This window comes from Amycolatopsis thermoflava N1165 (assembly GCF_000473265.1).
In the GTDB taxonomy this organism is placed as follows: Bacteria; Actinomycetota; Actinomycetes; order Mycobacteriales; family Pseudonocardiaceae; genus Amycolatopsis_E; species Amycolatopsis_E thermoflava.
The window spans coordinates 1-54,166 of sequence record NZ_KI421511.1 but is presented as its reverse complement, the minus strand read 5'-3'; the positions used below and the strand labels follow the sequence as shown (position 1 = coordinate 54,166).

At 72.6% G+C, this 54,166-nt stretch carries 58 protein-coding genes and 1 pseudogene (1 of these 59 cut by a window edge); 30 read left to right on the top strand and 29 right to left on the bottom strand.

The features are described from left to right. From AMYTH_RS0100290 to AMYTH_RS0100265, 6 genes are all read right to left on the bottom strand, one after another. Positions 1–252, bottom strand: the 5' end (the start) of a protein-coding gene (locus AMYTH_RS0100290; RefSeq protein WP_027928610.1) for an ATP-binding protein. 5,235 nt of this gene lie to the left of the window's left edge; only the first 252 of its 5,487 coding nucleotides appear in the window; it begins with the start codon at positions 250–252; its stop codon lies beyond the left edge, outside the window. Positions 253–498: 246 nt separating this feature from the next. Beyond that, positions 499–1,107 (bottom strand): dihydrofolate reductase family protein, encoded by a 609-nt coding sequence (locus tag AMYTH_RS0100285; RefSeq protein ID WP_027928609.1) that lies wholly within the window; start codon positions 1,105–1,107, stop codon positions 499–501. A gap of 96 nt (positions 1,108–1,203) precedes the next feature. Next, positions 1,204–2,376: an FAD-dependent monooxygenase gene (locus AMYTH_RS0100280; RefSeq protein WP_027928608.1), complete on the bottom strand. Its 1,173-nt coding sequence runs from the start codon at positions 2,374–2,376 to the stop codon at positions 1,204–1,206. Between the two features lie 9 nt (positions 2,377–2,385). Beyond that, positions 2,386–2,967, bottom strand: coding sequence for a maleylpyruvate isomerase family mycothiol-dependent enzyme (locus tag AMYTH_RS0100275; RefSeq protein WP_228684499.1), 582 nt, complete (start codon positions 2,965–2,967; stop codon positions 2,386–2,388). Beyond that, complete coding sequence (locus AMYTH_RS0100270; protein ID WP_027928606.1) at positions 2,960–3,787, bottom strand: fumarylacetoacetate hydrolase family protein; 828 nt, start codon at positions 3,785–3,787, stop codon at positions 2,960–2,962. Before AMYTH_RS0100270 ends, AMYTH_RS0100275 begins: the two co-directional genes overlap by 8 nt. Next, complete coding sequence (locus tag AMYTH_RS0100265) at positions 3,784–4,857, bottom strand: cupin domain-containing protein (RefSeq protein ID WP_027928605.1); 1,074 nt, start codon at positions 4,855–4,857, stop codon at positions 3,784–3,786. Before AMYTH_RS0100265 ends, AMYTH_RS0100270 begins: the two co-directional genes overlap by 4 nt. 82 nt (positions 4,858–4,939) lie before the next feature. Here AMYTH_RS0100265 and AMYTH_RS0100260 point away from each other — a divergent pair, with 82 nt between their 5' ends. Beyond that, positions 4,940–5,674 (top strand): IclR family transcriptional regulator, encoded by a 735-nt coding sequence (locus AMYTH_RS0100260; protein WP_027928604.1) that lies wholly within the window; start codon positions 4,940–4,942, stop codon positions 5,672–5,674. A 3-nt stretch (positions 5,675–5,677) separates the two neighbouring features. On the opposite strand, the gene AMYTH_RS0100255 is transcribed toward AMYTH_RS0100260, so the two are convergent. Both AMYTH_RS0100255 and AMYTH_RS0100250 read right to left on the bottom strand, forming a co-directional pair. After that, entirely contained in the window at positions 5,678–6,088 is a 411-nt protein-coding gene (locus AMYTH_RS0100255) for a RidA family protein (RefSeq protein ID WP_027928603.1), read from the bottom strand. Positions 6,089–6,150: 62 nt separating this feature from the next. Continuing rightward, a complete protein-coding gene (locus AMYTH_RS0100250; RefSeq protein WP_027928602.1) occupies positions 6,151–6,666 on the bottom strand; it encodes a lytic polysaccharide monooxygenase auxiliary activity family 9 protein in 516 nt (171 codons plus the stop codon). Between the two features lie 563 nt (positions 6,667–7,229). Between AMYTH_RS0100250 and AMYTH_RS0100240 the strand changes: the two genes are divergently transcribed. The 3 genes from AMYTH_RS0100240 to AMYTH_RS0100230 are packed head-to-tail and all read left to right on the top strand — an operon-like array spanning position 7,230 to position 10,976. Then, positions 7,230–8,255 (top strand): S1C family serine protease, encoded by a 1,026-nt coding sequence (locus tag AMYTH_RS0100240; protein ID WP_027928601.1) that lies wholly within the window; start codon positions 7,230–7,232, stop codon positions 8,253–8,255. Positions 8,256–8,274: 19 nt separating this feature from the next. Beyond that, positions 8,275–9,714: a basic amino acid/polyamine antiporter gene (locus tag AMYTH_RS0100235; protein ID WP_027928600.1), complete on the top strand. Its 1,440-nt coding sequence runs from the start codon at positions 8,275–8,277 to the stop codon at positions 9,712–9,714. 14 nt (positions 9,715–9,728) lie between these two features. Then, positions 9,729–10,976 carry an arginine deiminase gene (locus AMYTH_RS0100230; RefSeq protein ID WP_027928599.1) on the top strand — a complete coding sequence of 416 codons (1,248 nt, stop codon included), beginning with the start codon at positions 9,729–9,731 and terminating at the stop codon, positions 10,974–10,976. A 4-nt stretch (positions 10,977–10,980) separates the two neighbouring features. Here the strand turns inward: AMYTH_RS0100230 and AMYTH_RS0100225 are convergent, their stop codons facing one another. The 6 genes from AMYTH_RS0100225 to AMYTH_RS0100200 form a co-directional block, all read right to left on the bottom strand. Further along, a complete protein-coding gene (locus tag AMYTH_RS0100225) occupies positions 10,981–12,066 on the bottom strand; it encodes a sensor histidine kinase (RefSeq protein WP_027928598.1) in 1,086 nt (361 codons plus the stop codon). Then, positions 12,059–12,733, bottom strand: a complete 675-nt coding sequence (locus AMYTH_RS0100220; protein ID WP_027928597.1) for a response regulator transcription factor — start codon at positions 12,731–12,733, stop codon at positions 12,059–12,061. The genes AMYTH_RS0100225 and AMYTH_RS0100220 overlap by 8 nt, the downstream gene beginning before the upstream one ends. 48 nt (positions 12,734–12,781) lie before the next feature. Beyond that, positions 12,782–13,381: a M15 family metallopeptidase gene (locus AMYTH_RS0100215; RefSeq protein WP_027928596.1), complete on the bottom strand. Its 600-nt coding sequence runs from the start codon at positions 13,379–13,381 to the stop codon at positions 12,782–12,784. A 66-nt stretch (positions 13,382–13,447) separates the two neighbouring features. Continuing rightward, positions 13,448–13,906 carry a MaoC family dehydratase gene (locus AMYTH_RS0100210; RefSeq protein WP_027928595.1) on the bottom strand — a complete coding sequence of 153 codons (459 nt, stop codon included), beginning with the start codon at positions 13,904–13,906 and terminating at the stop codon, positions 13,448–13,450. 14 nt (positions 13,907–13,920) lie between these two features. After that, positions 13,921–15,231, bottom strand: a complete 1,311-nt coding sequence (locus AMYTH_RS0100205; protein WP_027928594.1) for an MFS transporter — start codon at positions 15,229–15,231, stop codon at positions 13,921–13,923. A 105-nt stretch (positions 15,232–15,336) separates the two neighbouring features. Next, positions 15,337–16,302, bottom strand: a complete 966-nt coding sequence (locus AMYTH_RS0100200) for a quinone oxidoreductase family protein (RefSeq protein WP_027928593.1) — start codon at positions 16,300–16,302, stop codon at positions 15,337–15,339. Between the two features lie 112 nt (positions 16,303–16,414). Here AMYTH_RS0100200 and AMYTH_RS0100195 point away from each other — a divergent pair, with 112 nt between their 5' ends. Further along, the gene (locus AMYTH_RS0100195; RefSeq protein WP_027928592.1) at positions 16,415–17,041 is read left to right on the top strand and encodes a TetR/AcrR family transcriptional regulator; all 627 of its coding nucleotides are present in this window, start codon (positions 16,415–16,417) and stop codon (positions 17,039–17,041) included. A gap of 289 nt (positions 17,042–17,330) precedes the next feature. Here AMYTH_RS0100195 and AMYTH_RS0100190 read toward each other — a convergent pair whose 3' ends face one another. Next, complete coding sequence (locus AMYTH_RS0100190; RefSeq protein WP_027928591.1) at positions 17,331–18,224, bottom strand: LysR family transcriptional regulator; 894 nt, start codon at positions 18,222–18,224, stop codon at positions 17,331–17,333. 107 nt (positions 18,225–18,331) lie between these two features. Between AMYTH_RS0100190 and AMYTH_RS0100185 the strand changes: the two genes are divergently transcribed. Genes AMYTH_RS0100185 through AMYTH_RS0100170 form a run of 4 tightly spaced genes read left to right on the top strand, consistent with a single transcriptional unit; the run spans position 18,332 to position 22,692 of the window. Further along, complete coding sequence (locus tag AMYTH_RS0100185; RefSeq protein WP_027928590.1) at positions 18,332–19,261, top strand: CoA transferase subunit A; 930 nt, start codon at positions 18,332–18,334, stop codon at positions 19,259–19,261. Between the two features lies 1 nt (position 19,262). After that, entirely contained in the window at positions 19,263–20,018 is a 756-nt protein-coding gene (locus AMYTH_RS0100180; protein ID WP_027928589.1) for a 3-oxoadipate--succinyl-CoA transferase, read from the top strand. Further along, complete coding sequence (locus AMYTH_RS0100175; protein WP_037322068.1) at positions 20,015–21,517, top strand: 3-hydroxyacyl-CoA dehydrogenase; 1,503 nt, start codon at positions 20,015–20,017, stop codon at positions 21,515–21,517. The genes AMYTH_RS0100180 and AMYTH_RS0100175 overlap by 4 nt, the downstream gene beginning before the upstream one ends. Positions 21,518–21,531: 14 nt before the next feature. Next, the gene (locus tag AMYTH_RS0100170; RefSeq protein WP_027928587.1) at positions 21,532–22,692 is read left to right on the top strand and encodes an acyl-CoA dehydrogenase family protein; all 1,161 of its coding nucleotides are present in this window, start codon (positions 21,532–21,534) and stop codon (positions 22,690–22,692) included. Here the strand turns inward: AMYTH_RS0100170 and AMYTH_RS0100165 are convergent. From AMYTH_RS0100165 to AMYTH_RS0100155, 3 genes are all read right to left on the bottom strand, one after another. Further along, positions 22,676–23,293 carry an FMN reductase gene (locus tag AMYTH_RS0100165; RefSeq protein WP_027928586.1) on the bottom strand — a complete coding sequence of 206 codons (618 nt, stop codon included), beginning with the start codon at positions 23,291–23,293 and terminating at the stop codon, positions 22,676–22,678. The two genes, AMYTH_RS0100170 and AMYTH_RS0100165, sit on opposite strands and share 17 nt — an antisense overlap. Positions 23,294–23,365: 72 nt before the next feature. Next, entirely contained in the window at positions 23,366–23,608 is a 243-nt protein-coding gene (locus AMYTH_RS0100160) for a DUF2630 family protein (RefSeq protein WP_027928585.1), read from the bottom strand. Between the two features lie 45 nt (positions 23,609–23,653). Continuing rightward, complete coding sequence (locus AMYTH_RS0100155; protein ID WP_027928584.1) at positions 23,654–24,748, bottom strand: glycosyltransferase; 1,095 nt, start codon at positions 24,746–24,748, stop codon at positions 23,654–23,656. 223 nt (positions 24,749–24,971) lie between these two features. Here AMYTH_RS0100155 and AMYTH_RS0100150 point away from each other — a divergent pair, with 223 nt between their 5' ends. From AMYTH_RS0100150 to AMYTH_RS0100140, 3 genes are read left to right on the top strand one after another with little or no spacing between them, the layout of a single operon-like run. Then, positions 24,972–25,871 (top strand): acyl-CoA desaturase, encoded by a 900-nt coding sequence (locus AMYTH_RS0100150; RefSeq protein ID WP_037322066.1) that lies wholly within the window; start codon positions 24,972–24,974, stop codon positions 25,869–25,871. Beyond that, positions 25,868–26,071 (top strand): hypothetical protein, encoded by a 204-nt coding sequence (locus AMYTH_RS0100145; RefSeq protein ID WP_017983195.1) that lies wholly within the window; start codon positions 25,868–25,870, stop codon positions 26,069–26,071. Before AMYTH_RS0100150 ends, AMYTH_RS0100145 begins: the two co-directional genes overlap by 4 nt. A gap of 29 nt (positions 26,072–26,100) precedes the next feature. Then, complete coding sequence (locus tag AMYTH_RS0100140; RefSeq protein ID WP_017983196.1) at positions 26,101–26,301, top strand: cold-shock protein; 201 nt, start codon at positions 26,101–26,103, stop codon at positions 26,299–26,301. A gap of 317 nt (positions 26,302–26,618) precedes the next feature. Here AMYTH_RS0100140 and AMYTH_RS0100135 read toward each other — a convergent pair whose 3' ends face one another. Continuing rightward, the gene (locus AMYTH_RS0100135) at positions 26,619–27,875 is read right to left on the bottom strand and encodes an ROK family protein (RefSeq protein ID WP_027928582.1); all 1,257 of its coding nucleotides are present in this window, start codon (positions 27,873–27,875) and stop codon (positions 26,619–26,621) included. Between the two features lie 49 nt (positions 27,876–27,924). After that, positions 27,925–28,995 carry a Gfo/Idh/MocA family protein gene (locus AMYTH_RS0100130; protein WP_051362439.1) on the bottom strand — a complete coding sequence of 357 codons (1,071 nt, stop codon included), beginning with the start codon at positions 28,993–28,995 and terminating at the stop codon, positions 27,925–27,927. 363 nt (positions 28,996–29,358) lie between these two features. Here AMYTH_RS0100130 and AMYTH_RS0100125 point away from each other — a divergent pair, with 363 nt between their 5' ends. The 3 genes from AMYTH_RS0100125 (at position 29,359) to AMYTH_RS0100115 (ending at position 31,629) form a co-directional block, all read left to right on the top strand. Then, positions 29,359–29,805 (top strand): hypothetical protein, encoded by a 447-nt coding sequence (locus AMYTH_RS0100125; RefSeq protein ID WP_027928580.1) that lies wholly within the window; start codon positions 29,359–29,361, stop codon positions 29,803–29,805. Between the two features lie 59 nt (positions 29,806–29,864). Next, positions 29,865–30,365: a hypothetical protein gene (locus tag AMYTH_RS0100120; RefSeq protein ID WP_027928579.1), complete on the top strand. Its 501-nt coding sequence runs from the start codon at positions 29,865–29,867 to the stop codon at positions 30,363–30,365. A gap of 151 nt (positions 30,366–30,516) precedes the next feature. Further along, a complete protein-coding gene (locus AMYTH_RS0100115; protein ID WP_027928578.1) occupies positions 30,517–31,629 on the top strand; it encodes an MAB_1171c family putative transporter in 1,113 nt (370 codons plus the stop codon). Here the strand turns inward: AMYTH_RS0100115 and AMYTH_RS0100110 are convergent. Next, positions 31,620–32,051 (bottom strand): nucleoside deaminase, encoded by a 432-nt coding sequence (locus AMYTH_RS0100110; protein ID WP_027928577.1) that lies wholly within the window; start codon positions 32,049–32,051, stop codon positions 31,620–31,622. The two genes, AMYTH_RS0100115 and AMYTH_RS0100110, sit on opposite strands and share 10 nt — an antisense overlap. Then, complete coding sequence (locus AMYTH_RS0100105; RefSeq protein ID WP_027928576.1) at positions 32,051–32,884, bottom strand: LLM class flavin-dependent oxidoreductase; 834 nt, start codon at positions 32,882–32,884, stop codon at positions 32,051–32,053. The genes AMYTH_RS0100110 and AMYTH_RS0100105 overlap by 1 nt, the downstream gene beginning before the upstream one ends. Positions 32,885–32,977: 93 nt before the next feature. On the opposite strand from AMYTH_RS0100105, the gene AMYTH_RS0100100 reads away from it, so the two are divergent. Continuing rightward, positions 32,978–33,487: an Lrp/AsnC family transcriptional regulator gene (locus AMYTH_RS0100100; protein ID WP_027928575.1), complete on the top strand. Its 510-nt coding sequence runs from the start codon at positions 32,978–32,980 to the stop codon at positions 33,485–33,487. On the opposite strand, the pseudogene AMYTH_RS43325 reads toward AMYTH_RS0100100, so the two are convergent. Next, positions 33,429–34,248, bottom strand: a pseudogene (locus tag AMYTH_RS43325) (oxygenase MpaB family protein). The gene AMYTH_RS0100100 and the pseudogene AMYTH_RS43325 sit on opposite strands and share 59 nt — an antisense overlap. Positions 34,249–34,324: 76 nt before the next feature. On the opposite strand from AMYTH_RS43325, the gene AMYTH_RS0100090 reads away from it, so the two are divergent. The 4 genes from AMYTH_RS0100090 to AMYTH_RS0100075 all read left to right on the top strand — a co-directional run bounded on the left by AMYTH_RS0100090 (position 34,325) and on the right by AMYTH_RS0100075 (position 39,168). Beyond that, a complete protein-coding gene (locus AMYTH_RS0100090; protein ID WP_027928574.1) occupies positions 34,325–34,945 on the top strand; it encodes a TetR/AcrR family transcriptional regulator in 621 nt (206 codons plus the stop codon). 63 nt (positions 34,946–35,008) lie between these two features. Then, on the top strand, positions 35,009–36,778 hold the full coding sequence (locus AMYTH_RS0100085; RefSeq protein ID WP_027928573.1) for an acyclic terpene utilization AtuA family protein: 1,770 nt from the start codon (positions 35,009–35,011) through the stop codon (positions 36,776–36,778). Continuing rightward, positions 36,765–38,243, top strand: a complete 1,479-nt coding sequence (locus tag AMYTH_RS0100080) for a CoA transferase (protein WP_027928572.1) — start codon at positions 36,765–36,767, stop codon at positions 38,241–38,243. The genes AMYTH_RS0100085 and AMYTH_RS0100080 overlap by 14 nt, the downstream gene beginning before the upstream one ends. A gap of 37 nt (positions 38,244–38,280) precedes the next feature. After that, entirely contained in the window at positions 38,281–39,168 is an 888-nt protein-coding gene (locus AMYTH_RS0100075) for an oxygenase MpaB family protein (RefSeq protein ID WP_027928571.1), read from the top strand. Positions 39,169–39,470: 302 nt separating this feature from the next. Here AMYTH_RS0100075 and dhaL read toward each other — a convergent pair whose 3' ends face one another. Both dhaL and AMYTH_RS0100065 read right to left on the bottom strand, forming a co-directional pair. Next, positions 39,471–40,067 (bottom strand): dihydroxyacetone kinase subunit DhaL, encoded by a 597-nt coding sequence (dhaL, locus tag AMYTH_RS0100070; RefSeq protein ID WP_084022801.1) that lies wholly within the window; start codon positions 40,065–40,067, stop codon positions 39,471–39,473. 11 nt (positions 40,068–40,078) lie between these two features. After that, positions 40,079–41,077: a dihydroxyacetone kinase subunit DhaK gene (locus AMYTH_RS0100065; RefSeq protein WP_027928569.1), complete on the bottom strand. Its 999-nt coding sequence runs from the start codon at positions 41,075–41,077 to the stop codon at positions 40,079–40,081. 106 nt (positions 41,078–41,183) lie between these two features. Between AMYTH_RS0100065 and AMYTH_RS0100060 the strand changes: the two genes are divergently transcribed. The 3 genes from AMYTH_RS0100060 to AMYTH_RS49405 are packed head-to-tail and all read left to right on the top strand — an operon-like array spanning position 41,184 to position 42,598. Continuing rightward, entirely contained in the window at positions 41,184–41,924 is a 741-nt protein-coding gene (locus AMYTH_RS0100060; RefSeq protein WP_027928568.1) for an IclR family transcriptional regulator, read from the top strand. Between the two features lie 7 nt (positions 41,925–41,931). Then, positions 41,932–42,399, top strand: a complete 468-nt coding sequence (locus tag AMYTH_RS0100055) for an MOSC domain-containing protein (RefSeq protein WP_027928567.1) — start codon at positions 41,932–41,934, stop codon at positions 42,397–42,399. Positions 42,400–42,427: 28 nt separating this feature from the next. Then, positions 42,428–42,598: a hypothetical protein gene (locus AMYTH_RS49405; RefSeq protein ID WP_167344559.1), complete on the top strand. Its 171-nt coding sequence runs from the start codon at positions 42,428–42,430 to the stop codon at positions 42,596–42,598. A 20-nt stretch (positions 42,599–42,618) separates the two neighbouring features. Here the strand turns inward: AMYTH_RS49405 and bdeA are convergent, their stop codons facing one another. From bdeA to AMYTH_RS0100030, 4 genes are all read right to left on the bottom strand, one after another. Further along, entirely contained in the window at positions 42,619–43,488 is an 870-nt protein-coding gene (gene bdeA, locus AMYTH_RS0100045; protein ID WP_027928566.1) for a bis(hydroxyethyl) terephthalate hydrolase, read from the bottom strand. An 83-nt stretch (positions 43,489–43,571) separates the two neighbouring features. Next, positions 43,572–46,058: a LuxR family transcriptional regulator gene (locus AMYTH_RS0100040; RefSeq protein WP_027928565.1), complete on the bottom strand. Its 2,487-nt coding sequence runs from the start codon at positions 46,056–46,058 to the stop codon at positions 43,572–43,574. Positions 46,059–46,387: 329 nt separating this feature from the next. Beyond that, entirely contained in the window at positions 46,388–47,227 is an 840-nt protein-coding gene (locus tag AMYTH_RS0100035) for an SAM-dependent methyltransferase (protein WP_027928564.1), read from the bottom strand. Positions 47,228–47,297: 70 nt separating this feature from the next. Further along, positions 47,298–47,678 carry an STAS domain-containing protein gene (locus tag AMYTH_RS0100030; protein ID WP_027928563.1) on the bottom strand — a complete coding sequence of 127 codons (381 nt, stop codon included), beginning with the start codon at positions 47,676–47,678 and terminating at the stop codon, positions 47,298–47,300. Positions 47,679–47,878: 200 nt separating this feature from the next. Between AMYTH_RS0100030 and AMYTH_RS0100025 the strand changes: the two genes are divergently transcribed. The 7 genes from AMYTH_RS0100025 to AMYTH_RS49785 all read left to right on the top strand — a co-directional run. Continuing rightward, positions 47,879–48,886, top strand: a complete 1,008-nt coding sequence (locus tag AMYTH_RS0100025) for an Lrp/AsnC family transcriptional regulator (protein ID WP_027928562.1) — start codon at positions 47,879–47,881, stop codon at positions 48,884–48,886. Continuing rightward, positions 48,883–49,779 (top strand): polysaccharide deacetylase family protein, encoded by an 897-nt coding sequence (locus tag AMYTH_RS0100020; protein WP_027928561.1) that lies wholly within the window; start codon positions 48,883–48,885, stop codon positions 49,777–49,779. The genes AMYTH_RS0100025 and AMYTH_RS0100020 overlap by 4 nt, the downstream gene beginning before the upstream one ends. Further along, a complete protein-coding gene (locus AMYTH_RS0100015; RefSeq protein ID WP_027928560.1) occupies positions 49,776–51,062 on the top strand; it encodes an MFS transporter in 1,287 nt (428 codons plus the stop codon). Before AMYTH_RS0100020 ends, AMYTH_RS0100015 begins: the two co-directional genes overlap by 4 nt. Further along, positions 51,062–51,820: an SDR family NAD(P)-dependent oxidoreductase gene (locus tag AMYTH_RS0100010; protein ID WP_027928559.1), complete on the top strand. Its 759-nt coding sequence runs from the start codon at positions 51,062–51,064 to the stop codon at positions 51,818–51,820. Before AMYTH_RS0100015 ends, AMYTH_RS0100010 begins: the two co-directional genes overlap by 1 nt. Continuing rightward, positions 51,813–52,799, top strand: coding sequence for a ketopantoate reductase family protein (locus AMYTH_RS49795; protein ID WP_037322064.1), 987 nt, complete (start codon positions 51,813–51,815; stop codon positions 52,797–52,799). The genes AMYTH_RS0100010 and AMYTH_RS49795 overlap by 8 nt, the downstream gene beginning before the upstream one ends. After that, entirely contained in the window at positions 52,796–53,941 is a 1,146-nt protein-coding gene (locus tag AMYTH_RS49790) for a M20/M25/M40 family metallo-hydrolase (RefSeq protein ID WP_037322062.1), read from the top strand. Before AMYTH_RS49795 ends, AMYTH_RS49790 begins: the two co-directional genes overlap by 4 nt. A gap of 13 nt (positions 53,942–53,954) precedes the next feature. Continuing rightward, on the top strand, positions 53,955–54,166 hold a 212-nt coding region (locus AMYTH_RS49785; protein ID WP_209440720.1), incomplete at its 3' end, for a hypothetical protein.

Sequence of the window (54,166 nt, the reverse complement as noted above, 5' to 3'; positions counted from 1 at the left end):
CCAGGCGGCGTCGGCCTTCGTCTCGGTCAGCGCGCGTTCCAGCACGGCGAGGTCGAGGTAGGGGCGGTTCGCCGCGGGGCCCAGGTTGTAGGCGATGTCGGCTTCCCGCACGAAGGTGGCGTTGCGGTCCACGTCGGTGTAGAGGGCCACCGTCTCGATGCGCGGCCCGCCCTCCGCGTTGAGCTCACCGACGGCGTGGATGAGCCGCATCGCGGCTTCTCCCCGGTTGACGATCGCGACACGACTGAACACCGAATCGAGCCTCACAAGTTGTGGTGGTTGGACTGCGCGGCCTCCCCTGGCCGCTGGTCCAGCATCGCGCGTACCCACCGGTAGTGTGATCGTCGCACCCGCACCGTGCCGACGGCGGTTTTTTGTCGGAACCCTCCAAAGGACCGCTCTGACCCGGGACTATGCCCACCGCTCGCGCGCACGCGGGACCACGCGGATCGTGAGAGCCTGGTCACTCGCCCTTGTAGAAGACGACCAACGGGCGGGCTAGCCGCGGCGGCGCACCGGGAGGCGCAGGTGCAGCACGCCGTCGCCCTGGATGACCACGTCGGGGTCGCCCAGCATCAGGTTGCCGTCGGCCAGCGCGCCGAAGTACGGCTTCCCCCGGCCGAAGACGACCGGCACGACGTCGATCGCCACATGGTCGATGAGCCCGAGCGCCAGCGCCTGCCCGCCGACGTCACCCGCGCCCACCCCGATTTCGCCGTCGCCGGCCAGTTCCTGCGCTCGCGCGATCCCCTCCTCCACCGAGCCGGCGAAGTGGTAGGGCGCCTCCGGGTGCCAGCCCGCGGGCCGCGGCCGGTGCGACACGACCACGACGTGCTCGCTCGCGGGCGGATGGCCTTCCCAGCCGTTGGTCAGGTCGAACTGGTGCCGCCCGACGACCAGGACCTTCTGGCGCGACCACATGCCGCGCACGTACCCGGCGGAGGCCGCCGAGACCCGGAACGGCGAGCCGTGGATGTCGGGGTGGTCCTCGCCGACGAGCGGGTGGTCGCCGTTGAAGTACCAGTCGTGGAGCGGTCCGACGTCGTCGTTCTCGTCGGCGATGTAGCCGTCCAGCGAAGCCACCGCGTGCAGGTAGGTCGTCCCCATCGTCGCTCCTCCCAGGGGACCAGCGTCCCCCAGGGGCCGTGCGGGCGCAACCGCCCCGGCGGGGCACCCCGCCCGGCGAGGTGCCCCGTCACCGCCTCACGGCTGGTAGAGCCAGTCGGTCCAGCGGTAGTCGTCCAGGCGGCGTTCGGTCAGGTACTGGTTGCGCAGCAGCCGGGCCAGGCCGTCGCAGTGCCAGAGCTCGCCCCAGACCCGGGCGCTGGACTGCACGCGCGCGGTCCGCGCCGTGCGGGCCTGCTCGTACGACGCGAGCGCGGCCGGCCAGTCCAGCGCGGCGGCGGCCTGCTGCTTGGCGACCTCGCCGGCAAGGCTGTGCGCGTCCTCCAGCGCCTGGCACGCCCCCTGCGCGAGGTACTGCAGCATCGGGTGCGCCGCGTCACCGGTCAGCGCCAGCCGTCCGTCGACCCAGCGCGGCACCGGCAGCCGGTCGTACATCGGCCACCGCCGGTCCCGCCACAGCCACGCCAGACCGCGCCGCACCGCGTCGCAGGTGTCGTCGAACGCCGCGTCCAGCTCGTCCGGGCCGCCCCAGTCGCTCTCGCCGCGCTCGTACGCGGGCGAGGCGAACACCGCGACCGTGTTGAGCAACTCCCCACCGCGCAACGGGTATTGCACCAGGTGGCACTTCGGTCCGAAGTGGACGACCACGTCGGTGAGCACGTCGTCGTCGAGCCCGGTCACCTCGGACACCGGGCGGGTGCCGCGGTAGGCGACGTAACCGGAGCACACCGGCTGGTCGTCGGACAGCCGCGACCGCAGCGACGACCACAGCCCGTCGGCGGCCAGCGCCGCACCGGCCGCGAACTCCCGTTCCCCCGCCCGCACCCGCACGCCGTCGGGCCGCACCTCGACGTCGTCGGCCTGGTGGTCGGCCAGCAACTCGACCCCGGCATCCCGGCAGGCGTCGTGCAGGATCGTCAGCAGGTCGCTGCGGTGGATCACCACGTACGGCGCGCCGTAGCGCTCGACGAACCCCCGCCCGAGGTCGAGCGAGGTCAGCTCGGCGCCGTCGAGCGCGTCCTTGAGCACCAGCCGCCGGGGCAGCACCCCGCGCGCGACCACCTCGTCCAGCAGGCCCCACTCGCGCAGGATCCGGGTCGCGTTGGGGGCCAGCTGCAGTCCCGCGCCCACCTCGGCGAACGCGGGGGCCCGCTCCAGCACGCGGACCCGCTGCCCGGTCGCGGCGAGGGCGAGGGCGTTGGCGAGCCCGCCGATCCCGCCGCCGACCACGACCACATCGGTGTCGGTCATGTCTTCCTCCTACAGCCAGGGGCCGAGTTCGGGGGCCTGGTCGGCGCGTCCGGTGAGCCAGCGCGCGAGAGCGGGGCCGTGGCCCTGCGCGGTCCGCCGCCGCAGCGCGTCGGCGATCAGCGCCTCGACCAGGTCCGCGGGCAGGTCCTCGAACCCGACGCCGCAGTCGAGGTCGACGGCGTGCACGGCGCCTTCGCGGGTGCGCATCCAGACGATCTCGGTGGCGGGCACGGTCCGGCCCTGCGCGGTGACCACCTCGTTGGCCCAGGCGTCCGCGGGCAGCGCCGCCACGTCGGCGGCCAGCGCGTCGGCCGAGTCGTGCACCAGCCGCCGCAGTTCGGGCACGGGCAGCTTCGCGCCCGCCTCGATCTCCGCGGCGCGGTGCTCGGCGCTTTCGTACATCCGCGACTCGACCCCGGTGCGGGCCCAGCTCAGCAGTCGCCGCAGCGCTTCGGCGTTGTAGTGCAGGTGGGCCACGAGGTGGCGGCGGGTCCAGCCGGGCAGCAGCGTCGGCGCGTCGAACGCGTCGTCGGGCAACTCGTCGATCGCCCGGAGGACGAGCCGGGTGCCGTCGTCCATCCAGTCACTCATCGCGGGCCACGTTCTCCAGCCTGCCCAGACCGCTGATCTCGGTGACCAGCCGGGCGCCGTGGGACAGGTACCGCGGTGGTTTCCGCGCGTGGCCGACGCCGCCGGGGGTGCCGGTGGCGATGACGTCGCCGGGCCGCAGCGTCAGGATCGTCGAGGCGTAGCGGACCAGCTGGACCGGGTCGAACACCAGGTCGCCGGTGTTCGCCTTCTGGACCTGCTCGCCGTCGACCTCGCAGCTCAGCTCCAGCGCGGGTGTGGCGCCGCCGGGCAGCTCGTCCGGGGTCACCAGGTACGGGCCGAACGGTGTGGTGCCCTCGAACGTCTTGCCCTGCAACCACATCGGCGACCGGTACTGCCAGTCGCGGGTGGTGACGTCGTTGAGGACGCTGAACCCGGCGATCGCCGCGGCCGCCTCCGTCTCGCTCGCGCGGCGCACGGTGGCGCCGACGACGAGCGCCAGCTCGGCCTCCCAGTCGACCGCGTCCGACTCGGGCGGCAGCGCGATCGGGTCGGCCGGGCCGACGAGCGCCTCCGGGTACTTGGCGAACAGCGTCGGGTACCGCGGCAGTTCGCGGCCCATCTCCAGGATGTGGTTGCGGTAGTTCAGGCCGACGCACAGGATCTTGCCCGGCCGCGGGACGACCGCGGCGAGGTCGGCGCCGGCGAGCGGGCGCTCCGGCGTGACCGCCCCGGCCTGAGCGCGCCAGTCCTCCTGGGCCAGGAAAGCGCCGACGTCGGGCGCGCCGAGCTCGGCGTAGCGCTCACCTTCGACGCGGATGGCGCGGGTGCCTTCGGCGGTGCGCAGGGTCGCGAGCTTCACCGCTGCCCTCCCACCCGCACGCGGTCGGCGTGCAGCCGCTCGAAGATCGGGGTGTCGCTGAAGCGGAACAGGTCCAGCTGCGTGTCGCCGGCGAGGGTCACCTCGGCCCAGGACGGCACGACGAACAGATCGCCGTGGTCGACGGTCCACTCCTGATCGCCGACGCGGACCGTGCCGGAGCCCTCGAAGACCTGCCACACGGCCGAGCCGACCTCCTGCCGCGGCGCGGTCTCGGCGCCGGCGCGCAGCCGGTGGAACTCGGCGCGGATGGTCGGCATGACGTCGCCGCCGGTGGTCGGGTTGGTGAAGCGGACCGCGGCGTGACCGGGCTCGACCACGCCCGGGTGGCCCTCGTCCTCCAGTGCCAGCTGGTCGGTCAGCGCGGCGTCGGTGTGCTCCCAGCGGTAGGCGGCGATCGGCGAGTTCACCGCAGGCGCGGTCTGCGACACCGGGCGCAGGCCGGGGTGGGCCCACAGCCGCTCGGCGCGGGAGCGCTGCGGGGTGTCGGTGCTGGACACCTGCTCGGGGCCGAACTCGAAGAACGCCGAGCCGGTGTAGTGCACGAACGGGATGTCCAGGCCGTCGATCCAGGCCATCGGCTCGCTGGAGGTGTTGTGGTGGCCGTGGAAGTGCCAGCCCGGGGTGAGCAGGAAGTCGCCGCGGCGCATGGCCACCGGGTCGCCGTTCACGACGGTCCAGACGCCTTCGCCCTCGACGACGAACCGGAACGCGTTCTGCGTGTGCCGGTGCTCGGGCGCGTTCTCACCGGGGCCGAGGTACTGGATCGCGGCCCACAGCGTCGGCGTCGCGTACGGCGCGCCGCCGAGGCCCGGGTTGGCCAGCGCGATGGCGCGCCGCTCCCCACCGCGGCCGACCGGCACCAGCTCGCCGGCCTTCTCCGCCAGCGGCAGCAGGGTCTTCCAGCGCCAGGCGTGCGGGCGCATCGCCGGGGACGGGCTCATCGGCATCAGGTCGCCGATCTCGGTCCACAGTGGAACGAGCAGTTCCTCCGCGAACCCCCGGTACAGCTCGTCGAGCTCGGGGGACGGATCGGGCTGGTTGGCGGTCATCGCCTGGCCACTCCTTCCTCGGGACGGCGGGTCGAGGAGGACGCTAGGCGATGTTCTGCCAGCAGGGATCTAGAATTCTGCTGTGAAGAACAAGCCGCCGTACGCGATCGACTCGGTCGACCACGCGCTCCACCTGGCCACGGTGCTGCAGCAGGAGGGGCCGATGGGGGTGTCCGAAGCGGCCGCGCGGCTGGGGGTGTCCCGCTCGACGGCGCACCGGCTGCTGCAGATGCTGGTGTACCGGGACTTCGCCGAGCAGGGTCCGGACCGCCGCTACCAGGCCGGGCCGGTGCTGCGGCCCGCGGATCCGGCCGGCGCGCCGGTGGCGTTGCTGCGCCAGGCGGCGATGCCCCACCTGCGTGCGCTGGTGGCGCGGGTGGGGGAAACGGTGAACCTGCAGGTCCTGGCGGGCACGGAGACGCGGTTCGTCGCGTCGGTGGAGTGCGACCAGATCCTGCGGGTGGGTGACCGCGCCGGGCGGGCCCTGCCGGCGCACCAGGTGTCCGGTGGCAAGGCGTTGCTGGCCGCACTGCCGCCGGCCGAGCTGACGCGCCGGTACGCCGGAACGGACGTGGACCTGGTCCGCCTGCGGCGTGAGCTGGGCCTGGTGCGGCGGCGCGGCTTCGCGGTCAACGACCAGCTGACGGAGACCGGTCTGACCGCGGTCGGGGTGGCGATCCCGTGGCCCGGCGGGGCCGAGCCCGCCGCCGCGTTGTCGGTGGCCCTGCCGTCGGCCCGGTTCGACCACGACCTGCTGCCCACGTGGGTCGGCGCGCTGTCGGCGGCGGCGACGGCGATCGCGCACGACCTGGGCTGAGGGTCAGCTCGTCCGCGGGATCGCGGCGATCGCCTCGACCTCGACGACGTACTGCGGCGCGGCCAGTGCCGCGACCACGGCCAGCGACTGCGCCGGGAAGTCGTCGCCGGGGAACCAGAGCTTGAACGCTTCGGCCTGCGCCGCGCGGTAGCCGTCGAGGTGCTCCACCCCGGCGACGAGCGTCAGCAGCTTCACAAGGTGTTCCGGACCGCCACCGGCGGCGGACAGCAGCGCTTCGAGGTTGGCGAAGATCTGTTCGCCCTGCGCCCGCGCGTCCGGCCCCGCGAGGGTGCCGTCCGGCCGGACGCCGAGCTGCCCGGCGAGGTAGACGATCTCGTGCCCCTCGGGCACGGACGCGAGGTGGCTGTAGCGCCCGGCGGGCGGCGCGACGGTGTCGGGGTTCCAGCGGTTCACCCGCGCCATGATCCACCCCGGGCGGCTGCACGGCAACCGTCCAGGGTGGACAGACCTGGCGATCAGCCGATCTGCAGGTCCACGCAGGCGTAGAAGGCGTTGGCGGTGTCGGCGATGTTCCACACCGCCAGGAGTTTCTGCCGCCCGGTGAAGCCGCTGAGGTCGACCGGGTGCGAGACGGTCGCCGCGGGCTGTGCGCCGCCGTCGTCGACGAACCCGACGCGGGTGTCGCCGATGTAGTACTCCCAGGTGCTGGTGCGGTGCTGGGCGGTCAGCTTCCAGGTGAAGGTCACCGTGCTGCCGACCGGGGTGGCGCGCCAGCCCTTGCTGTCGTCGTCGAGCTCGGCGAAGCGGGTGTTGCCGCCGCTGCAGCTGCGCAGCCCCTTCGGGCCTTCCACGCTCTGCGGTTCGTACTTGATGTCGCCGCAGGGCACGATCCCCTGCGCGCACTGGGCCTGCCTGCTGGGCGGCGAGTCGACGTAGCCGTGCGCGCTGGCGGTGCCCGGGAGGGCCACGAGGGCGACGGGAGCGAGAGCCGCCCCGGCGGCGATGGTCGCGATGCGTCGTCTGATGGTCATGTCGGCTCCTTGCGGTGAACCCGGATGACTTTGGTCTAGACCACGTGATATGGACCATAACGTGAAGTTTGTTCGCGGTCAACGGCGCGGTCGGAAAAGCACCACCCGCGCGGCCGGCACCGCGTCGGCGACCCTCACGTCGCCATCGATGTCGAGCATCGGCGCGACCCGAGAGATGCCACAGGTGATCAGGGGCCTCGGTCCGCACGACCGCGACCGGTTCGCCCGCACCAACCTCCCAGCTCCCACCGGCAGCTCCGGTCAGCACAAACGTGATCGACGGTCCGGACCACCTCTAGGCGAGGTCGCGCACCACGGACGACGGCGCCGTGCGAGTGCGGGGGCGGTGACGAACGTCCGGCCCGTCGCCAGGTGTTGTGCGCTCGCCGTACTCGAGGATCTGCCAGGCCTTGTGCGCGTCCACGACACTGTGCCCAATCACCTCGACCGCGACGTCCAGGATCCTCCGCCGCGTGTCCGAGTTCGGCCGTCCCGGGATCCGCGCAGCCTCATCCGTTTCAGGTGAGGTTCGAAACTGCCGGAGATCCCTAACATCCGCCCCCGTGACCATCACCGCCGTCAGGGGCAAGGCGTGGATCATCGTCGCGGCGGTGGTCACCCTGACCTCGTGCACCGGGGCCGCCCAGCCGGCGGCGCCGCCCACCACGGGGGCGCCGCCCGCGACGGGAGCCGTCACTTCCGTCGCGGCGCTCGCCCAGGCCAGCGTCGTGAAGATCCTGACCGCGGGCGGCAACGGCAGCGGCGTCGTCTACGGCGCCGACGGTCTCATCCTCACCAACGAGCACGTGGTGCGCGGCGCGCAGGCGGTGCAGGTCGCCTTCGCCGACGGGCAGCGGGTGCCCGGGACGATCCGCGCCGTCGACGTCGTCACCGACCTGGCCCTGGTGCAGGTCGCCCGCACCGGCCTGCCGCCCGCGCGGTTCCAGCCCCAGCTCCCGGCCGTCGGTGAGCTGGTCGTCGTCATCGGCAGCCCGCTCGGCTTCGAGAACAGCGTCACCGCGGGCGTGGTGTCCGGGCTGCACCGCGAGATCCCGGGCAGCGCCGCCGAAACGCAGGCGCTCGTCGACCTGATCCAGACCGACGCCCCGATCAGCCCGGGCAGCAGCGGCGGCGCCGTGTTCAACGCCGCCGGCGAGGTCGTCGGGATCAGCGAGGCCTACATCCCGCCCCAGGCCGGCGCCGTGTCCCTCGGCTTCGCCATCCCCGCCGCGACCGCCGTCGACGTCGCCGAGCAGCTGATGAGCACCGGCCGGGCGCGGCACGCCTTCGCCGGGCTCGAACCCGCCCAGCTCACCCCGCAGATCGCCGCCCAGCTGCGACTGCCGAGGGCGGACGGGGTGATCGTCGCGGCGATCGCCGACGGCGGCCCCGCCGCGGCCGCCGGTCTCCAGCCCGGCGACGTGGTCACGGCGCTGGACGGCACGGCCGTCCGCACGCCGGAGGAGTTCCTCGGGCAGCTGCGCCGCCGCGACCCCGGCGACACGGTCACCGTCACGTTCCACCGCGCCGGGGGCCAGGACGTCCGAACACCCCTGACCCTGACCGACCGCCCTGCGTTCAGCAGCTAGACCGGGAGGCGAGCACGAGATGAGCACGGCCGAAACGACACGGACCGAGACCGCGAAGTTCGGCATCGCCACGATGATGGCGATGGTCGTCGGCTCGATGGTCGGCGCGGGCGTGTTCTCCCTGCCGCGCCGGTTCGCCGCCGAGACCGGCGTGAGCGGCGCGCTCGTGGCGTGGCTGATCGCCGGCGCCGGGATGCTGACGCTGGCCTTCGTCTTCCAGAACCTGGCGGTCCGCAAACCCGGGCTGGACGCCGGGGTCTACGCCTACGCCAAGGCCGGGTTCGGCGAGTACCTCGGGTTCTTCTCCGCGTTCGGCTACTGGGCCAGCGCGTGCGTCGGCAACGTGACCTACTGGGTGCTGATCATGTCGACGGTCGGCAAGATCTGGCCCGCGCTCGGCGAGGGCGACACGTTGATCGCGTTCGCGCTCTCCTCCGTCTGCCTGTGGGCGTTCTACCTGCTGATCCGGCGCGGCGTGCGCGAGGCGACCGCCATCAACCGGATCGTCACCGTGGCCAAGCTGGTGCCGATCCTGGTGTTCGTGGTGATCGCGCTGGTGCTGCTCAAACCCGGCGTGTTCGCGGACAACTTCCGCGGCGGGCCGGGCGTCGGTTCGCTGTTCGAGCAGGTGCGCGGCACCATGCTCGTCACCGTGTTCGTGTTCCTCGGCGTCGAGGGCGCGAGCGTCTACTCGCGGCACGCGCGGCGGCGGCAGGACGTCGGCCGCGCCACGATCCTGGGTTTCCTGAGCGTGCTGGCGATCTTCGCCTCGGTGACCATCGTGTCGTACGGCATCCTGCCGTTGAGCGAGATCGCCGACCTGCGGCAGCCGTCGATGGCCGGGGTGCTGGAGGCCGCGGTGGGGCCGTGGGGAGCCACGTTCGTCTCCATCGGGCTGATCGTGTCCGTGCTCGGCGCCTACCTGGCGTGGACGCTGATGGCGGCCGAGGTGCTGTTCGTCGCCGCACGCGACCGCGACATGCCCCGGTTCCTCGGCCGCAGCAGCGCCGCGGACGTGCCCGGTCCGGCCCTGCTCATGACCACGCTGCTCATCCAGGTCGTCCTGCTGATCACGGTGTTCTCCGAGGACGCCTTCGCGTTCGCCCTCGACCTGACCAGCGCGCTGTCACTCGTGCCGTTCCTGCTCGCCGCGGGCTACGCGGTCAAGCTGGGCGTCACGCGGGAGGGCTATGCCGACCGGCCCACCGGCCGCGGCCGCGAACTCGCCGTCGCGGTCGTCGCCACCGTCTACACCGCGTTCCTCATCTACGCGGCCGGCCTGAAGTTCCTGCTCATCGCGTTCATCGTCTACGCGCCCGCGACGGTGTTGTTCGCGATGGCCCGCCGCGAGCAGGGGCGGCGCGTGTTCACGCCCGTGGAGCTCGGCATCTTCGCGGTTTCGCTGCTCGGCGCCGCCGCCGGTGTCGTCGCGCTGGCGACCGGAGCCATCACGATCTGACCGGAGGGAGCGACATGACAACCGACGACGACCGTCCTGGCCGCGGTGTGTTCTCGGAGGTGGGCAGGCTACGCGAGGTCCTCGTGTGCCGGCCCGGCCTGGCGCACCGCAGACTCACCCCGACCAACAGCGACGACCTCCTCTTCGACGACGTCCTGTGGGTCGAGAAGGCGCAGCAGGACCACGCCGCGTTCGTGGACGAGCTGCGCCGCCGCGACGTCCGGGTGCTCGAGCTGCACGACCTGCTCGCCGAAACCATGGCGGCGCCCGGCGCCCGCGACTGGATCCTGGACCGCACGATCGTGCCCGAGATCGTCGGCCCCGGCCTCGTCGGCCCGGCCCGCGAGTTCCTGGAGACGCTGTCTCCCGGCGATCTGGCCGAGCACCTCGTCGGCGGCCTGGCCACGGCGGAGCTGCCGCCGGAGCTCGCGCCCGGGTACCGCCTGCTGGCGGAGTACTCGCCGGACGCGCGGGAATACCTGCTGCCGCCGCTGCCCAACACCCTCTACACGCGCGACACCACGTGCTGGATCTACGGCGGCGTCACGCTGAACCCGCTGTACTGGCCTGCCCGGCACGACGAAACGCTGATCATGAAGGCGATCTACACCCACCACCCGGACTTCGCGTCCTCCACCGTGTGGTGGGGCGATCCGGAGCGGGACTGGGGCCGGTCCACCTTCGAGGGCGGCGACGTCATGCCCGTCGGCGGCGGCACCGTCCTCATCGGAATGAGCGAGCGCACCTCGCGGCAGGCGATCACCCAGGTCGCCGCCGCGCTCTTCGCCGCAGGGGCCGCCGAGCACGTCATCGTAGCGGGCATGCCGAAACTCCGCGCCGCTATGCACCTGGACACCGTGTTCACCTTCGCCGACCGCGACGTCGTCACCGTCTACCCGCGGATCGTGGACCGGATCCACCCGTTCTCGCTGCGCCCGTCCGACCGGGCGCCCGGCGTCGAGGTGGCCGACGAGGGCAAGCGGTCGTTCCTCGACGTGGTCGCCGAGGCGGTGGGGTCCGACCTGAGGGTGATCGAAACGGGCGGCGACGTGTACGAGTCGGAACGGCAGCAGTGGGACAGTGGCAACAACGCCGTCGCGGTGGAGCCGGGCGTGGTGTTCACCTACGACCGCAACACGACGACGAACCGGCTGCTGCGCGAGGCCGGTATCGAGGTCCTCACCATCCGGGGCGCCGAGCTGGGCCGCGGACGCGGCGGCGGGCACTGCATGACCTGCCCGCTGGCCCGCGATCCCGCCTGAGCGGTCAGGGGGCGGGCGGGGCGGGCAACCGGACCACCGCCACGAGACCGCCTTCCGGCCGGGCAGCGAGTTCGAGCGTCCCGTCGTGGGCGCGGACGATGCTCGCCACGATGGCGAGCCCGAGGCCGACCCCCGCGTGCTCGCCGGTGCGGGTGCGTTTCGTGCCGCGGTGGAAGGGTTCGGTCAGGGTCGGCACTAGTTCCGGCGGCAGCGGCGGCCCGGTGTTCTCCACCCGCACCACGCTCGCGTCGCCGTCCGGTCCGGTGTGGACGGTCACGGTGCCGCCGGTGGGGAGGTTGTGCACGATCGCGTTCTGGACGAGGTTCGTCACCATCCGCAGGACGAGCTCGGCGGACCCGGTGACCCGCGCGGCCTCGCCCGCGACGTCGAGCTTGATCCCGCGTCGTTCGGCGAGGGGCAGCAGCGTTTCCGCGGCTTGTTCGGCGACGAGGGACAGGTCGACGGGCTCGCGGGTGAAGCTGCGCCGGTCGCTGCGGCTGAGCAGCAGGAGGGTCTCGGTCAGGTCGATCGCCCGCGTGTTGACCACGTGCAGGCGTTCGATGAGCTCGTCCCGGTCCCACGTCGGGTCCTTGCGGGCGACGTCGAGCAGCGTCTGCGAGATCGCCAGCGGGGTGCGCAGCTCGTGCGAGGCGTTCGCGGCGAACCGCTGCTGCTCGGCGACCTGGGATTCGAGCCGTTCGAGCATCGTGTCGAGCACGTCGGCGAGCTCGCGGAACTCGTCCTCCGGGCCGTCCATGCGGATGCGGTGGGACAGCGAGCCGTCGGACGCCCGCCGCGCCGACTCGGTGATCCGGGTCAGCGGCGCCAGCATCCGCCCGGCGAGAACCCATCCGCCGAGCAGGCCGAAGAACAGCAGGAACGCCACCGCGGTGGCCGCGGCGGGCCCGCCGACGGCGAGCAGGCCGGGACGGCGCGCGGGCAGCCCGGGCGGGCCGGGCGCCCGGGCGGGGAACGAGCGCGCGAGCAGCAACCAGAGCAAGGTCATCAGCAGCGCGCCGGCGAGCAGGAGGAACCCGGCGTAGCTGAGGGTGAGCTTCAGCCGCAGGCTCGGCCCGCGACGCCTATCCACGGTCTCCGCCGGTGTCGATCCGGTAGCCGACGCCGGGCACGGTGGCGATGAGCCACGGCTCACCGAGCCGTTTGCGCAGGGCGGACACGGTGATGCGGACGGCGTTGGTGAACGGGTTGGCGTTCTCGTCCCAGGCCCGCTCCAGCAGCTCCTCGGCGCTCACCACCCCGCCTTCGGCGGCGACGAGGACTTCCAGCACGGCGAACTGCTTGCGGGTGAGCGCGACGTAGCGGCCGTCGCGGTAGACCTCCCGGCGGAACGGGTCCACCCGCAGGCCCGCGATCTCGCGGACCGGCGGCCGGGCGTGCGCGCGCCTGCGGTCGAGCGCGCGCAGCCGCAGGACCAGTTCCCGCAGCTCGAACGGTTTGGTGAGGTAGTCGTCGGCGCCGAGCTCGAACCCGGAGACCTTGTCGTCGATCCGGTCGGCGGCGGTGAGCATGAGGATCGGGGTGCCGCTGCCGGAGGCGATGATGTACCGCGCGATCTCGTCGCCGGAAGGGCCGGGGATGTCGCGGTCGAGGACCGCGAGGTCGTAGGAGTTGACGCTGAGCAGCTCCAGCGCGGTGTCCCCGTCGCCGGCGATGTCGGCGGCGATCGCTTCCAGCCGCAGGCCGTCCCGCACTGCTTCGGCCAGGTAGGGCTCGTCCTCCACGATCAGCACGCGCATGTCCGCAGCCTAGGCAGCGCGGCATATCGCCCGCATATCCGGAGCGGGTCACCGCCGCATCCGCGGGTCTTTCGACGGGTCCGGGTACATCGACGGGCAGCCGCGGCGGACCGCGTCCGGGCGGAGTTCGTAGTGCCAGGGCTCGTTGCGGTAGATCTGGCACAGCCCGTACGCGGCGCCGTGCACGGACAGCCACGCCGCGGCGCGGGCCGGGCCGATGTCGACGGCTTCGCCCGCCACGTGCGGTGACGTTTCAGGGGTCGCGACCCAGCGGGCGGCCTTCTCGAGCGAGCCGTGCCGGTCGACCGCGCGCCGTAGCAACTCCTCCTGGTACTCGGGCGAGCGCCAGCCGCTGTTGACGCGGAGCCGGACGCCGTCCGCTTCGGCGGCCTTCGCCGCGCGCCGCAGGGCGTCGAGGAGGTCCGCGTCGAGCTTGCACACCGCCGGGGTTTCGTCCCACACCGAGACCGGCGCGCCGTCCGGGACGACGCCGTCGGCCACCCCCAGCGCGGTGACCGGCGGCGCGGCGGCCACGAACAGCCGCCGCACCCCGGGCGCGGCGATCACCACCCCGGCGATCGCGAGGCCGACGAGCACGATCCGGCGGACGCGGCGGGCGGGCGCGGGCAGTAGCAGGGTGTGGTTCATACCTCCACTGAAGGCGGGAGGCTGTTGCCACGGCGTCTGCGCTTTCCGATACGCCCGCGATATGTCTTACGGGTAGTAGCGGGTCAGGGATTCCGCCACACAGGCCGGTTTCGCCGAGCCCTCGATCTCGAAGGTGAAGTTCCGCGTCACCTGCACCCCGCCGCGGCCGACCTCCTCGACCGCGGCGATCTCGGCGTGCAGCCGCACCCGGCTGCCGACCGGGACGGGCGCCGGGAAGCGGACCTTGTTGACCCCGTAGTTCAGGGCCATGCCGACGCCGGTGACCTGGAGCAGCTCGGCGACCATCGGGATGCCCCAGCTCAGGGTCATGTAGCCGTGGGCGATCGTGCGGCCGAACGGGCCCTCCGCCGCGCGGACGGGGTCGGTGTGGATCCACTGGTGGTCCCCGGACACCTCGGCGTAGGCGTCGATCAGCTCCTGCGTCACCTCCCGCCACGACGAGCGGCCCAGGTCGCGCCCCGCGAGCGCCAGGATCTCCGGAATCCCGTTCGCCACCACCGGCATCGAAGTCACTCCCTTCAGGCCGCGACGGTCTGCGCGCCGGATTCCTCGCCGGCGCGCTCGTCGTAGTTCGGCTTGCGCAGCAACGCGAGCATGCAGCCCAGCGTCAGCACCACCTGGAACACCGCGTACACGATCACCGCGACGATCGACCCGGTCTGGTTCAGCAGGAACTGGCCCACGATCGGCGTGGTGCCGCCGAGCAGGGTGCCGCACAGCTGGTAGCACAGGGAGATGCCGGTGTAGCGCACGTTCGCGGGGAAGCGGCTGGCGAGCATCCCGGCCAGCGCCGCGTAGTACAGGCAGTGCGGCACGGTGGCGACCGCGGTGCCGACCATCGCGAGCGCGTAGTTCTCGGTGCCGATGAACAGGAACATCAGCGGCATCAGCAGGATCTCCGGCACCAGCATCACGATCACCGCGCGGGACCAGCTGCGCATCTTGGTCGCGATCACCGCGCCCCACGGCTGCACCAGGATCTGCGTGATGTTGGCGACCAGGATGATCGTGAGGAACGAGCTCTTGTCGAAGCTGAGGTCCGAAGTCGCCCAGGACAAGGCGAACGTCGACTTGAAGTAGGTGGCCGACAGGCCGATGGTGCAGGCGCCGATGCCGAGGACGATCAGCAGCGGCTGCGTGCGGAGCACCTCGGTGAACGGCAGTTTGGCGACCGCCTTCTTCTCGATGAGGTTCGCCATGGCCGGCGATTCGGCGACCCGCAGCCGGATGAACAGGCCGACGATCACCAGCAGCGCGGAGAACAGGAACGGCAGGCGCCAGCCCCACGAGGTGAACGCGTCGTCGGGCAGCTGGCTGATCGCCAGGAAGCAGACGGTGCTCAGCGTGTTGCCGACGGGCGAGCCCTGCTGGGCGAACGCGCCGTAGAGGATCGACTTGCCCTTGGGCGCGTGCTCGGAGGCGATGAGGACGGAGCCGCCCCACTCCCCGCCGAGGCCGATGCCCTGCACCATGCGGATCGCGATGAGGAGCAACGGCGCGGCGACGCCGATCTGCGCATAAGAGGGCAGGACGCCGATCAGCGTGGTCGAGATGCCCATCATCAGCAGCGTGATGACGAGCGTCTTCTTGCGGCCGAGGCGGTCGCCGTAGTGGCCGAAGATGATCCCGCCCAGCGGGCGCGCGAGGAAGCCGACCCAGAACGTCGCGAAGGCCACCAGCGTGCCGAGCGCCCCGTCCAGCTCCGGGAAGAAGACCTCGTCGAAGACCAGCGCCGACGCGGTGCCGTAGATGTAGAAGTCGAACCATTCGATGGTCGAGCCGATGAACGACCCGATGCCCGCTCGTCTGGCCGCCGTGGCCGTGCTCATGGTGATTTTCTCTCCCTTGAGATCCCGTGTTGCTCGGACACCGTGCCAAACGGGACCTAGAAGAGTCCAATACCGAATCGCGGGGCCGGTAAGACGGCGGTCGTCTCAATCGCGCAGCAGGATGACGGTGCGCTCGCCGGGTGCGTCCTGGTGGGCCCAAGCCGCCGCGACCTGGTCGAGCGGGAACGGATGCGGGCGCACGGCCATGCCGCCTGCCGCGATCGCGGCCACGAGCTCGGTGAACTCCCGCTGCATGACCTGCATGTCCACGGCGCCGAAGCCGCTGCCCAGGATCCGGACCGCGTTGGAGCGCATGAGGTGCCCGGACAGGGTGATCGCGTCTCCGCCCATGCCGCCGATCTGCACCCAGTCGAGCAGGCGGGTGTGCTGGGTCCGCGCTCCGAGGACGGCACGCATGGCGAGTTCGGTGGGCTGCCCCCACACGTAGTCCAGGACCACGTCGACCTCGGCGGCCGCCTCGGCGAACGCGGCCGCGGTGGCGTCCTCGTCGGGGACGAGCTGGACAACGGCGTCCGCGCCCTGGTCCAGGAGTTCGTCGAGGCGGGCGCGGTTGCGTCCGGCGGCGATCACCCGCCCCGCGCCGAGGTGCTTGGCGACCTTGACGGCCATCGAGCCGGCGTTGCCGGTCGCGCCGTGCACCAGGACCGACTGCCCGGCCTGGAACGGCACGCGGGTGCGCAGCGCGGTCCATGAGGACAGCGCCGGGTTCATGGTGGCGGCCACGAGTGCGGGGTCGGCGCCGTCCGGGACCGGGATGACGGTGGCGGGATCGACGACGATGCGCTCGGCCAGGGTGCCGGCGCCCATGAGCATGACGTAGCCGAGGCTGCCGTCCGTCCTGCGGATGACGGCGTCGGCACCCGCCAGGGCGGGCAGCGCCTGGGGACTCGTGTAGTGCTTGCCGGCGGCGATGCCGCGGGTGGCGGGGTGCACGCCGACGGCGAGGACGTCCACCACCTCCTGCCCGGGGCCAGCCTCGGGGGCCGGGACGGAGCGGAAGTGCGGCGGCTCGGCGAAGGACTCCACCAGGGCGGCGTTGATCGTGGACATGCGGGTCTCCCCCCGTTTAGAAACGGCTTGGTATCTTATGGCTCCGAGGCTACGTCCGCGGGTTAAGATACGCAAGCGGATCTAACCGAATGGCTGAAGACATGGGGCAGTGATGGGTGAGCGGCAGCGCACGGACGGCATTTCCACGCGACGCAGGGGTGCCACCCTGGAGAACGCGATCACCGATGCCGCCTGGGAGGTCCTGGTCGAGCAGGGCTACCACGGCTTCACCTACGAGGTCGTCGCGACGCGCGCGGGCACCAGCAAGCCGGTGCTCTACCGCCGCTGGCCGCAGCGCGAGGACCTCCTCGTCGCCACACTCGCCCGGCACTGGCGCCCACTCGACATCCCTCCCGACACCGGCAGCCTGCGCCAGGACGCCCTCGCACTCCTGCGCACGATCAACGCCGAGCGGTCCCGCGCGGTGGTGCTCCTGCGCATCCAACTGGCGGACTACTTCCGCGAGACCGGAACAACGTTCGACGACCTGCGCGGCCGCCTCCGCCCCGCGGACCAGACGCCCCCCTTCGCGGCGCTCGTCGAGCGCGCCGTCGAACGCGGCGAGCTCGCGGACGAGCCGCGGTCCGCGCGCCTGGTGAACCTGCCCTTCGACCTGCTGCGCCACGACATGCTGATGCGCATGGGCGCGGTGCCGGACGAGGCGATCGTCGAGATCGTGGACACCGTATGGCTTCCCCTGCTCGGCGTGTCACCCCACGGCACGCAGGCAAAGCGCTGAGCCCCCGCACACGGGCGCTGCCGTGGGAGACCAGGCCGGGGAGCGGCGGCAGTCGCACGAGCTGCTGCCGGCCAAGCTGAACGCGGCAGGGCCGATCGACTGGCCCGGGCCGCGATCGATGGCTCGCCGCGCTTCGCCCGCCGCGGCACCGAGCACGGCTCCGGCCTGGCGTCCACCACGGGGTGGTCGAGCAAAACACCGCCCTGCCGCACAAGTTCTGACGCCCGCGGACCCGCTGGGAAATCCGCTGCCGGCGCCGATTCGAGGAACACCCGATCCGCCAGAACCGCTAAGCAGGCGTAGGCAACGCCTGCTCCGCGATCGCCAGCACCGTCCGCAACGCCGCCGACGGGTTGTCCGGCCGCCAGGCCAGCGCGGCCTGCAACCGCACCGGCTCCCCCGCCAGCGGCCGGTACGCCAGCCCCGTCTGCTGGATGTGCTGACACGACGACACCGTCAACGTCACCCCGACCCCGGCGGCCACCAGCGCGAGGATCGTGTACGAGTCCGGCGCCTCCTGCACCACGCGCGGGTTGAACCCGGCCGACACGCACACCCGCACCGTCGCGTCCCGCACGCTGGACCCCGCGTTGGCCGGGAAGCTGACGAACGCCTCCTCCGCCAGCGCCTCGACCGGCACCTTGTCCAGCCGCGCCAGGGGATGGTCCGACGGCAGCGCGCAGATCATCTCCTCCTCGTCGATCACCCGCGCCTCGACGCCGGGCTGGGTGATCGGCAGCCGCACGAACCCCAGGTCCAGCGAGCCGTCCGCGACGCGCGCCAGCGCCACGTTCGCGTACGTCTGGCCGCGCATCACCAGTTCCAGCCCCGGATGCGCGGCCCGTACGGCGCGGGTCAGCAGCGGCAGGCTCTCGTGGCTGGACGCGCCCGCGAACCCCACCGTCACGCGCCCGTACTCGCCCCGGCCCGCCGCTCGCGCCGCCTTCGTCGCGATGTCCAGGTCCTCCATCACCCGCCGGACCGGCCCGAGGAACGACTCCCCCGCGCTGGTCAGCCGCACCGAGCGGGTGTTGCGCTCGAACAGCTGGACCCCCAGCTCCTTCTCCAGCTGCCGGATCTGCTGCGACAGCGGCGGCTGCGCCATCTGCAGCCGCTTGGCGGCGCGCCCGAAGTGCAGCTCCTCAGCCACGGCCAGGAAGGACGTGAGGTAACGCAGCTCCATTATTACCAGCTCCGTCTTGATCTGACTCTGATTCGGTATTGGACACTAATCAATCTCGGTGGCACGGTGAAGACCGCCCCATCCACGAGCAGCACAGGAGCGCGACGATGCCCCGCCCGGGTCCGGACAAGACGATGAGCCTGCGCGACGCCGTCGCGGCTTACGTGCACGACGGGGACACCGTCGCGCTGGAGGGGTTCACGCACCTCATCCCCACCGCGGCCGGGCACGAGATCATCCGCCAGGGCCGCCGCGACCTCACCGTCGTCCGGATGACCGCGGACATCGTCGTCGACCAGATGCTCGCCGGCGGGTGCGTGCGCAAGCTGGTGTCGTCGTTCGTCGGCAACTCCTCCGCCGGGTCGCTGGGTGAGCTGCGGCGCCGGATCGAACACGCCGACCCCGAGCCGCTGGAGTTCGAGGAGTACAGCCACTACGGCCTGATCTGCCGCTACCTCGCCGGCGCGCAGCGCCTGCCGTTCTACCCGCTGCGCTCCTACGCGGGCTCCGACCTGCCAGGCGTCAACCCGGCCATCCGCAAGGTCGCCTCCCCCTACGGCGACGAGCAGATCTACGTCGTCCCGCCGGTCAACCCGGACGTCACGATCATCCACGCCCAGCGCGCCGACCGGGCGGGCAACACCCAGATCTGGGGCCTGACCGGCGTCCAGGCCGAGGCGGTGTTCGCCGCGGACAAGGCGATCGTCGTGGTAGAGGAGATCGTGGCCGACGAGGTGGTCCGCTCCGACCCGAACCGCACGGTCGTGCCCGCGCACGCCGTCGACGCGGTGGTCGAGGTCCCGCGCGGGGCGCACCCGTCGTTCGCGCAGGGCTACTACGACCGCGACAACGCCTTCTACCGCGCGTGGTCGGGCATCAGCAGGGACAAGGAGAAACTGGCCGCGTGGATGGCGGAGTGGGTGCACGGCACGGCCGACCACGGCGAGTACGTCGCCAAGCTGGGCGAGGAGTTCTGGGCCGGCCTCGCGGTCGGCGAGGCGATGAGCGAACCGGTGAACTACGGGCGGAGGCTCTGACATGACAACAGCAAGCGAAGTCCTGTCCGTGGTCGCTTCCCGCGAACTGGCCGGCAAGCGCACGGTGTTCGCCGGCATCGGCCTGCCCACGCTGGCCGCGTCGCTGGCCCACCTGACCGTCGCGCCGGACCTGGAGATCGTCTACGAGTCGGGCGTGTGCGGGGCGCACCCGTCGCACCTGCCGGAGACGATCGCCGACGCGGTGCTGATCACCGGCGCCGAGGCGGTGCTGTCGATGCCCGCGTTGTTCGGCTACGTGCTGCAGGGCGGGCACATCGACGTCGGGTTCCTCGGCGCCGCGCAGATCGACCGCTGGGGCAACCTGAACTCCTCGGTGATCGGCGACTGGCACTCCCCGAAGGTGCGGCTGCCCGGTTCCGGCGGCGCGATGGAGGTCATGGCGAACTCGCGCGAGGTGTTCGTGGTGATGCGCCGCCACGACCCCCGGTCCTTTGTGGACGAGCTGGACTTCTGCACCTCGCCCGGCCCCGACCGCGCCCTCGGCGACGGTGTGCGGCCGGCCGGGCTCGGCGTCACCAGGGTGATCACCGAACTCGGCATCCTCGCGCGCAGCGGCCCCGGCGAGGAGCTGAAGCTGGTCGCGCTGCACCCGGGCGTCACCGTGGACCAGGCGCGCGAGTGCACCGGCTGGCCGCTGGAGGTGGGCGGCGACCTGACGGTGATCGAACCGCCGAGCGAGGCCGAACTACGGTTGCTGCGCGAAGATGTCGACCCGGAGCGGGTGTATCTGCGATGAAGGAGAGGACCGTGCGCATCAGGATCGTCGGGACCGGGGTGATGGGCCGCGGGATCGCCCAGTGGGCCGCGACCGCCGGGCACACCGTGGAGCTGGCCGACGCCCGGCCGGAGTCGGTCGGCGACGCCGTGGAGTTCATCCGCGGCATGCTCGACCGGGCCGTGGCGAAGGGCCGCAGCACCGCCGAGGAGGCCGCCGCGATCGGCGCGCGCCTGGTGCCGCTGGACTCCCCCGCCCAGCCGGGCGAGGCGGACCTGGTGATCGAGGCGATCCGCGAGGACCTGGACACCAAGGCCGCGTTGTTCACCGAACTGGAGCAGGCGCTGCCGGCCACGACGGTGTTCGCGACGAACACCTCGTCGCTGCCGGTCACGCAGATCGCGGCGCGGCTGTCCGACCCGTCCCGCCTGGTCGGGCTGCACTTCTTCAACCCGGCGCCGCTGATGAAGATCGTCGAGGTGATCCCCGGCGCACGCACCAGGCCGGACGTCGTCGAGACGGTGTCCGCGCTGGTCCGGGAGACCGGCCACAGCGCGGTCGTCGTCTCCGACACGCCGGGCTTCCTGATCAACCACGCCGGCCGCGGGCTCGTCACCGAGGCGCTCGCACTCCTGGAGCGCCAGGCCGCCGAGCCTGCCGAGCTGGACCGGATCGCACGTGACGTGCTGGGCCTGAAGATGGGCCCGTTCGAGCTGATGGACCTCACCGGGCTGGACGTCACGGCGACCGTGATCGAGTCGATCTGGGCCGGGTTCCGCTACTCCGACCGCCTGCGGGCGTCCTTCCTGACCCCGAACCGGGTCGCCGCGGGCCTGCACGGCCGCAAGACCAAGCAGGGCTGGTTCGACTACACCGAGGGCGCGGAAAAGCCCGCCGAGAAGCCCGTCACCGGCGACGCGGATCGTCCGGTGTGGACGGACGACGACGAGCTGCGCGCCGCGCTGACCGAAGCCGGCGCGAAGGTCGCCGACACGCTCACCGGCGACGCGGTCGCGCTCGTCACCACGTGGGGCACCACGGTGGCGACCGCGATCGCCGCGCAGGGACTGCCGCCGGAGCGGACCTTCGGCGTCGACCCGCTGTCGATCCGGACCGCGCGCCGCGTCCTGGCGATCACCCCGGCCGCCGACCCGGCCGCGGCCCGCGACGCGCGCGCGGTGCTGGCCCGCGGCGACAAGGCGGTCTCGGTGGTGCGGGACGTCGAAGGCGGTGTGGCGCAGCGGCTGGTGTCGTCGATCGTCTCGGTCGCCGCCTCGATCGCCGAGCAGGGCATCGCCGCGCCCGCCGACATCGACCTGGGCGTGCGGCTCGGGCTCGGCTACCCGCGCGGCCCGCTGGTCTGGGGCGACGAGGTCGGCCCGGCCCGGCTGCTCACGCTGCAGCGCGCGCTGCACGAGGCCACCGGCGACCCGCGCTACCGCCCGACGCGGTGGCTGGCCGAACGCGCGCAGCTCGGCCTGCCGCTGACCGCCGCGGGCACCGCGCCCGAAGACGTCTGAGGAGGAGAAAGCCAATGCTGGCACGGGATTTCGGTCTCACCGAGACCCAGCGCGACTTCCGCCGGATGGCGGCGGAGTTCGTGGACGCCGAGATCGCGCCCAACGCCCGGGAGTGGGACCGCGCCGAGCACGTCGACCAGTCCGTGGTGCGGCGGCTCGGTGAGCTGGGGTTCCTCGGCCTGACGCTGGACGAGCGGTACGGCGGGGTGGACGCCGACATGCTGTCCTACGTCCTGGTCACCGAGGAGCTGGGCCGTGGCGACTCCGCGGTGCGCGGGATCGTGTCGGTGTCGCTCGGCCTGGTGTCGAAGACGATCGCCGCGCACGGCACCGACGAGCAGAAGCAGGAGTGGCTGCCGCGGCTGATCAGCGGTGAGGCGCTGGGCTGCTTCGGCCTCACCGAACCTGGCACCGGCTCCGACGCCGGGTCGCTGAGCACCCGCGCCAAGCGCGACGGCGGCGACTGGGTGATCAACGGCAGCAAGATGTTCATCACCAACGGCACGTGGGCGAAGGTCGCGCTGACCTTCGCGCGCACCAGCGACCGCGGCATCACCGCGTTCCTGGTGCCCACCGACTCCCCCGGCTTCACGGCGACGGAGATCAAGGGCAAGCTCGGCCTGCGCGGCCAGGCGACCGCCGAGCTGACCTTCGACAACGTGCGCGTGCCCGATTCGGCGCGGCTGGGCGAGGTCGACAAGGGCCTCGGCATCGCGCTCGGCACGCTGTCGCGCGGCCGGATCTCGGTGGCCGCGGGCGCGGTCGGCGTGGCGCAGGCCGCCCTGGACGCCGCCACCCGCTACGCCACCGAGCGGGAGCAGTTCGGCAAGCCGATCGCCTCGTTCCAGCTGGTCCAGGAGCTGCTCGCGGACGCCGCGGTGGACGTGCAGGCCTCGCGGCTGCTCACCCACCAGGTCGCCCGCATGGCCGACGCCGGGATGAAGCCGAAGGAGTACGCCACGGACGCCTCGGCCGCGAAGTACCACGCGAGCGAGACCGCGGTGCGCGTGACGAACAACTGCCTGCAGGTGTTCGGCGGGTACGGGTTCATCGACGAGTACCCGGTCGGCAAGTACGTCCGCGACGCCCGCGTGCTCACCCTCTACGAAGGCACCAGCCAGGTGCAGAAGCTGATCATCGGGCGGGACCTGACCGGCGTCAACGCGATGACGTGATGCCCAGGCGCGCCAGCTGCTGGTCGAAGGGGACGAACTCGTCCTCATCGGCCACGGCAGGCGCGGCGGGCCGCCCGCTCACCGCGGCGGCCAGCTCACCGGCGGCGCGCTCGATGCGCGCGGTCAGGTCGCCGTCCGGCCCGTCGGAGGCGCCCCAGTCCTCGGACGCGGCGAACACGGCGGTCGGCATGACGTCGGCGCGCAGGTAGGCGAACAGCGGCCGCAGCGCGAACTCCAGCGCGAGCGAGTGCCGTGCGGTGCCCGCGGTCGCGGCGATGAGGACCGGCTTGCCCTGCAGCGAGCCGGCCTCGATCACGTCGAAGAACGACTTGAACAGGCCGCTGTAGGAGGCGTTGAAGATCGGCGTCACCACGATCAGCCCGTCGGCGCGGGTCACGGTCTCGACGGCGTCCCCCAGCTTCGGGCTCGGGAAGCCGGTGACCAGGTTGTTCGCGATGTCGGTGGCGAGGTCGCGCAGCTCGACGACCTCGATCGCGGCGCCGGTCTCGCGTGCGGCGGCCTGCGCCAGGCGGTCACCCAGCAGCCGCGTCGAGGAAGGGCTGCTCAGGCCGGCCGAGACGACCACGAGTGTGCGGGACATGGACCTCACCCTGCTCAGGTAGTTGTGCGTTCAACTAGTCGGCACAACAGCCTGGGCAGGGCGGGTATTCCATCACTGGCGGTAGGACTCGACCTCGCTGACAGGGCGGGCCTGCGCCTGGTCCGGGTTCTCCCCGAACTCGCGCGCGGCCCGGCGCTGGCGGAGCAGGTCCCAGCACTGGTCCAGCTGCTCCTCGACCCGGCGCATGCGGGTGCGGTCGTCGTCGCTCAGGCCGTCGCCGACCGAACGCGACCGCAGCTCGTGCTCCTCCGCGATCAGCTTGTCGATGTTGGCGATGATGTCCTGGTCGGCCATGGTGTGTCTCCTCGTTCCGGTAACCGCTTCAGACCGTACCCGCGATCACCCGTAACTGCGGCCCTTCCAGGCCGCGCCGTGCCCGCGCCGGTGCCGCACGGCCGAGTCGACGGTCATCAGCAGGTACAGCGTTGCCGTGACGGGCAGCAGCAGCGCCGCGGGCCACGGCTGCCGGTAGTAGCGCAGCATCGGGACGTAGGTGAGGGTCATCAGCAGCCACGCGGCGAGGGCGGGGAGACGTGCGGGGCCGGCGCCGGCGAGGGTCAGGACCGGGGGCGCGAGGAACACCAGCGCGAGGCCGAGCACGGTGCCGGCGAGCAGCGCCGGGGAGTGCCGCAGCTGGGTGTAGGCGCTGCGCGCGACCATGTCCCACAGCGAGCGCAGGGACGGGTACGGCCGGACGCTGCGCACGTCGCCGGCCAGGCCGAGCCAGATCCGGCCCCCGGCGCGTTTGAGCAGCCTGCCGAGGGCGACGTCGTCGATCACCGCGTCCCGGATGGCGGCCACTCCCCCGGCCCGCTCCAGCGCGGCACGCCGGACGAGGCAGCACCCGCCGGCCGCCGCGGCCGTGCGGCCGGGACCGTTCACCCGGCGGAACGGGTAGAGCATCGCGAAGAAGTACACGAAAGCGGGAACGACCAGCCGCTCCCAGCCGGTGCGGGTGCGCAGGCGCGCCATCTGGGACACGAGATCGCGCTCCCCCGCGGCCTCGACCAGCGCGGTGACCGAGTCCGGGCCGTGCGCGATGTCGGCGTCGGTGAACAGCAGGAAGTCCGGCTCGCCCGCCTGCTCGACGCCGTGGGCGAGCGCCCACAGCTTGCCGGTCCAGCCGGGCGGCCGGTCACCCGGCGCGGTGACGGTGAGGCGGCAGCCGCCCAGGCCGCGTGCGACGTCGGCGGTGCCGTCGCCGCTGCCGTCGTCGACGAGGATCAGCCGCAGCGGCCCGGGGTAGCGCTGGGCGAGCAGCGCGGGCAGCGTTTCCGGCAGGATCCCGGCCTCGTCGCGGGCGGGCACGACGACCGCCACGGAGGGCCACGTGGCGGGCGTCCGCCGGGGCGGTAACCGCTGGTCAGTGCGCCAGAACCGGGTGGCGGCCAGCCACAGCCAGGCCACCAGCGCGACCACGCCGACGATGATCATGAAAAACAGCTTCCCACCCGGGAATCGTGACGTACCGGATCCGATGGGGTAAGGTCGTTCTCGTCGGGAGTTTTTCGCAGGCTGGCAACCGGGCCGGTTTCGTTCCCTTCGGTTGGCCCTTCGTGGTTGATCCTCCACGAGAGAAGTTTCCTTTTTGACCTCTCCCACTTCCGTCGTCCCGGACCGGAAGAGCCCAAAGCCCCTGCTGTCGGAACAAGCGTCGATGACCGAGATGGTGGTCATCCGGGCGTTCCTGATCATCCCGTTCGCCGCGCTGATCGCGGCCGTTCCCCTGCTCTGGGGCTGGGGACTGAGCTGGCTCGACCTCGCCGTCGCCGCCGCGTTCTACACGGTGTCCACTTTGGGCATCACGATCGGCTACCACCGGTACTTCACGCACGGCGCGTTCCGCGCGAACCGTCCACTCCGGATCGCACTGGCGATCGCGGGCAGCATGGCCGCGCAGGGACCGGTGATCGGCTGGGTCGCCGACCACCGCCGCCACCACGCGTTTTCCGACCGTGCGGGCGATCCGCACTCGCCGTGGCTGTTCGGCACCTCGCCTGCCGCGCTGGCCAAGGGTTTCTGGCACGCGCACATGGGCTGGCTGTTCGGCCGCGACCGGACCAATGTGGACCGGTTCGCGCCGGATCTGGCCGCGGACCCCGACATCCGTGCGGTGGACCGGCTTTTCCCGCTGTGGGTCTCGCTGTCGGTGCTGCTGCCTGCGTTGATCGGCGGGCTCGCCACGATGTCCTGGTGGGGCGCGCTCACCGGGTTCCTGTGGGCCGGGCTCGCGCGGGTGGCGTTCCAGCATCACGTCACGTGGTCGGTGAACTCGATCTGCCACATGATCGGCGACCGCCCGTTCGCCAGTCGCGACCGCTCGGCCAACTTCTGGCCGCTGGCGATCCTGTCGATGGGCGAGTCGTGGCACAACTCCCACCACGCCGACCCGACCTGCGCCCGCCACGGCGTGCGCCGCGGGCAGATCGACGTGTCCGCCCGGGTCATCTGGGCATTCGAACGTCTCGGCTGGGCCTGGCAGGTGCGCTGGCCCACCGAGCAACGGCTGGCCCGGCTGGCCGTGAAGTCGTCCGCACCGTCGAAGGGATCGTCATGACCTGGGCTCGCCACGCTTCCGAACAGCAACCCGAGACCGGCCCGATCGCCGAGGCACGGGCCCGGATGGCGCAGGACGAGGCGATCGCCAACCACCGCGCCGCGCGCACGGTCGCCGACCACGCGCTGGACGTCCACGACTGCCGCGAGCTGCTCGCCATGCTCGGGCTGACCACGAAGAGCGCGGCCTCCGCGCTCTGATTGTTAGAGAAAATATCAAGGAGAAACACATGGCACAGGGCACCGTCAAATGGTTCAACGCCGAAAAGGGCTTCGGCTTCATCGCGCAGGAGAGCGGACCGGACGTCTTCGTCCACTACTCGGAGATCGACGGCAACGGCTTCCGCAGCCTTGAAGAGAACCAGCAGGTGACCTTCGAGATCACGCAGGGCGCCAAGGGCCCGCAGGCGAGCCGCGTCAGCATCATCTGACCTTCGCGCGACTGTTCAACGGGCCGGTTCCCCACGGGGGACCGGCCCGTTGCCGTTGGCGGGGCGCTCGGTCCATTGCCGCTCGCGCAGAATGATCACCAGCGCCGCCTGGCAACCCCGCGCGCGGCCAGGCCGGCGCAGCCACCCGCGCGCCGCAGCCCACCCGCCCCAGCGGACCACCATCTGCCACACCCGCAACCCGCCCCGCGGTCCGGCAGGCGCACCAGCCTCCGGCACGCCACTCACGCAGCACCGCCCGCCACCAGACCCGCTCCGCCGGCCCGCCGCCGCCTCCGGCGGGCTCACGACCGCGACGGTCAGGCGGCCGTCAGGTCCGGCAGCCCCGCCGGCGTGCCCGCGTCGATCCACTTCGCCAAGCGGTCGCGGGTGAACAGCTCGTCCAGCACCATGAACGCGGCGCCCACCACCCCGGCCTGGTCGCCCAGCGACGAGCGCACGATCCGCAGGTCCCGCGTCGCCAGCGGCAGGGACCGCCCGTAGATCACCTCGCGGATCGTGGCCAGCAGGTGGTCGCCCGCGCCGGCCACACCACCGCCGATCAGCAGCAGCGAGGGGTTGAAGAAGCTCACCAGCATCGCCAGCTGGTCGCCGATCAGCCGTCCCGCGCGCTGGATCAGCTCCAGCGCCGCGCGGTCGCCGTTCTGCGCCGCCCACGCCACGTCCTCCGCGGTGACCACGCCGTTCTCCGCGAGGCGCTCGGCCAGGATGGGGCTGCCGCCGTCCTTCGCCGCGGCCTCGCCGTCCCTGGCCAGCGCGGCGCCACCGGCGAGCGCTTCCAGGCATCCGATGTTGCCGCACCGGCACACGACGGAGGTGTCGGCGCGCGCCGCCGTGTGCCCGATGTCGCCGGCGCATCCCTGGCTGCCGCGGTGCAGGTGGCCGCCGGAGATGAGCCCGGCGCCGATCCCGGTGCCGATCTTGACGTAGAGGTAGTCGCGCGCCCCGGCCGCCGCGCCCGCCCGGAACTCGCCGAGCGTCATCGCGTTCACCTCGTTGTCCACCCACACCGGCGCGTTGTGCCGCCGGGCGAAGTGGTCGCGCACCGGGTAGCCGTCCCAGCCCGGCATGATCGGCGGGGCGCTGGGTCGCCCGGTGGCGAACTCGACCGGCCCCGGCAGCCCGATGCCCACCCCCCACACCTGGGCGTCCGGCCGGGTGGCCAGCAGGTCGTCGAAGAGGGCGCCGACCTGGGCGAGCACGGGTTCCGGACCGCGGGCGACGTCGGAGGCCTCGGTGCGTTGCGCGAGCAGGTTCCCGGCGAGGTCGGTGAGGCCGGCGCTGATGCTGGTCGCGCCCAGCTCGGCGGTGAGGATCACCCCGGCGCCGGAGCAGAACCGCAGCTCCCGCGGCGCGCGCCCGCCGCTGGAGGGCCCCAGCTCGCCGTCCTCCAGCAGCCCGGCGCGCATCAGGTGACCGACGCGCTGGCTGATGACGGTCCGCCCGAGGCCCGACCGCCTGCCCAGCTCCGGCCGGGTCCGCGCGGCGCCGGAGCGCACCAGGTCGAGCACCAGGACCAGATCGTCGAGCTGGTCGGACGGGATGGTTGCGGTCACGGGGGTCCCTTCGCTCGCACTACCCGGAAATTCGTACCAGGCCCGGCGCTCAGCCGGGCGTGACCTCCACCCAGTCGCGGCGGGCGGCGGAGTCCAGGACCGCCTCGGTGATCGCCGTCGCGCGGGCGCCGTCGGCCAGTGTCGGGAGGCCGTCGGGCTTTTCGCCGCGCATCGCGGCGTAGGCGTCGGCGATGAAGCCGGTGAAGGAGTCCAGGTAGCCCTGCGGGTGGCCGGCCGGGACGAGGTTGCGGGAGGTCGCGTCCGGGCCGAGTGCGGGGTCGCCGCGGTGCAGGACCCGCGTCTCCTCGCGCCCGCCCATCCACAGAACCTCCGGCTCCTGCTGGTCGAACGCGTACTCGGTGTCCGGCGTGTCGATCCGCAACTGCAGCTGGTTGCGCCGCCCCGGCGAGATCTGGCTGATCACCGCCGACCCGAACACGCCCTGCTCGGTCTCGAACTGCAGCAGCGCCGCGTCCTCGGTGTCGACCTCGACGCCCGCCCGCACCGGCACGACCCGGGGCAGCACCGCGTGCACCCGCGCGATCCGCTGCCCGGTGACGAACTCCGCCAGGTCGCACCAGTGCACCCCGATGTCGCCGAACGCGCGCGACGGCCCACCGAGCCCGGACCGCACGCGCCAGTTCGTGTCGCTGTCCCGGGAAAGCCAGTCCTGCAGGTAGACGCCGTGGATCAGCCGGACCGGCCCGCCGCGCACGCGGTCCCGCACCTCGCGCACCACCGGGTAGAAGCGGTAGGCGAACGGGACGGCGACCACCCGGTCGGTGTCCCGCCACCGCCGGACGAGGTCGGCGACCTCGGCGCTGCTGGTGCCGACCGGCTTCTCCAGCACGACGTGCTTGCCCGCGTCGAGCGCGATGCGGGTCAGCGGCGCGTGCAGCGCGTTCGGGGTGCAGATGTGGACGACGTCGATGTCCGGGGCGGCTGCCAGTTCCTCGGCGCTGTCGACGGCGGCTCGCCCGCCCAGCTCTGCCGCTGCTTCCCGGGAGCGGGCGGGCGTGGACGCCGCCACGGCGGCCAGGTCCTGCCCCAGCGTGTGCACCGCACGGGCGTGCACGGCTCCGATGAACCCGGCACCGATGATCCCGGCCCGCAGCGGCATGCTCACTTCTCCCCCTGTCGACAGGTCTTCTGCACTACTGAAATCATCTAATGCATACCGTGAACAAAAGTCAAGCCGCAAAAAGGGGCGTCGTCCTCGACCAGCCTGGGGGTCACTGGGAGAACGACGCCTCCACCATCATAACCGCTTCCGGGCGGGGCGTGCAGGGTGAACGGATCCGGACACGAAAAAGGCCGGCGAGCCCCCAGGCCCCGCCGGCCGCACATCCGCTTCAGCGGATGACGTGGGCCAGAATAGGGGCTGGACACCTCGGTTTGTCAACGGCTCACAGCTGACTCAGAATGGCTGCCGACCACCGGCCGTCCGCCTCAGCGGACGCTCCCTTCGAGCACGAGGAACCCCATGGACCAGGGCGGGCAGGAGGGTGGCTCACTCGCCGCCAAGATCACGCACCTGATCACCACCCTCTACCCCGAGGGCAGGCCCGGGTACGCGAAGCTCGCGGCGCAGATCCGCGAGCGCACGGGGGCGACGCTGTCGAGCACGTACCTGTGGGAACTGGCCAGCGGCCGCAAGCGCAACCTGACGCAGGAAACGCTGGGCACGCTCGCCGCGTTCTTCGGCGTGCCCGCGGAGTACTTCCTGGACGACGCGGTGACCTCCCGCGTCGACGCCCAGCTCGAGCTGGCTCAGGCGCTGCGCAACCAGAAGGTCCGGTCCATCGCCTTGCGCGCGGACGGGCTGTCCGACGATACCCTGGACGCGCTGCTGGCCATGGTCACCGAGGCCCGCAAGATCGAGCGGCTCGGGCCGCCTGCCGAGCAGCCGGAGGACGAGCCGGGCGCGTAGACCAGGCAGGCGCCGCGCCGGCTCGCGGACGACGCGCGAGCGGAGGTGACGGCAGCGCGATGGTGACGCGACGCGACCTGCGGCGGTGCCAGGCCCTGGTGGCCGGCCTGCCGCTGCCCCAGCCGTTCTCGGTGCCCGCGCTGGTGGACGCCCTCGCGGCGCGGCGCGGCCGCCCGATCCACGTGCGCACGCTGCCGCCCGGGTCCGGCGGGTCCGCGTGCGGGGCGTGGATCCGGCTGGCGACGGCGGACGTGATCTACGTCGAGGAGAAGACGAGCCGGGTGCACCGCGAGCACATCGTGCTGCACGAGATCGGCCACCTGCTGTGCGACCACACCGGCGCCGGTGGCGGGGCGCACCCGTTGGCGCGGGTGCTGCCGGACCTGTCGCCGGAGCTGATCGAGCGGCTGCTGACCCGCACCGGGTACACCACGGAGGAGGAACAGGAGGCGGAACTGGTCGCGAGCCTCATCCGGACCGCCGCGCAGGCCCGCGCGACCTGGACGACGACCGGAGCGCTCCGCGAGTTCGAAACGGCGCTCGGCCTGCGCGGGACGTGAGAGTGACCCGGGCGGCGGTTCTCCCGGACCGAGGGTGTGCTGTGCGAAGTCACGGGCGCAGCACGCGGCAGCAGCACGTCGGCCCCGCCTCACGGGCCGGCACTGCACGGAGCTGCCCGCGACCCTCAGCCCCGCGCCGGGGAGGCAGCCCGTGAACCCGGCACTCGTGCAGGGCGCCGGCACCGACCTCCTCGTCGCGGGCACCCTCCTCCTCTGGGCCGCGCTGCTGATCCGCGCCCCGGCCGCCCGGCGCTCGCCTCCGCGGCGGCGCATGCTCATCGCGATCGCCAGCCTCGCCACCTCGATCACGGTCGCCCTCGACCCGGTGACCGGCCTGGTCAACCGCGCGCTCCGGCTCGGCGACACGTGCGGCATCGTGGTCAACGTCTGGCGCGTGGTCAGCTCCGCGCTCATCCTCGACTTCGTCCTCGCCGCCGCCTCCCGCCGCCGTCCGCTGCTGGTCTACGGCTCGGCCGCCCTGGTGAGCGCCGCCCTGCTGCTGCTCAACACCGGCGCCACGGCCGCCTGCGTCACCCCGGCCGACAAACCGTGGTTCGACCTGTTCTGGCTGCTGCTCTGCCTCGCGCACGTGCTGGGCACCGGCCCCGCCGCGGTCGTGTGCGCCCGCTACGGCCGCCGCGCCACGACCCGCCCCCTGCGCGCCGGCCTGTACGTGCTCACCACCGGCTTCGCGTCCTCGACCGTGTTCTGGGGCCTGGTCGCGCCCGCCTACCTGGTCACGCGCTCACCGTGGGTGGCGGCGACGTTCCCGCTCAACGTCGCCATCACCGCGTGGGTGATGGCGCTCGGCACGGCCCTGCCGCAACTGCTGCGGCTGCACCGGTCCGTGAACGACCACCGCACCCTGCGCAGGCTGGAGCCGTTGTGGCGCCGGCTGGTCGCGGCCGTGCCGCAGGTCCACCTGCCGGAGAACGGCCGCTGGGCCAGCGACCTGCGGCTGTACCGCCGGGTCATCGAGATCCGCGACGCGGTCCTGGTCCTGCGGGACTACGTCGCCCCGGCCACGCTCGCCGCGGCCCGCGCCCACGCCGGCTCCGAAGCCCTCGCCACGGCCTGCTGGCTCCCGCTGGCGGAGGCGGCGAAACTACGCGGCACGCGCCCGCGCACGGCGACGCCGCCGGGCGATGACTGCTCGGGCGAGGAGTGGGCCGACGAGGTCGGGTTCGCGCTCACCCTCGCCGAGCACCAGGACTCCGCCCTGGTGCGGTCCTTCCGGCCGGGCGCCGAGCTCACTCAGCGGTAGTAGCCCTCCACCGGTACGCGCGCCTCCTCGAACAGGAACGGGCCCTCCTGCGGCACCGGCTTCGCCACGACGGGCGCGGTCGGCTCCTTCAGGCTCTCCAGCTGCTCACCGGACAACGCGAACACCACGCGTCCCAGCCCGGACCGCGCCAGCGCGCCCGTGCACATCCCGCACGGCTGGCAGCTGGTGTACATCGTGGTGCACGCCGCCGTCTCCGGGTCCAGCTCGCGCGCCGCCCAGCGAGCGAGTTTCTGCTCGGGGTGGGCGGAGATGTCCCGGTCGGTGATCGTCGTGTTGCGGTCCTCGGCGAGGATCCGCCCGTCGGGACCGACCAGCAGCGAGCCGAACGGCGGGTTGCCCGACGCGCGGGCCTCGCCGGCCAGCTCGATCGCGCGCCGCAGGTACTTGTCGTCGTCGGACATCAGCCCTCCAGATGGGCGCGGACGGTCGCCAGCGCCTGCCAGGCGGCCTGAGGCCGCAACGTCTCCGCCGGGTCACCACTGAACGGGTCGAGCACCACGGTCTCCGCGCCCAGCACCCGCAACTCTTCGATGTCGGCCACGATCTGCTCGATGGTGCCCTCACCGGCCAGCCGCTCCCCGGTGACCGGCCGGCTGGTCAGGCGCAGCACGATCCGCGGCACCAACGGGGGCACCGGCTGTCCCGCCTCGTCGGCCAAGGCCTTGAGCGTCCCGGTCGCCGACCGGAACCACTCGGGCGCGAACCGCAGCGGGTGCCAGGGCTCGCCCCGCCGCACCGCCCGCCGCATGGCCGCCGGGCTGTTCCCGCCGATCCACAACGGGATCTGCGCGGTGCGGTAACCGGGATCGGCCCACGCCTCGCGCAGCGCGTCGAGGTACTCGTCGGTCAGCGCGCCGCGCCGCTCGAACGGCACGCCCAGGGCCGCGAACTCCTGGCGCGCCCAGCCGACCCCGACGCCGAGCACCAGCCGCCCACCGCTGAGGGCGTTCAGGTTCGCGGCCATGCGCGCGGTCAGCAACGGGTGCCGGTAGGGCAGGACGAGCACCGTGGTGCCGAGCCGGATCCGCTCGGTCACGCCGGCCAGCCAGGACAACGTCGTGAACGGCTCGTAGAACGGCGCCGGGTACTGCTCGGCCACGTCCGCCGTGAGCGCCACGTGGTCGGACACCATCAGCAGGTCGTAACCCAGCCCTTCGACCGTCCGGCCCCAGTCGCGCAGCACCCCCGGATCCGTGCCGGGGCCGAAGTTCGGAACATTCACACCGATTCGCACGGCATCCAGGTTAGGCAGCGATCACCGGCCCGCACACCGATTCCTTCCGGTCTTCCCGGCCGTCTCCCGTGGATCTCCCGGTATTTTCGGCGTATGACCGAGACTCTCGATGCGACCGACTGGGCGATCCTCACCGAGCTGCAGCGGGACGGCCGCGTGCCGCTGACCGAGCTGGCCCGCCGGGTCAACCTCAGCGCCTCCGCGACGACCGAACGGGTCAAGCGGCTCGAAGCGTCAGGGGTGATCACCGGGTACCGCGCGGAGGTCGACCTCGGCAAGGTCGGGTACCCGGTGCTCGCCGTGGTGCGGCTGAAGTACCCGGGCAGCAGGCACGAGCCGCTGCACCGGCTGCTCGCCGAGCGCTGCGAGATCCTGGAGTGCCTGCGCACCACCGGCGACGACTGCTACACGCTGAAGGTCGCGGCCGCCTCGATGGAGCACCTGGAGGAGGTCGCGGACCAGCTGGCGCAGTTCGGCAGCACGACGACGAGCGTGGTGTACCGGCGGACGCTGCCCGCGCGCGGTCCCGCCGGCCCGCCGCCGGTCAGACCAGCGGCCGCCCCGAGCGCATCCGGCGGCGGAGGTCCCAGAGGTAGGCGTTGAACGGGAACTCCCGCAACGGCTTCGGCGACAGGCGCACCCCCAGCCCGACCGCCTTGAGCACCCGCTCGAACCGGCGCTGGTCGCGCGGCGTCCAGTCGAGCTTCATCTCCTCGCGGAAGCGGCTGGGGCAGGAACCCGGTGGTGACGAACCGGTTGACCGGCCCCAGCGTGCGGCTGACGAAGCCGGGCAGGAACTTCAGGTCGGCGATGTCGAGCAGGTGCTGCCGCACGGTGTCGTCGATCGAGATCTCGGCCAGCGCCTCGATCCAGTACTCCTCGAAGGCCTGCCGGTCGGCGGGCCACATGTCCTCCTTGACCTGCAGCGTCGTGCCCAGCCGCGCGGAGTTGCGGTAGATCTCCTCGGTCTGCTCGGGGGTCAGCGGCCCGATGAACGCCTCGTAGATGTCCTCGAACCCGCGGTACAGACACGCGGCGACCCACAGTTGCAGCTTCGGGTCGAAGGCGTTGTAGGACACCGGGCTGGACGGCGTCGAGCGGACCTGCGCGTGCGAGGCGTTCACAGCCTTGCGGTAGGCCTTGCGCTCCGCGTCGGTGCCCAGCGCGGCGACGGCCAGGTAGGTGACCGTGGTCCGGCTCCGCTTGACCGGGTGCTTGAACAGGTTCCCGCTGTCCACCCGGCTCTCGTACACGCCGTAGCCGACGGAGGGGTGCGCGAGCTGCATGATCACGTTCGCGGCCCCGGCCAGCAGGCCGGCCCCGATCATCGCGTCATCGAGGCGGGTGGCGGCAGCCTGGGCCATCGTTGGTCTCCAATTCTGCTCACGGGCGTTCGCAGATATTGGAGCGCCACCGGTGCGCACCTGTCAAGATGGGGGCATGGAATCGACATCGCTGCGCACCTACGGCGGCGTCGCCGGCGAGGACCGGCAGGCCGAGCGCCGCGCCCAGCTCGTCGAGGCCGGCCTGGAACTCCTCGGCGCGCGCGATGGCGACCGGAACCTGACCGTGCGGGGCGTGTGCCGCCAGGCCGGGCTGGCGGCGCGGTACTTCTACGAGAACTTCGCCGACCGGGACGCGCTGGCGGTCGCGGTGTACGACTCCGTGGTCGAGGGCATCGCGGCCAGAACCCTGGAGGCCGTCCAGTCCGCCCCCGGCGACGCGCGCGCCAAGACCCACGCCGGGCTGAGCCGCCTGGTGCGCACGATCGCCGAGGACCCGCGCAAGGGCTTCCTGCTCTTCTCCCCCAGCCTGGACAACACCGTGCTGGCCGAGCGGCGCGCCGCGTCCGCGCGGTGGTTCGCCGGACTGCTCGGGCTGCAGGCCCGCGAGTTCTACGGGATGCCCTCCACGGCGCGGCTGGACCTGCTGGCCGAGATGCTGGTCGGCGGGCTCTCCCAAGCGCTGACCTCCTGGCTGGACGGCAACCTCGAACTGTCCGAAGAGGACCTCGTGGAGCACTGCACCGAGGTCTTCCTCGCCGTGTCGAAGATCGCCTGAGAGCCATTACCTAACGATCGCTAATGGGCTATCGTCGGGACCGGACCACAGGAGGTGCCGCCGATGACCGCTGTCCGGATCGCGAACTTCTCGGGCTATCTCGGGGACCGCTACACGGCGATCGACGAGGCGATGAGCGGTGACCCGGTCGACGTCCTGATCGGCGACTACCTCGCCGAGGTCACCCTGGCCGCCCTCGCGACCGGCTACCGGCGGGACCCCGAACGCGGGTACGTCGAGTACTTCGTCGACCAGATCCGCCCGCACCTGGCGGCGATCGCGCGGCGCGGCGTGAAGGTCGTGACCAACGCGGGCGGTTTCCACCCAGCCGCGCTCGCGGAGAAGCTGCGCAAGGTCGCCGCCGACGAGGGTGTGGCGTTGCGGATCGCGCACGTGGAGGGCGACAACGTGTTGTCGCGGCTGGGCGAGTACGCCGACGCCGGGCACCGGCTGGAGAACCTGGACACCGGCGAGCCGCTGGCGTCCTGGGGGCACGAGCCGCTGGCCGCGAACGCCTACCTGGGCGGCTGGGGCATCGCGGCCGCGCTCGCCGAGGGCGCGGACATCGTGGTGTGCGGACGGGTCGCGGACGCGTCCCTGGTCACCGGACCCGCCGCGTGGTGGCACGGCTGGGCGATCGACGACTGGGACGCGCTCGCCGGCGCGGTCACCGCGGGCCACGTCATCGAGTGCGGTTCGCAGGCCGTGGGCGGCAACTTCTCCGGCTTCACCCGCATCCCGGACATGCTGGTGCCGGGTTTCCCGATCGCCGAGGTCGCCGCGGACGGCAGCAGCGTGATCACCAAGCACGCCGGGCACGGCGGCGCGGTCACCGTCGACACCGTGACGGCGCAACTGGTCTACGAGATCCAGGGCCCGCGCTACCTCAACCCGGACGTCACGGTGCACCTGGACACCGTGCGGCTGACCGCGGCGGGGCCGGACCGGGTCGCGGTCACCGGCGCCACCGGCTCCCCGCCCCCGCCGACGACGAAGGTCGCGGTGTTCGCCGCGATCGGCCACACGCTCGTCAACACGGTCTACGTCACCGCGCCGGACGTGGACGCGAAGGTCGCCCTGCTGCACGCCCAGATCACGCGGGACCTGCCCGAGGGTGTCGAGCTGGACATCACGCGCCTGGGCACCGCGGCCACCGACCCCGAGACGCAGTGGGACGCGACGGTCGCGTTGCGGGTGATGGCCGTCGCCGCGGCCCCGGAACCGCTGGCCAAGCTGAACCTGCCCGCGCGGCTGGGATCGCTGTACCTGCAGAGCATCCCGGGCTTCTACCACGACGGCGGCGCCGGGCTGACCGGCCGCAGCAGGCCCCGCATCGACTACTGGCCCGCGCTGCTGCCGATGTCGGAGGTGGCGCACCGCGTCGTCCTCGACGACGGCCGCACGCTGCCGATCGCCCCGCCGCCCTCGGCGCCGGTCCAGCCGCAGCCGGTGCACCCCGAACCCGCCGAGCGGCCGCTGCCGGACCGGGTCCGGAAGGCGCCGCTGGGCGCGGTCGCCTACGCCCGCAGCGGCGACAAGGGCGGCAACAGCAACGTCGGGGTGTGGGTGCCGGACGAGCGCACCTGGCCGTGGCTGCGGCAGGCGCTGTCCACGGCGGAGCTGCGGAAGCTGCTGCCCGAGGCGGCGGAACTGGACATCGTCCGGCACGAGTTCCCGCACCTGCGGGCCGTCCACTTCGTCCTGCGTGGCCTGCTCGGCACCGGCGGGTCCGCGAACCTGCGTGCCGACCAGGTCGGCAAGGCCGTCGGCGAGTACCTGCGCGCCAAGCACGTCCCGATCCCCGAGGAGCTGCTCGACGATGTCGCTCACTGACCGCATCACCGCCGCCGTGGCCGAGCCGGCCACGAGCGACGAGTTCGACCCGCACACCGAGCTGACCGAGGTGCTGGCCGGCATCGGGATGAGCCCGGCCGACACCGGCGGCGCGATCACGTTCCGCGGGACGGACCCGGTGGTGCCGAGCACGTTGCGGCTGGGCGGGTCGGCGGCGATCGCGCTGGCCGCGAAGTCCGCCGCGATCGCGAAGCTGTGGCGGCTGCGTGGCGGTGACGGGCAGGACATCGCGGTCGACCTGCGGGTGGCGCCGCACCGGCTGTGCCCGTTCTACGACCGGAAGTGGGAGCTGCTCAACGGTTATCCGGCGAGCACCCCGGCGAACCCGTCGCAGGCATTGGGTTTCCGCTTCTACCGCACCGCGGACGAGAAGTGGGTGATGCCGCTCAACCCCTACCCGAAGATCAAGCTGGCGGCGCAGAAACTGCTCGGCGTGCCCGACGACACGGAGGCGGTCGCCGCGGCGATCGCGAAGTGGCGGGGCCGGGACCTGGAGAACGCGGCGGTCACGGCGGGCGCGGTGCTGCCGATGCTGCGCACGCCCGCGGAACTGATGGCCGAGCCGCACTACCGCGAGGTGCTGGCGGACCTGCCGCTGGTGGAGATCACGAAGATCGGCGACAGCGCGCCGGAACCGCTCGGCCCGGTGGAGGATCCGCTGGCCGGGGTGCGGGCGCTCGGGATGGGGCACGTCATCGCGGGCGCCGGGGTGGGCCGGGCGCTCGCGCTGCACGGCGCGGACGTGCTGAACGTGTGGCGGCCCGACGAACTGGAGCACGACGTCACTTACATCACGGCGAACGTGGGGGTGCGGTCGGCGACGGTCAGCCCGTACGAGTCCGAGGGCGCCGGGCTGTTGCGGTCGCTGCTGCGGGAGGCGGATGTCTTCTACGCCAACCGGCGGCCGGGGTACCTGGCGAAGATCGGGTTCTCGGCGGAGGAGGCCGCGGCGCTGCGGCCCGGCATCATCCACGCGACCGCGTCGCTGAACGGGGAGCAAGGACCGTGGGCGGACCGCGTGGGCTTCGACCAGAGCGCGGGCAGCCTGGTCGGGATGATGCACCTGGAGGGCGACGGGGTGCGGCCGGCGCTGCCGCCGATCCTGGTGGTCAACGACTACATCGTGTCGTGGCTGCTGACGGCGGGGATCGTGGTGGCGCTGACGCGGCGCGCCCGGGACGGCGGCAGCTACCGGGTGCATGTGTCCCTGACGCGGGCCGCGCTGTGGATCCTGAGCCTGGGCGTGTTCGACAAGGCGTATGCGACGGAGACCGCGGGCCGCGGCGAGGAGCACGCGTACCTGGACCCGGAGACGTTCACCGCCGAGACGCCGCTCGGGCACTACCAGGGCGTCACCGAGCAGGTCCACATGTCGGCGACGCCAGGCCACTACCGGACGGTGCTGGTGCCGCGGGGTTCGTCACGCGCGGAGTGGCTGGGGTAGCACCACTGGTCGACATCGAACGAGGAGGAGGCCGGCGATGACCGGATACTGGCTGCGCCGGATCGAGCGGTGCGACCCCGAGCGGGACCACCAGGAGATCTACCGCATCTCCATCGGCTTCGAGTTTCCCTGGGACTACCAGCGGGCGCTGGAGTTCGCCCTGTTCCGCACGTATTGCGTGCCGAGCATATCGCGGCTGCTCGCCGCGACGGGCGAATTCGAGAAGCGGCCGCAGAAACGCTACGACGACACGGCTCTGCTGATGGCGGAGCTGGCCGAGAACGGGTACGACTCGCCGCGCGGGCGGGAGGCGCTCAGCACGGTCAACCGGATGCACGGCCGGTACCGCATCAGCAACGAGGACATGCTGTACGTGCTGTCGACGTTCGTCCACGACCCGATCGACTGGATCGACCAGTTCGGCTGGCGGCCGCTGCACGAGAACGAGCGGCAGGCCGCGTACTTCTACTTCCGAGAGGTCGGCAAGCGCATGGGGATCAAGGACATCCCCGGCGACTTCGATTCCTTTCGCAAGTTCAAGGATGCCTACGAAGAGGCGAACTTCGTGTACTCGGCGGACAACAACCGGATCGGCCGGTACACATTGGACCTGTTCTGCGCGTGGTACCCGAAACCGCTGCGGCCCGCGGTCGCCATGGGCGCCAAGAGCCTGCTCGACGACCGGATGCTGGCGGCGTTCGGGTTCCGGCCGAGCCCGGCGTGGGTGGGCCGCGCGGCGCGCGCCGGCCTGCACGCGCGATCGGCGGTGGTGCGGCTGCTCCCGCCACGACGGAAGTCGAAGCTGCTGAACTCGAAGGTGCGCAGCTACCCCGGCTACCCGAAGGGGTACTCGCCCTCGGACCTCGGCGCGCCGGAGCCGCCGGCCGGCATCGACCCAGCCCTGCTGCGGCGCCGATCTCGATAGCTCCGGGGAGCCCCTACGCGGGTTTCTACTGCGCCGGGCTGCGCTTCGCTACGCCCGGATGAGAAGTGCCCTCCCGAACCCGATCTTGCAGTGTTCGGTTGCCGGGACACCGCGTCAAGCCGGGAAAGCGTGGCTTGACCCGGTGGCTCGGCAACCGATTGGGCTGGGGATCGGGTTACGGGAGAGGGGTGGCTCGGGGGATTCGGGCTTTCGTTGCCGGGTGGCGGTTTCCTGGCTCGGCACGTCGCTCGGGTGGTTGCGGGACGGCGCGGCCGCACCCCTGTGGTCGCGCCGTCCCGGGTCTACTTCGTGGCCGCCTCGAAGAACCATGCGACCGTCAGCGCGCCCGGGTCCGTGACGCCCCGCGCGTGTTCGCCGACGTAGCTTGCCCGTCCGCGCTTCGCCAGCAAGGCCTCCGTCGAGCGGGCTCCGGCGTCGGCCGCGGCGGCGGCCTCCTTCAGCGCGGTTTCCACGTCGGCGCCCCGCTCGGCCGCGGCAGCCAGTGCTTCCGCCGCCGGCACCATCGCGTCGACCATCGTCTTGTGGCCCACCTCCGCGCCACCGAGTCGACGCACCGTCGCTTCCGCTTCGCCCGCGGCGCGCGCCAGGCTCCCCGCGGACACTTCGTCCCCAAGGCCCTTGGCGAACTCGCGGAACCACATGCCGAACAACGGACCGCTGGTGCCGCCCGTGTGCAGGAACGCGTTCGACACCGCGGTGAACACCTCCCCCGCGGTGCGCGGGTCGTCCGCGGCCAGGTTCGCCCGCACCTTCGCCAGCGCGGACCGGAGGTTGGTGCCGTAGTCGCCGTCACCGGCGCGCCGGTCCAGCTCCGTCAGCTCGGCGCCGCGGTCGTCGATGACGGCGGCGAACCGCTCGATCCAGGCACGAGTGTCCACAATGGTCTCCTTCACCAGGTCAGGGCCGGCGTGCGGACCGGCGCGTCCCACAGGGCCAGCAGTTCGTCGTCGGCGCGCAGCAGCGTGATCGAGCAGCCCCGCATGTCCAGCGCGGTCACGTACGAGCCCACCAGCGCGCGCCCGATGCGCACCCCCAGCCCGTCCAGGAACTCGCCCAGCTCGCGGTGCACCACCGACAACTCCAGACCGTGCGTCGCGCCGAGGCCGTTGACGATCGCGATCACCTCGTCACCCCGGTCCAGGCCGAGCGCGGCCACCAGCGGCTTCGTCAGATCGCCCACCAGCTCCCGTACCGGCGCATAGGGGCGCCGCCCGACGCCGTGCTCGCCGTGGATGCCGACCCCGAACTCGATCTCGCCGTCGGGCAGGTCGAACGACGGCCGGTCCTGCCCCGGCTGCGTGCACGCCTCCAGCGCCAGCGCCAGCGTGCGCGCCGACGACACGATCCGCTCCCCCAGCGCGGCCAGCTCGTCCAGCGACGCGCCGTTCTCCGCCGCCGCGCCGCAGATCTTCTCCACCGCGACGACCGCTGCGGTTCCACGACGGCCCGGCGCGCCGTCCTCCTGGCCGTCGGTGGCGAGATCGTCGTCGACCAGGACGGTGCGCGTCTCGATGCCGTCGTCCGCGGCCAGCTCGGCGGCGATGCGGAAGTTCAGCACGTCACCGGTGTAGTTCTTGACGATCAGCAGCACCCCGCGGCCCCGGTCGGCGGCGGCGATGGCGGCGCGGATCTGGAACGCGGTCGGGCTGGCGAACACCGCGCCCGGCACGGCGGCGTCCAGCATGCCGCTGCCGACGAAACCGGTGTGCAGCGGCTCGTGCCCGGAGCCACCGCCGGAGACCAGCGCGACCTTGTCCGCCTGCCGCGCGCGGACCACGTACGCCGGGTCCTCGTGGTAGCGGACGAGGTCCGGATGCGCACGCTGGAGCCCCTCCAGGGCCTCCCGCACGAAGTCGTCCGGATCGTTCACGAGCTGGCGTGCCGCCATGCCACCCCTCCGTCATCGTCGACTGTCATTCGACATTATCGAATGTCTTCCGAACATAGAACGGCGCGGGACTGTTGTAAAGTGCGGCTGGCAGGAGGGTGCGCCGATGATCCAGTCCGTCGACCGGGCGGTCCGCGTGCTCGGCGTGCTGCAGGCGGAACGGCGGCTGAGCCTGTCCGAGATCGCGGCCCGGCTGGGGCTGGCGCCGTCCACAGTGCACGGCATCATCAAGACCCTGCAGGCCCACGGCCTGGTGCTGCAGGACCGCGACTCCGCCCGTTACCGGCTCGGGCCCGCCGTGCTCAAGCTGGGCAACGTCTACCTCGACACCCTCGAACTGCGGTCCCGCGCGCTCACCTGGGCGGCCGAGCTGGCGCGCACGACCGGGTGCGCGGTGCGGACCGGGGTGCTGCTGCCGGGCGAGGTGATGATCGTGCACCACGAGCCGCGCCCGGACGGCTCCCGCCAGATGCCGGAGGTCGGGATCGTGATCCCGGCGCACGCCAGCGCGCTCGGCAAGGCGATGCTGGCGTGGTCGCCCGGCCTGGCGCCGGAGCCGCTGCGCAGCATGACCAGGGACACCATCACCGACCCGGCGGACCTGGCCGCACACCTGGAGCAGGTGCGCGGCGAGGCGCTGGCGACCGAGGTGGAGGAGGCGGTGATCGGCGAATGCTGCGTGGCCGCGCCGATCTTCGACGCCGGGCAGGACATCGCCGGGGCGATCGGCGTGGTGGTGCCGATGACCGACTGGCCGGCCGGACCCGCGGTACCCGGCGCGGTCCGCGAGGCGGCTCGCGCGATCTCCCGCGAACTGGGCGCGCCGTCCTGGCCGCCGGCGGGGTGACAGCGCCATGACCTGGACGGGCGAGCTGCTGCGGATCTTCACCGCCGAGACCGCCGGGGCCGCGATGGTGGAACTGGACGAGGCGGTCCTCGTCGCGGGCCACGGCATCGAGGGCGACCGGTACGCCACCGGCCGCGGCCTCTACTCCACGCGCCCGCACGAGGACCGGCAGGTCACTCTGATCGAGGAGGAGACGCTGGTCGCCCTCGCCCGGGACCACGACCTCACCCTCGAACCCGGGGAGACCCGCCGCAACCTGCTCACCCGCGACGTGCCGCTGAACCACTTGGTGGGCAAGCACTTCCGCGTGGGCGGCGCCGTGCTGTTCGGCGGACGGCTCAACGTGCCGTGCCGCTACCTGGAAAACCTGCTCGGGAAGCCGGTGTTCGCGCCGCTGGCCAACCGGTCGGGGCTCAACTGCCGCATCGTCACCGGCGGCACGATCCGGCCCGGCGACCGCATGGTGCCCGCATGATCGCGGCCCCGCCGGGTATCCGGCCGGCATGACGACCTCACCGTTCGAACCCGACCCGTACCTGGGCGAAGAGCGCATCGCCGCCGCGGATCCCGGTCCCGGCGCGCCCGAGCCGGCCCCCGGGTTCGGCCCCCGCGGCGGCAACGAGGAGGACGAGCACCGCGGCGAAACGGCGGACCAGGAGCGCGAAGACTCCTGATCCGCCGCTCACTAGACGGATCAGTACGGGCAGGTCGACCGGTACTCCTCGATCGCCAGGCCGCTCGGGTTCGGGCAGAGGAACTGGTCGTACCGCGTGTCGTTGTCGATGAACCGCTTGAACCACGAAATCATGTACTTCGCCATCGTGGTGTTGGACGTGTTCGGGAAGAAGTGCGACGCGTTGTTCAGCTCCATGTACGCCTTGTCCAGCGAGCTGGGCAGCGACGTGTAGAACGGTTCGGAGTGCGTGGCGACCGGCGCGACCGTGTCGGCCTCGCCGCCGATGATGAACGTCGGCACCTGCACACTGGAGAAGTTCTTCCGCAGGTTCCACGGCGCGAGCGGGACGGCCGCCTGCAGGCTGGGCCGTTCGTCGGCCGCCTCCAGCGTGCCGCCGCCGCCCATCGAGTGGCCCGCGACGCCGAGGCGGCTGCTGTCGATGCGGCTGGCCACCGAGCTCCGCTGAGTCAGGTAGTCCAGCGCGGCGAGCAGCTGGTCACCCCGGCTGGCCGGCTGGTCGTAGCGGGTGATCGTGTCGATGGTGAACACGACGAACCCCTGCGAGGCCAGGCGCGGCCCGATCCAGGCGATGCTGGTCTGGTCCGCCGTGTAGCCCGGCGAGATCGCGACCGCGCCGAAGGTGCCTTGGCTCGTGTCGGTCGGGTAGTAGATGGTGCCCCCGCCGAAGCCGCTGACCACCAGCGACGAAACCGTGGTCTGCGAGACCGCGAACGGGCCGCGGCTGGCCTCGATGCTCGACTCGGTGGGGTCGGGCCCGCGCTCGTACGGGTTGTCGGCGGCCTGGGCGGAGGCGGTCGCGGTGGCGGCGCCCGCGACCAGGGCCAGCGCCGTGACCAGCCGGGCCAGGTTTCTTGGTGAACGTCGCATGCGTTCGAACTCCCTTTCCGTGAGAGGGGAACCAGGGAACTCTGACAAAGGCCGCCAACCACGCGCATCGGTGAAATCACCAGTCAGCGGAAGCGGGCGGCCAGCTCCACGCGGGACCGGATGCCGAGCCGCGCGAAGATGTTGCGCAGGTGGTGGTCGACCGTGCGGTGGCTGATGATCAGCTGCGCCGCGATCTCCCGGTTCGTCGCGCCCTCCGCGACCAGCCGGGCGATCTGCAGTTGCTGCGGCGTCAGGTCGGCGGGCCGGGCGCAGCCGGGCACCGACTCCCCCGCCGCCCGCAGCTCGGCCGTCGTGCGCTCGGCCCAGCGCGGCGCGTCGTAGCGCTGGAAGATCTTCAGCGCGTCCCGCAGCAGCTCCCGCGCGGCCCGCGCCTTGCGGTTGCGGCGCAGCCGGTGCGCGTAGAACAACTCGGTCTTGGCCAGTTCCAGCGCGGTCTGGCTGGCGCGGTGCAGCTCGATCGCGGTCTCGAAGTGCTCGTCGGCGTCCGGGTCGCCGAGCAGCGCGCGGCAGCGGTGCGACAGGGCCATCCGGACGTCGCTGCCGGTGCTGCGCGCCCAGTCCTCGTAGGGGGCCAGCGCTTTGGCGGCCTTCACGGTCTGCCCGCAGCGCGCCGCGGCCTCGACGAAGTGCGGCGTCGCCATCGCCCGGATCCCCGGGTGCACCCGGCCGGTGCCGGCCGCCATCAGGCGGAACCGGTCCAGCGCGTCCTCCGGCCGGTCCTCGGCGAGGTCGACGCAGGCCGAGGCCCACGTGCTCAGCGCGCCGGGCCGTCCCAGCCCGCGGGTGGCGACCTCGTGCCCGGCCGCGTCCAGCCGGGCCTGCGCGGTCTCCCGGTCGCCGCGCAGCGACGCCTCCAGCGCGAGGATCGTCAGGTGGTCGACCGCCGAGTTCGGCTGGCCGATCGCGCGAGCCATCCGCAGCCCCTCCAGCGCGCTGGACAGCGCCGCCGAGTGCCGGTCGAGCAGCAGCTCCGACACCGCCACGTACACCAGCGCCCACGGCACGACCGCGGTGGTGCCGCGGCTGCCCGCCGAGGTCACCGCGCCGACGGCCAGTTCGTGCGCGCGGGCCGCGTCGCCGAGCGTGTAGGCGGCCTGGCTCGCCCAGATCTTCGCCACCGGCTCGTCCAGCACCCCGCCGAGCCCGACGACCCGGCGCAGGGGCGCGGCCGCACGGTCGTGCCGCCCGCGGAAGGCGTCGCTCATGCCGGCGAAGTGGTCCAGGATCAGCCGGGTGCGTGGCGAGTCGTCGGGGCGGCGCAGCTGCTGCGCGCGGTCGGCGATCGCGTAGTAGCGCACGTAGTCGCCGGCCAGGCAGCTCGCCTCGCCGGCCAGCATCAGCGCGGTGAGCGCGTGGTCGCGCTGGGAGCCGGCGAGCTGGTTCGCCGCGACGAGCAGTGTCTGACTGGCGACCGCGGGCATGCCCTCGCGCATTTCGAGGCTGCCCTGCAGCAGGTCGGCGACGCCGCGCACGGACGTGCCCCGCGCCAGCGGGCGGGCCTGGCGCAGCAGCGCCCGCGCCCGCCGGGGCCGCCCGGCCAGCCAGAACTCCGACGCCGACTCCAGCAGCTCGCCCGCCAGCCGCGGGTCGGCGCCGCCGGCGAGCGCGGCCCGGTGCCAGGTGCAGCGCAGCCGGTGCCGGTCCGGGTCCAGCACGGACAGCAGGAGTGTGTGGGTGGCGCGCCGGTCGGCCAGCGGCGCCTCCTCGCGGATCAGCGCCTGCAGCAGCGGGCCTGCGGTGAGGACGTGGTCGCCGTCCAGCCGGACGAACCCGGCCGCCCGGGCCTCCTCCAGCGCGCGGAGGTCCACACCGGACCGTTCCGTGGCGCGCACCAGGGTGTCCACGTCCAGCCGGTCGTCGAGCGCCGCCATCAGGGCGATCTCGCGGGCGCCCCGATCAAGGGCGGCGAGCCGCTCGCGGACCGCGCGGCGCAGGCGGCTGTGCGGCGGGATCCGTCCCTCGGCGGCCAGCTCGGTGAGGGCGAGCGGGTTGCCGGAGGCCAGGTCGAGCAGGTCCGGGACCGGTTCCGGGACGCCGTGGTCGGCGAGCACCTGCGCGCTGTCCTCCGCGCCGAGCGGTTCCAGCCACACCGCGGGAACTCCGTCGAGGGGCGTCCCGGCCGTGAACACCACGAGCACGCTCGCGCCGGACAGCCGGCGGGCCGCGAACGCCAGCGCGTCGCGTGATTCGGGGTCGAGCAGGTCGGCGTCGTCGACCAGGCACAACAGCGGCGCGGCGGCGGTCAGGGCCGCGTGCACGGCACGGCCGAGCGCGAGCGGTTCCGCGGGGAGGTCGGTCAGCTCCGGCAGGAGCTGGAGCAGGCCGCAGTGCGCGAGGTGGCGTTCGGCGGCCACGCCCCTGGCCTCGCGGACGCCGAACCCGGCGGCCTCGGCGCGGGCCGCCGCGAGCAGAGCGGTCCGGCCCGAGCCCGGCTCACCGAGCACGACGAGACCGCCGCCGCGGCCGTCCCTGGCCTCCCCGAGCGCGCGGCGGAGCACCGTCAGCTCACGATCGCGACCACGCAGAACCACCTGGTCAACGGCGCCCATGCCGTCATGGTGCCCCGCGTCCCCGGCCGTCCGTAAGGGACCGTCGTGGGGAACTCACGCGCTCGCCGCTTTTTGAGCCAGGAACACGCACGCGGATGACAAATTTTTCGGCGCCGCGAGGCTCAGGGAGCCAAGCCGCGGGCCGTCCGGCCACCACAGTTCTCCCAGGCCGGTCCGACACCACCCGTCGCTGACGTGAGCGCCGCCAGACGCACGGCGCGCGTGCCATCCGGCCACCCGGGCCAGCACTTCCCCGCCAGCCCGCCCGGCCACCCGCACGGGACAGCAACCCCCTAGGCCGGTCACCCGCGGACCGGTCCGGCGGGCCGCTACGGCTTGCGCCCCACCGCCCCGACGATGCACCGCGCCGCGAGGCTCAGTGGCGCCAGCCGCGGGCCGTCCGGCCACCACTCGTCGCAGACGGCGAGCCCGGGCTCGGACAGCGCGTTCGGCTTGATCAGCTCCAGGCCGTCGAGCATCGTCATGATCTCGGCGTGGGTGCGGAACCGCCCGGCGCCCATCGGGCCGTTGACGAGGATGTTCTCGATCCGCTTCGCCACCTCGGTCAGCTCCGGCACCTCCGGGTCGAAGAAGTGCGAGAACACCACATAGGAGCCGGAGGGCAGCGCGTCGATGTACGCGCGCATGATGTCGGCGGCGCCGTCGCCCTCGTAGTGGTGCAACGTGCCGACGTGCAGCAGCACCAGCGGCTCGCTGAAGTCGAGGTGGCGCCGCACGACCTCGTTGCCGAGCACCTCGGACGGCTCGAAGATGTCCGCCTCGGTCATGTGCACGAAGTCGTTCTCCTCGAGCAGCGCGCGGCCGTGTGCGAGGACCACCGGGTCGTTGTCGACGTAGACGACCATCGCCTCGGGGTTGGCGCGCTGCACGATCTGGTGCGTGTTCTCGGCGGTCGGCAGGCCGGAACCGCAGTCGAGGTACTGGGCCACGGTGGTCTGGCCGGCCAGGAAGCGGCAGGCGCGGTTGAGGAAACCGCGGTTGCCGCGGGCGATGTCCACCGCCTCCGGGACCGCTTCGTTGATCTTCCGCATCACCATGCGGTCGACCTCGTAGTGGTCCTTGCCGCCGAGGAATCCGTCGTAGATGCGGGCGATGCTCGGCCGGCTCGGGTCGACGCCGACCGGCACCTGGCTGGGCGAAGAAGCCATCACAACACCTTCTCGCGAGCTGGTGGGTGAACACACAGTAGTGCTCCGCGTTCGCCCCGTGGAACCGCCCTCACGCGACCGGCGTGGACTGGGCCAGCGCGTCGGTCAGGTTCGAGTACACCGGCAGCACCTGGTCCAGTCCGGCGAGCATCAGCGGCTGCAGCACGGTCCCGCTCGCCGCGACCACTCGCAGGGGCGTGTGGTTGCGGGTGCACCGGTCGTCGGAGTTGATCAGCAGCGTCAGCCCGCACCACCCGAAGAACTCGACGTCCCGCAGGTCGAGCACGACGGGTGCGGGCGGGGTCGCGACGGTCACCGCGGTACTGAGCTCCTCCTGGAGGTGCCCGAGCGAGCTGAAGTCCACCTCGCCGGCGACGTGCACCACGACAGCGGAACCACGGACCTCCCGTCGGGTGGTGAGCAGACCGTCGGCGGAGGTGCTTCGTGACATGCCGCTGCCCTCCCCTGCAGACGAGGCCCGGTGCGGTTGTCCTATCACGGGAGGTGCGGGGTGTCCACCGATTCAACAGCCCCGACCTGGCACTTCGTCCCCGTTGGCCTCGTCGCAGCGCTGTCGACAGCCGCGTTGCCCGCAGATTTCCGCCATATTTTCTCTTGACATGACGGTTTACTGCACCGACGATCGCCGGTATGCAGAATGACGTCAAGGTTGGCGAGCTGGACCGCCGGATCGTCGCCGCGTTGCAGCTCAACGGCCGGGCGTCGTGGGGCGCCGTGGCCAAGTACGCGGGCACCAGCGAGTCGACCGTCCTGCGCCGCGCCGCGCAGCTCACCGAGAGCGGGCAGCTGCGCGTCATCGGCGTCGTGGACGTGCTGCGCTGCGGGCTCGGCGTGCCGGTCCTGGTCCGGTTCCGCTGCCGTCCCGGCACCGCGGGCGCGGTCGCCGAGGCGATCGCGGCGCGCCCCGAGACCCGCTACGCCAGCGTCCTCACCGGCAGCGCCGACTGCACCGCCGAGCTGGTGCTGCCCACGCACTCCGACGTGGCACGGCTCCAGCTGGACGGCCTGCCCGGCGGCGGCGACGTCCTGGAGACCGAGACGCTCGCCGTGATGCGGACCTTCACGTCCAACCACGACTGGGACTCCGGCGTCCTCGGTCCGGACGCCGTCGCGGGCCTGCGTGGCGAGGACGTGCGGCCGTTCGAGGAACAGCTGTGGGAGCGGCCGCCGGAGAAGCTCGACGAGCTGGACCTGGCGATCATCGCGGCGCTCGGCGAGGACGGGCGGATGTCGTTCAAGGAGCTGTCCCGCCAGGTCGGCAGCAGCGAATCGACCGCGGCGCGGCGGGTGGACTCGCTGGTCAAACGAGGCTGCCTGCGCTTCCGCACCCTCGCCGAGCCGGGCATCCTCGGCTTCACCGTCGAGTTCATGCTGTGGCTGTCGGTGCTGCCCGGCCACCTCGACGCCGCCGGGCAGCAGCTGGCCGCCCACCCCGGCACGCGGTACCTGTCCGCCACGACCGGCCGGTTCAACCTGGTCGGCCAGGTCGTGCTGCGGCACTACGGCGAGCTGTACCGGCACACCACCGACGTCGTGGGCGCGTTGCCCGGGCTGCAGGCCGCCGACGTCACGCTCCAGGTGTCGACCCTCAAGCGCGCCTGGACCCCCACTCCCCGGACCATCCTGGAGGACGCGTGAACGACCAGCTCCACCCCTGGCAGTGGGACGAGCCCACCTGGCGCGGGCACGTCGGACGGGTGCGGGCCGGACGGCCCCTGCGGCCGTCGTCGTGGCCCGGCGGCGCGCGTGTGGCGGTCGCGCTGTCGTTCGACTCCGACCACGAGACACCCGCCCTGCGCGACGGCGAGGTGCTGCCCGGCAAGCTCGCGCAGGGCGAGTACGGCGCGCGCGTCGGCGTGCCGCGGATCCTGCGGTTGCTGGAGCGGTTCTCCGCGCCCGCGACGTTCTTCATGCCCGCGGTGTCGGCCCTGCTGCACGACGGCGAAGTGAAGTCCTATGTGGACGGCGGGCACGAGGTCGCACTGCACGGCTGGATCCACGAGCGCAACACGTCGCTGCCGCCGGAGGCCGAGCGTGACCTCGCCTTCCGCGCCGCGGACACGCTGGAGCGGCTGGCCGGCACCCGTCCGGTCGGCATCCGCACGCCGTCCTGGGACTTCTCGGCGGCCACGCTCGCCATCACCCGTGAGCTGGGGCTGGCCTACGACTCGTCGCTGATGGCCGACGACGACTGCTACGAGCTGCTGGCCGACGGCGAACAGACCGGGGTCGTCGAGCTGCCGGTGGAGTGGATCCGCGACGACGCGCCGTACTTCATGATGGAGCGCTTCGCGTCGCTGCGCCCGTACACGCCGCCGCGCGGCGTGCTGCCCATCTGGCGCGACGAGTTCGACGCCGCACACGCCGAGGGCGGACTGTTCCAGCTGACCCTGCACCCGCACATCATCGGCCACCGCTCGCGGATGGCCGTGCTGACCGAGCTGCTGGAGCACATCAGCGGCCACGACGTCTGGTTCGCCACCCACGCCCAGGTCGTCGCCCACGTCCTCGCCGAGCAGGAGGCACCGTGACCACCCACGCCGCGACCGTCCAGGAGCACCGGCTCTCGCCGGCCCAGCGCAAGGCGATCGTCGCCGGCGCGGTCGGCAACACCGTCGAATGGGTCGACTGGGCCGTGTACGCGACCTTCGCCCCGGTGTTCGCCAAGCAGTTCTTCACGCCGGGAAACGAAACCACCGCGCTGCTGTCCACTTTGGCCGTGTTCGCGGTCGGGTTCGTGATGCGGCCCATCGGCGGCGCGGTGCTCGGCGCCTACGCCGACCGGCACGGCCGCAAGAAGGGCCTGACGCTGACCATCTCGCTGATGGCAGGCGCGTCGCTGGTGATCGCGGCGTGCCCGACCTACTCGAAGATCGGGGTGCTCGCGCCGATCGTGCTGCTGCTGGCCCGGCTGGTGCAGGGCTTCTCCGCCGGTGGCGAGTTCGGGTCGTCCTCGGCGTTCCTCATCGAGTCCGCGGCGCGCGGGCGGCGCGCGTTCGCCGGGTCCTGGCAGCAGGTTTCGGTCGGCGCGGGAGCGCTGATCGCGTCCCTGATGGGAACCGTGCTGAACTCGACTCTGTCCGAAGCGCAGCTGCAGAGCTGGGGCTGGCGGGTGGCGTTCGGCGTCGCCGGGCTGCTCGGCCTGGTCGGGCTGTGGCTGCGCCGCTCGGTGCACGAGACGGAGGCGTTCACTCGCATCAAGGACCGGCCGCGTGGCAACCCGCTGGTGGCGATGTTCCGCGACCACCCGAAGGCCGCGCTGCGGGTCGCCGGCGTGACGATCGCCGGCACGCTCATCTACTACGTGTGGGTCACCTACATGCCGACCTACGCGCACCTGGCGACCGGCATCCCGTTGCGGCAGGCGCTGCTGGCGAACACGCTCGCGATCGTGGTGTTCCTGATCCTGCTGCCTTTCGGCGGGCTGCTGTCCGACCGGATCGGCCGCAAGCCGACGATGGCCGCGTTCGCCGCCGGGTTCCTGCTGTTCTCCTGGCCGGCGTTCCACTTCCTGGCGGCGGACTTCTGGACGTTGCTGCTCATCGAGATCGTCGGCATGGTGCTGATCGTCGGGTACTCGGCCAACTGCGCGGTGATCATGGCCGAGCAGTTCCCGCCCGAGGTGCGCACGACCGGCATCGGGTTGCCCTACGCGCTGGCGGTCGCCGTGTTCGGCGGCACCGCGCCGTACGTGACGACCTGGATGAACGCCGAGGGGTTCGGGCATCTGGTGTGGCTGTACGTGGCGATCGCCGCGGTGATCGGCCTGGCCGTCTACACGACGATGCCGGAGACGAAGGGTAAGGAGCTGTAGTGCGGCACGTGCTCGTCACCGGCGCCGCGAGCGGGATCGGCGCCGCGATCGCCGCCCGGTTCCGGGGTGACCGGCTGACTCTGGCCGATGTGGACGGTGACCGGCTGGCCGTGGTGGCTGCCGGACTGGGCGCCGAGTGCCGGGTCGGCGACCTGGCCGACGCCCGGTTCGCGGAGTCGCTTGTGGACTCCGACGTCGATGTGCTGGTCAACGCCGCCGGGATCTACCCGGCGACGCCGCTGCTGGAGATGACGGCCGCGGCGTGGGACCGGGTGCAGGACGTCAACGTGCGCGCCGCGATGCTCACGACCGTCGCGTTCGGACGGAGGTGTGTCGCGGCCGGACGCTCCGGCGTGGTGGTGAACATCTCGTCGGGCGCGGCCACGCGAGCCCGTCCAGGCGCGGCCCACTACGCGACGTCCAAGGCGGCGCTGGAGATGCTGACCAAGGCGTGTGCGGTCGAGCTGGGCCCGCACGGCATCCGGGTCAACGCGGTCAGCCCGGGGTTCGTGACCGTGGACAGCGCGGCGAACCCGGTCACCGAGGAGTACGCGGCCGCCGTGTCGGTCAACCCGCTCGGGCGGCGCGGCCGGCCGGCCGACATCGCCGAGGCGGTGCACTGGCTGGCCGGTGAGCAGGCCGCGTGGATCACTGGGGCGGTGCTGCGCGTGGACGGCGGGTCGACCGCCGGCGCTCCCGGGCTGCCGTTGCACTGGGACGGCGCGACCGCCGTCCAGGAGGGGAGTTCGCATGTCTGAGCCGTACACGGTCGTCGGCGGCGGGGCGATCGGCGGCACGCTGGCGTTCCACCTGGCGCGGGCCGGGCACCCGGTGCGGATCGTCGACACCGACGCCGCGCACGTCGCCGCGATCCGGCGCCGCGGGCTGGTGCTGCGGGGTCCCGGCGGTGACGCGAGCGTGCCGGTGGAGGCGTGTTCACCCGAGGAGGCACCTGCGGTTGTGGGCCGGGTGCTGCTGGCGGTGAAGGCGCAGGCGACCGAGCAGGTCCTGCCGTGGCTCGCGCCGCGGCTGGCGCCGGACGGTTTCGTGGTGTCGTTGCAGAACGGGCTGAACGAGCAGGCGATCGCGGCGGCGGTGGGCGCCGAGCGGACGGTGGGAGCGTTCGTGAACCTGTTCGCCGACGTGGTCGAGCCCGGCGTGGTCCAGGACGGCGGCGCGGGCGCGCTGGTGGTGGGTGAGCCGGACGGGCGGATCACGCCGCGGGTCGAGCGGATCGTGGCCGACCTGCAGGCCTGGGGCCCGGCGAAGGCGACCGCGAACGTCGAGGGGTTCCTGTGGTCGAAGCTGGGTTTCGGGGCGATGCTGACCACGACGGCGCTGGCCGACGCGCCGATGGCGGACCTGATCGACCGGCACCGCCCGCTGATGCACGCGATCACGGCGGAGGTGCTGGCCGCCGCTGGTGACCGGGTGCTGGAGCCGTTCGACCAGTTCGACCCGGGCGCGTACCTTCCGTCCGCGTCGTCCGCGGAACGGGAAGCGGCGACGGACCGGCTGGTGGCGTGGCTGCGGACCCAGCCGAAGGACCGCAGCGGCATCTGGCGGGACATCGCGGTGCGGCGGCGGCCGGTCGAGGTGCACCACCACTACCGGCCGGTGCTGGCGCTCGGTGGGGTGCCGCTGCTGGCGGCGGTGCTCGCCCTCTTGCGGGACGTCGAGAGCGGACGCAGGCTGATGTCGGAAGATCACCTGAGCGAACTGGAGCGGATGCTGTGACCGATGTCCGGGCGTTGCACGAGTGGGTGCGGGCGCACCGCGAGGAGATGGTCGACGACCTGGGCCGGTACACCGGGCTGGAGACGCCGAGCACCGACCGGCTGTTGCTGGAGGCCGGGCTGTCCTGGCTGGACGGCTGGCTGCGCGCGCGGCTCGGCGAGCCGGAGTCGGTGGGCGTGACCGAGGGCGGCGAGTTCGGCGACGTCCGGGTATACGACTACGCGGGGTCGGATGCCACGCCGGTTCTGTTGCTGTGCCACTACGACACGGTGTGGCCACAAGGGACACTCGACGGGTGGCCGTTCACAGTGGACGGTGACATCGCGACGGGGCCGGGTGTGTTCGACATGAAGGCCGGGCTGGTGCAGGCGGTGTGGGCGTTGCGGGCGCTGGAGGCGGCGGGGCTGCCGCGGCCGCCGGTGCGGCTGGTGCTCAACGGCGACGAGGAGATCGGCAGCCCGGTGTCGCGGCCGGTGATCGAGAAGTCGGCGGCCGGCGTGCAGGCGGCGCTGGTGTTCGAGGCCGCGGCCGACGGGGCTGTGAAGACCGCGCGGAAGGGGGTCGGCATATATCGGGTGTCCGCGACCGGGGTGGAGGCGCACGCGGGGCTCGACCCGGGCAAGGGCGCGAGCGCGGTGGACGAGATCGCGCGGGTGGTGCTGGCGCTGCACGGGCTGACGGATCTGGCGGCCGGGACGACGGTGAACGTCGGCGTGGTCGGCGGCGGTTCGCGGGGGAACGTGATCGCGGGCTCCGCCTGGGGCGAGGTGGACGTGCGCGTGTCGAGCGCGGCCGAGGCGGCGCGGATCGAGGAAGCGCTGGCCGGGCTGACGGCGGCCGACCCCCGCGCGACGGTGACCGTGGAGGGCGGCTGGAACCGCCCGGTGATGGAACGGTCGGCCGGGATCGCGGCGTTGTTCTCGCGGGCGCGGGACCTGGCCGCGGAAATGGGGGTGACGCTGCGGGAATGCGCGGTGGGCGGCGCCAGCGACGGCAACTTCGTGGCCGCACTGGGCGTCCCGGTGCTCGACGGTTTCGGCGCCACCGGCGACGGCGCCCACGCACGCCACGAACACGTCTCGGTGAGCGGCATGGTGGAACGGAGCGCCCTCGCCGCCGCGGTGCTCACCTCACTGGCCTGAGGCTGTTCGCGCCTTGCCGCGGGCGGCGGGCGGCCGGCCGCGGGCGGCGGGCGGCGGGCCGGTGCCGACGGGCCGCTGGCGGCGGGCCGGTGCCGACGGGCCGCTGGCCGCTGGCCGCTGGCGGCGGGCGGCGGGCGGCGGGCGGCGGGCCGGTTCCGACGGGCCGCTGCCGCTGGCGGCGGGCGGCCCGCTGGCCGGGAGGCGACTTCTTCCCCTGCTGAGGGG

What these genes read in the sequence shown, in the direction of transcription:
- AMYTH_RS0100285 (WP_027928609.1), bottom strand. Translation starts at nt 1,107, where the DNA reads ATGGGGACGACCTACCTGCACGCGGTGGCTTCGCTGGACGGCTACATC.
- AMYTH_RS0100280 (WP_027928608.1), bottom strand. Translation starts at nt 2,376, where the DNA reads ATGACCGACACCGATGTGGTCGTGGTCGGCGGCGGGATCGGCGGGCTC.
- AMYTH_RS0100275 (WP_228684499.1), bottom strand. Translation starts at nt 2,967, where the DNA reads ATGAGTGACTGGATGGACGACGGCACCCGGCTCGTCCTCCGGGCGATC.
- AMYTH_RS0100265 (WP_027928605.1), bottom strand. Translation starts at nt 4,857, where the DNA reads ATGACCGCCAACCAGCCCGATCCGTCCCCCGAGCTCGACGAGCTGTAC.
- AMYTH_RS0100250 (WP_027928602.1), bottom strand. Translation starts at nt 6,666, where the DNA reads ATGACCATCAGACGACGCATCGCGACCATCGCCGCCGGGGCGGCTCTC.
- AMYTH_RS0100235 (WP_027928600.1), top strand. Translation starts at nt 8,275, where the DNA reads ATGAGCACGGCCGAAACGACACGGACCGAGACCGCGAAGTTCGGCATC.
- AMYTH_RS0100230 (WP_027928599.1), top strand. Translation starts at nt 9,729, where the DNA reads ATGACAACCGACGACGACCGTCCTGGCCGCGGTGTGTTCTCGGAGGTG.
- AMYTH_RS0100220 (WP_027928597.1), bottom strand. Translation starts at nt 12,733, where the DNA reads ATGCGCGTGCTGATCGTGGAGGACGAGCCCTACCTGGCCGAAGCAGTG.
- AMYTH_RS0100215 (WP_027928596.1), bottom strand. Translation starts at nt 13,381, where the DNA reads ATGAACCACACCCTGCTACTGCCCGCGCCCGCCCGCCGCGTCCGCCGG.
- AMYTH_RS0100210 (WP_027928595.1), bottom strand. Translation starts at nt 13,906, where the DNA reads ATGCCGGTGGTGGCGAACGGGATTCCGGAGATCCTGGCGCTCGCGGGG.
- AMYTH_RS0100205 (WP_027928594.1), bottom strand. Translation starts at nt 15,231, where the DNA reads ATGAGCACGGCCACGGCGGCCAGACGAGCGGGCATCGGGTCGTTCATC.
- AMYTH_RS0100200 (WP_027928593.1), bottom strand. Translation starts at nt 16,302, where the DNA reads ATGTCCACGATCAACGCCGCCCTGGTGGAGTCCTTCGCCGAGCCGCCG.
- AMYTH_RS0100195 (WP_027928592.1), top strand. Translation starts at nt 16,415, where the DNA reads ATGGGTGAGCGGCAGCGCACGGACGGCATTTCCACGCGACGCAGGGGT.
- AMYTH_RS0100190 (WP_027928591.1), bottom strand. Translation starts at nt 18,224, where the DNA reads ATGGAGCTGCGTTACCTCACGTCCTTCCTGGCCGTGGCTGAGGAGCTG.
- AMYTH_RS0100185 (WP_027928590.1), top strand. Translation starts at nt 18,332, where the DNA reads ATGCCCCGCCCGGGTCCGGACAAGACGATGAGCCTGCGCGACGCCGTC.
- AMYTH_RS0100180 (WP_027928589.1), top strand. Translation starts at nt 19,263, where the DNA reads ATGACAACAGCAAGCGAAGTCCTGTCCGTGGTCGCTTCCCGCGAACTG.
- AMYTH_RS0100175 (WP_037322068.1), top strand. Translation starts at nt 20,015, where the DNA reads ATGAAGGAGAGGACCGTGCGCATCAGGATCGTCGGGACCGGGGTGATG.
- AMYTH_RS0100170 (WP_027928587.1), top strand. Translation starts at nt 21,532, where the DNA reads ATGCTGGCACGGGATTTCGGTCTCACCGAGACCCAGCGCGACTTCCGC.
- AMYTH_RS0100165 (WP_027928586.1), bottom strand. Translation starts at nt 23,293, where the DNA reads ATGTCCCGCACACTCGTGGTCGTCTCGGCCGGCCTGAGCAGCCCTTCC.
- AMYTH_RS0100160 (WP_027928585.1), bottom strand. Translation starts at nt 23,608, where the DNA reads ATGGCCGACCAGGACATCATCGCCAACATCGACAAGCTGATCGCGGAG.
- AMYTH_RS0100155 (WP_027928584.1), bottom strand. Translation starts at nt 24,748, where the DNA reads ATGATCATCGTCGGCGTGGTCGCGCTGGTGGCCTGGCTGTGGCTGGCC.
- AMYTH_RS0100150 (WP_037322066.1), top strand. Translation starts at nt 24,972, where the DNA reads ATGACCGAGATGGTGGTCATCCGGGCGTTCCTGATCATCCCGTTCGCC.
- AMYTH_RS0100145 (WP_017983195.1), top strand. Translation starts at nt 25,868, where the DNA reads ATGACCTGGGCTCGCCACGCTTCCGAACAGCAACCCGAGACCGGCCCG.
- AMYTH_RS0100140 (WP_017983196.1), top strand. Translation starts at nt 26,101, where the DNA reads ATGGCACAGGGCACCGTCAAATGGTTCAACGCCGAAAAGGGCTTCGGC.
- AMYTH_RS0100130 (WP_051362439.1), bottom strand. Translation starts at nt 28,995, where the DNA reads ATGCCGCTGCGGGCCGGGATCATCGGTGCCGGGTTCATCGGAGCCGTG.
- AMYTH_RS0100125 (WP_027928580.1), top strand. Translation starts at nt 29,359, where the DNA reads ATGGACCAGGGCGGGCAGGAGGGTGGCTCACTCGCCGCCAAGATCACG.
- AMYTH_RS0100120 (WP_027928579.1), top strand. Translation starts at nt 29,865, where the DNA reads ATGGTGACGCGACGCGACCTGCGGCGGTGCCAGGCCCTGGTGGCCGGC.
- AMYTH_RS0100110 (WP_027928577.1), bottom strand. Translation starts at nt 32,051, where the DNA reads ATGTCCGACGACGACAAGTACCTGCGGCGCGCGATCGAGCTGGCCGGC.
- AMYTH_RS0100100 (WP_027928575.1), top strand. Translation starts at nt 32,978, where the DNA reads ATGACCGAGACTCTCGATGCGACCGACTGGGCGATCCTCACCGAGCTG.
- AMYTH_RS0100090 (WP_027928574.1), top strand. Translation starts at nt 34,325, where the DNA reads ATGGAATCGACATCGCTGCGCACCTACGGCGGCGTCGCCGGCGAGGAC.
- AMYTH_RS0100085 (WP_027928573.1), top strand. Translation starts at nt 35,009, where the DNA reads ATGACCGCTGTCCGGATCGCGAACTTCTCGGGCTATCTCGGGGACCGC.
- AMYTH_RS0100080 (WP_027928572.1), top strand. Translation starts at nt 36,765, where the DNA reads ATGTCGCTCACTGACCGCATCACCGCCGCCGTGGCCGAGCCGGCCACG.
- AMYTH_RS0100075 (WP_027928571.1), top strand. Translation starts at nt 38,281, where the DNA reads ATGACCGGATACTGGCTGCGCCGGATCGAGCGGTGCGACCCCGAGCGG.
- AMYTH_RS0100065 (WP_027928569.1), bottom strand. Translation starts at nt 41,077, where the DNA reads ATGGCGGCACGCCAGCTCGTGAACGATCCGGACGACTTCGTGCGGGAG.
- AMYTH_RS0100060 (WP_027928568.1), top strand. Translation starts at nt 41,184, where the DNA reads ATGATCCAGTCCGTCGACCGGGCGGTCCGCGTGCTCGGCGTGCTGCAG.
- AMYTH_RS0100055 (WP_027928567.1), top strand. Translation starts at nt 41,932, where the DNA reads ATGACCTGGACGGGCGAGCTGCTGCGGATCTTCACCGCCGAGACCGCC.
- AMYTH_RS49405 (WP_167344559.1), top strand. Translation starts at nt 42,428, where the DNA reads ATGACGACCTCACCGTTCGAACCCGACCCGTACCTGGGCGAAGAGCGC.
- bdeA (WP_027928566.1), bottom strand. Translation starts at nt 43,488, where the DNA reads ATGCGACGTTCACCAAGAAACCTGGCCCGGCTGGTCACGGCGCTGGCC.
- AMYTH_RS0100040 (WP_027928565.1), bottom strand. Translation starts at nt 46,058, where the DNA reads ATGGGCGCCGTTGACCAGGTGGTTCTGCGTGGTCGCGATCGTGAGCTG.
- AMYTH_RS0100035 (WP_027928564.1), bottom strand. Translation starts at nt 47,227, where the DNA reads ATGGCTTCTTCGCCCAGCCAGGTGCCGGTCGGCGTCGACCCGAGCCGG.
- AMYTH_RS0100030 (WP_027928563.1), bottom strand. Translation starts at nt 47,678, where the DNA reads ATGTCACGAAGCACCTCCGCCGACGGTCTGCTCACCACCCGACGGGAG.
- AMYTH_RS0100025 (WP_027928562.1), top strand. Translation starts at nt 47,879, where the DNA reads ATGCAGAATGACGTCAAGGTTGGCGAGCTGGACCGCCGGATCGTCGCC.
- AMYTH_RS49795 (WP_037322064.1), top strand. Translation starts at nt 51,813, where the DNA reads ATGTCTGAGCCGTACACGGTCGTCGGCGGCGGGGCGATCGGCGGCACG.